The 57516-nt window shown below is 69.9% G+C and carries 48 protein-coding genes (1 of these 48 running past the window's edge); 21 read left to right on the top strand and 27 right to left on the bottom strand.

The features are described 5' to 3' along the window. The 3 genes from HNP73_RS16230 to HNP73_RS16220 form a co-directional block, all read right to left on the bottom strand. Positions 1-302 carry the 5' end (the start) of a biotin transporter BioY gene (locus HNP73_RS16230; protein WP_184151980.1) on the bottom strand. The gene continues 337 nt to the left of window position 1, outside the view, so only the first 302 of its 639 coding nucleotides appear in the window; the start codon lies at positions 300-302; its stop codon lies off the left edge, out of view. 113 nt (positions 303-415) lie between these two features. Further along, on the bottom strand, positions 416-2026 hold the full coding sequence (locus tag HNP73_RS16225; RefSeq protein WP_184151977.1) for a bifunctional metallophosphatase/5'-nucleotidase: 1611 nt from the start codon (positions 2024-2026) through the stop codon (positions 416-418). An 86-nt stretch (positions 2027-2112) separates the two neighbouring features. Continuing rightward, on the bottom strand, positions 2113-2739 hold the full coding sequence (locus tag HNP73_RS16220) for a TetR/AcrR family transcriptional regulator C-terminal domain-containing protein (protein WP_221288719.1): 627 nt from the start codon (positions 2737-2739) through the stop codon (positions 2113-2115). A 307-nt stretch (positions 2740-3046) separates the two neighbouring features. On the opposite strand from HNP73_RS16220, the gene HNP73_RS16215 reads away from it, so the two are divergent. Next, positions 3047-4237, top strand: a complete 1191-nt coding sequence (locus HNP73_RS16215; RefSeq protein ID WP_184151971.1) for an HlyD family secretion protein — start codon at positions 3047-3049, stop codon at positions 4235-4237. Between the two features lie 36 nt (positions 4238-4273). Then, complete coding sequence (locus HNP73_RS16210) at positions 4274-5821, top strand: DHA2 family efflux MFS transporter permease subunit (RefSeq protein ID WP_184151968.1); 1548 nt, start codon at positions 4274-4276, stop codon at positions 5819-5821. Between the two features lie 3 nt (positions 5822-5824). Here the strand turns inward: HNP73_RS16210 and HNP73_RS16205 are convergent, their stop codons facing one another. The 4 genes from HNP73_RS16205 to HNP73_RS16190 all read right to left on the bottom strand — a co-directional run bounded on the left by HNP73_RS16205 (position 5825) and on the right by HNP73_RS16190 (position 10278). Next, on the bottom strand, positions 5825-7267 hold the full coding sequence (locus HNP73_RS16205; RefSeq protein ID WP_184151965.1) for an amidase: 1443 nt from the start codon (positions 7265-7267) through the stop codon (positions 5825-5827). Positions 7268-7272: 5 nt separating this feature from the next. Next, positions 7273-8349 (bottom strand): ABC transporter ATP-binding protein, encoded by a 1077-nt coding sequence (locus HNP73_RS16200; protein ID WP_184151962.1) that lies wholly within the window; start codon positions 8347-8349, stop codon positions 7273-7275. A gap of 196 nt (positions 8350-8545) precedes the next feature. Then, on the bottom strand, positions 8546-9370 hold the full coding sequence (locus HNP73_RS16195; protein ID WP_221288717.1) for an ABC transporter permease subunit: 825 nt from the start codon (positions 9368-9370) through the stop codon (positions 8546-8548). 2 nt (positions 9371-9372) lie between these two features. Continuing rightward, positions 9373-10278: a carbohydrate ABC transporter permease gene (locus HNP73_RS16190; protein ID WP_184151959.1), complete on the bottom strand. Its 906-nt coding sequence runs from the start codon at positions 10276-10278 to the stop codon at positions 9373-9375. A gap of 104 nt (positions 10279-10382) precedes the next feature. Here HNP73_RS16190 and HNP73_RS16185 point away from each other — a divergent pair, with 104 nt between their 5' ends. Next, the gene (locus HNP73_RS16185; RefSeq protein WP_221288715.1) at positions 10383-11072 is read left to right on the top strand and encodes an FCD domain-containing protein; all 690 of its coding nucleotides are present in this window, start codon (positions 10383-10385) and stop codon (positions 11070-11072) included. A gap of 122 nt (positions 11073-11194) precedes the next feature. Here the strand turns inward: HNP73_RS16185 and scpB are convergent, their stop codons facing one another. From scpB to purD, 6 genes are all read right to left on the bottom strand, one after another. Then, complete coding sequence (gene scpB / locus HNP73_RS16180; protein WP_184151953.1) at positions 11195-11830, bottom strand: SMC-Scp complex subunit ScpB; 636 nt, start codon at positions 11828-11830, stop codon at positions 11195-11197. Next, positions 11827-12648 (bottom strand): segregation and condensation protein A, encoded by an 822-nt coding sequence (locus tag HNP73_RS16175; protein ID WP_184151950.1) that lies wholly within the window; start codon positions 12646-12648, stop codon positions 11827-11829. The genes scpB and HNP73_RS16175 overlap by 4 nt, the downstream gene beginning before the upstream one ends. A gap of 244 nt (positions 12649-12892) precedes the next feature. Next, the gene (nagZ, locus tag HNP73_RS16170; protein ID WP_184151947.1) at positions 12893-13897 is read right to left on the bottom strand and encodes a beta-N-acetylhexosaminidase; all 1005 of its coding nucleotides are present in this window, start codon (positions 13895-13897) and stop codon (positions 12893-12895) included. Position 13898: 1 nt separating this feature from the next. Further along, complete coding sequence (locus HNP73_RS23730; protein WP_184151944.1) at positions 13899-14909, bottom strand: SPOR domain-containing protein; 1011 nt, start codon at positions 14907-14909, stop codon at positions 13899-13901. A gap of 76 nt (positions 14910-14985) precedes the next feature. Next, a complete protein-coding gene (argS, locus tag HNP73_RS16160; RefSeq protein WP_184151942.1) occupies positions 14986-16731 on the bottom strand; it encodes an arginine--tRNA ligase in 1746 nt (581 codons plus the stop codon). 91 nt (positions 16732-16822) lie between these two features. Next, positions 16823-18079, bottom strand: a complete 1257-nt coding sequence (gene purD, locus HNP73_RS16155; protein ID WP_184151939.1) for a phosphoribosylamine--glycine ligase — start codon at positions 18077-18079, stop codon at positions 16823-16825. Between the two features lie 77 nt (positions 18080-18156). Here purD and xseA point away from each other — a divergent pair, with 77 nt between their 5' ends. Beyond that, entirely contained in the window at positions 18157-19782 is a 1626-nt protein-coding gene (xseA, locus tag HNP73_RS16150) for an exodeoxyribonuclease VII large subunit (RefSeq protein ID WP_184151936.1), read from the top strand. A 92-nt stretch (positions 19783-19874) separates the two neighbouring features. Here the strand turns inward: xseA and HNP73_RS16145 are convergent, their stop codons facing one another. The 3 genes from HNP73_RS16145 to HNP73_RS16135 form a co-directional block, all read right to left on the bottom strand. After that, positions 19875-21104 (bottom strand): MFS transporter, encoded by a 1230-nt coding sequence (locus tag HNP73_RS16145; protein ID WP_184151933.1) that lies wholly within the window; start codon positions 21102-21104, stop codon positions 19875-19877. An 82-nt stretch (positions 21105-21186) separates the two neighbouring features. Next, a complete protein-coding gene (locus tag HNP73_RS16140; protein ID WP_184151930.1) occupies positions 21187-21708 on the bottom strand; it encodes an SRPBCC family protein in 522 nt (173 codons plus the stop codon). 40 nt (positions 21709-21748) lie between these two features. After that, positions 21749-22540 carry a TonB family protein gene (locus HNP73_RS16135; RefSeq protein ID WP_184151928.1) on the bottom strand — a complete coding sequence of 264 codons (792 nt, stop codon included), beginning with the start codon at positions 22538-22540 and terminating at the stop codon, positions 21749-21751. A 353-nt stretch (positions 22541-22893) separates the two neighbouring features. Here HNP73_RS16135 and HNP73_RS16130 point away from each other — a divergent pair, with 353 nt between their 5' ends. Then, positions 22894-24114, top strand: coding sequence for an efflux RND transporter periplasmic adaptor subunit (locus tag HNP73_RS16130; protein WP_221288712.1), 1221 nt, complete (start codon positions 22894-22896; stop codon positions 24112-24114). 5 nt (positions 24115-24119) lie between these two features. Then, positions 24120-26060 (top strand): MacB family efflux pump subunit, encoded by a 1941-nt coding sequence (locus HNP73_RS16125; protein ID WP_184151922.1) that lies wholly within the window; start codon positions 24120-24122, stop codon positions 26058-26060. A gap of 247 nt (positions 26061-26307) precedes the next feature. On the opposite strand, the gene HNP73_RS16120 is transcribed toward HNP73_RS16125, so the two are convergent. The 6 genes from HNP73_RS16120 to HNP73_RS16095 all read right to left on the bottom strand — a co-directional run bounded on the left by HNP73_RS16120 (position 26308) and on the right by HNP73_RS16095 (position 33059). Next, positions 26308-27345 carry an L-idonate 5-dehydrogenase gene (locus tag HNP73_RS16120; protein WP_184151919.1) on the bottom strand — a complete coding sequence of 346 codons (1038 nt, stop codon included), beginning with the start codon at positions 27343-27345 and terminating at the stop codon, positions 26308-26310. A gap of 27 nt (positions 27346-27372) precedes the next feature. Beyond that, positions 27373-28140 (bottom strand): SDR family oxidoreductase, encoded by a 768-nt coding sequence (locus tag HNP73_RS16115; protein WP_184151916.1) that lies wholly within the window; start codon positions 28138-28140, stop codon positions 27373-27375. Further along, positions 28137-29363: an aspartate transaminase gene (locus tag HNP73_RS16110; protein ID WP_184151913.1), complete on the bottom strand. Its 1227-nt coding sequence runs from the start codon at positions 29361-29363 to the stop codon at positions 28137-28139. Before HNP73_RS16110 ends, HNP73_RS16115 begins: the two co-directional genes overlap by 4 nt. Beyond that, on the bottom strand, positions 29360-30439 hold the full coding sequence (gene pyrC, locus HNP73_RS16105) for a dihydroorotase (RefSeq protein ID WP_184151910.1): 1080 nt from the start codon (positions 30437-30439) through the stop codon (positions 29360-29362). Before pyrC ends, HNP73_RS16110 begins: the two co-directional genes overlap by 4 nt. Before the next feature lie 91 nt (positions 30440-30530). Continuing rightward, entirely contained in the window at positions 30531-31586 is a 1056-nt protein-coding gene (locus HNP73_RS16100; protein ID WP_184151906.1) for an NAD(P)H-dependent flavin oxidoreductase, read from the bottom strand. A 138-nt stretch (positions 31587-31724) separates the two neighbouring features. After that, positions 31725-33059: a dicarboxylate/amino acid:cation symporter gene (locus HNP73_RS16095; RefSeq protein ID WP_184151903.1), complete on the bottom strand. Its 1335-nt coding sequence runs from the start codon at positions 33057-33059 to the stop codon at positions 31725-31727. Positions 33060-33278: 219 nt separating this feature from the next. Here HNP73_RS16095 and HNP73_RS16090 point away from each other — a divergent pair, with 219 nt between their 5' ends. The 3 genes from HNP73_RS16090 to HNP73_RS16080 are packed head-to-tail and all read left to right on the top strand — an operon-like array spanning position 33279 to position 37151. Then, positions 33279-35036, top strand: a complete 1758-nt coding sequence (locus HNP73_RS16090) for a sensor histidine kinase (protein ID WP_184151900.1) — start codon at positions 33279-33281, stop codon at positions 35034-35036. Beyond that, entirely contained in the window at positions 35033-36439 is a 1407-nt protein-coding gene (locus HNP73_RS16085) for a sigma 54-interacting transcriptional regulator (protein ID WP_184151897.1), read from the top strand. The genes HNP73_RS16090 and HNP73_RS16085 overlap by 4 nt, the downstream gene beginning before the upstream one ends. 58 nt (positions 36440-36497) lie before the next feature. Beyond that, positions 36498-37151, top strand: a complete 654-nt coding sequence (locus HNP73_RS16080; protein ID WP_184151894.1) for a LolA family protein — start codon at positions 36498-36500, stop codon at positions 37149-37151. Positions 37152-37178: 27 nt separating this feature from the next. On the opposite strand, the gene HNP73_RS23965 is transcribed toward HNP73_RS16080, so the two are convergent. The 4 genes from HNP73_RS23965 to HNP73_RS16060 form a co-directional block, all read right to left on the bottom strand. Next, positions 37179-38798, bottom strand: a complete 1620-nt coding sequence (locus HNP73_RS23965; protein WP_184151891.1) for an NTP transferase domain-containing protein — start codon at positions 38796-38798, stop codon at positions 37179-37181. Between the two features lie 3 nt (positions 38799-38801). After that, a complete protein-coding gene (locus HNP73_RS16070; protein WP_184151888.1) occupies positions 38802-39806 on the bottom strand; it encodes an XdhC family protein in 1005 nt (334 codons plus the stop codon). Positions 39807-39878: 72 nt separating this feature from the next. Then, entirely contained in the window at positions 39879-40526 is a 648-nt protein-coding gene (locus HNP73_RS16065) for an outer membrane protein (protein ID WP_184151885.1), read from the bottom strand. Positions 40527-40692: 166 nt separating this feature from the next. Next, the gene (locus tag HNP73_RS16060; protein WP_184151882.1) at positions 40693-41328 is read right to left on the bottom strand and encodes an outer membrane protein; all 636 of its coding nucleotides are present in this window, start codon (positions 41326-41328) and stop codon (positions 40693-40695) included. Positions 41329-41621: 293 nt separating this feature from the next. Here HNP73_RS16060 and HNP73_RS16055 point away from each other — a divergent pair, with 293 nt between their 5' ends. The 9 genes from HNP73_RS16055 (at position 41622) to HNP73_RS16015 (ending at position 51275) form a co-directional block, all read left to right on the top strand. Continuing rightward, positions 41622-42011 (top strand): c-type cytochrome, encoded by a 390-nt coding sequence (locus HNP73_RS16055; RefSeq protein ID WP_184151880.1) that lies wholly within the window; start codon positions 41622-41624, stop codon positions 42009-42011. Between the two features lie 257 nt (positions 42012-42268). Beyond that, positions 42269-43654 (top strand): 30S ribosomal protein S12 methylthiotransferase RimO, encoded by a 1386-nt coding sequence (rimO, locus tag HNP73_RS16050; protein WP_184151876.1) that lies wholly within the window; start codon positions 42269-42271, stop codon positions 43652-43654. A gap of 132 nt (positions 43655-43786) precedes the next feature. After that, a complete protein-coding gene (locus HNP73_RS16045) occupies positions 43787-45460 on the top strand; it encodes a putative bifunctional diguanylate cyclase/phosphodiesterase (RefSeq protein WP_184151873.1) in 1674 nt (557 codons plus the stop codon). 101 nt (positions 45461-45561) lie between these two features. Further along, positions 45562-46125 (top strand): elongation factor P, encoded by a 564-nt coding sequence (gene efp, locus HNP73_RS16040; protein WP_184151871.1) that lies wholly within the window; start codon positions 45562-45564, stop codon positions 46123-46125. A gap of 64 nt (positions 46126-46189) precedes the next feature. Further along, positions 46190-46720: a hypothetical protein gene (locus HNP73_RS16035; RefSeq protein ID WP_184151868.1), complete on the top strand. Its 531-nt coding sequence runs from the start codon at positions 46190-46192 to the stop codon at positions 46718-46720. Positions 46721-46801: 81 nt separating this feature from the next. Beyond that, positions 46802-47590 carry a transporter substrate-binding domain-containing protein gene (locus HNP73_RS16030; protein WP_184151865.1) on the top strand — a complete coding sequence of 263 codons (789 nt, stop codon included), beginning with the start codon at positions 46802-46804 and terminating at the stop codon, positions 47588-47590. 148 nt (positions 47591-47738) lie between these two features. Beyond that, entirely contained in the window at positions 47739-48425 is a 687-nt protein-coding gene (locus tag HNP73_RS16025; protein WP_184151862.1) for a sugar transferase, read from the top strand. Between the two features lie 10 nt (positions 48426-48435). Then, the gene (locus HNP73_RS16020) at positions 48436-49536 is read left to right on the top strand and encodes a glycosyltransferase (RefSeq protein WP_184151859.1); all 1101 of its coding nucleotides are present in this window, start codon (positions 48436-48438) and stop codon (positions 49534-49536) included. A 260-nt stretch (positions 49537-49796) separates the two neighbouring features. Then, complete coding sequence (locus HNP73_RS16015; protein WP_184151856.1) at positions 49797-51275, top strand: inorganic phosphate transporter; 1479 nt, start codon at positions 49797-49799, stop codon at positions 51273-51275. A gap of 15 nt (positions 51276-51290) precedes the next feature. Here the strand turns inward: HNP73_RS16015 and HNP73_RS16010 are convergent, their stop codons facing one another. Next, positions 51291-51614, bottom strand: coding sequence for a hypothetical protein (locus tag HNP73_RS16010; protein WP_184151853.1), 324 nt, complete (start codon positions 51612-51614; stop codon positions 51291-51293). A 122-nt stretch (positions 51615-51736) separates the two neighbouring features. On the opposite strand from HNP73_RS16010, the gene HNP73_RS16005 reads away from it, so the two are divergent. The 3 genes from HNP73_RS16005 to HNP73_RS15995 all read left to right on the top strand — a co-directional run bounded on the left by HNP73_RS16005 (position 51737) and on the right by HNP73_RS15995 (position 57273). Beyond that, positions 51737-55189 carry a pyruvate carboxylase gene (locus HNP73_RS16005; RefSeq protein WP_184151850.1) on the top strand — a complete coding sequence of 1151 codons (3453 nt, stop codon included), beginning with the start codon at positions 51737-51739 and terminating at the stop codon, positions 55187-55189. A gap of 45 nt (positions 55190-55234) precedes the next feature. Then, entirely contained in the window at positions 55235-56467 is a 1233-nt protein-coding gene (locus HNP73_RS16000; RefSeq protein WP_221288710.1) for an NAD(P)/FAD-dependent oxidoreductase, read from the top strand. Positions 56468-56532: 65 nt separating this feature from the next. Further along, positions 56533-57273 carry a TerC family protein gene (locus tag HNP73_RS15995; protein ID WP_184151847.1) on the top strand — a complete coding sequence of 247 codons (741 nt, stop codon included), beginning with the start codon at positions 56533-56535 and terminating at the stop codon, positions 57271-57273. Positions 57274-57516: the final 243 nt, after the last annotated feature.

The following is a 57516-nucleotide window of genomic DNA, read 5'->3' as shown; positions in this document are numbered from 1 at the left end:
AGGCCCTGCGCATTCGCGGCCGAGTTCTGGAACACGTCGAAGCCGAGGGCGCCGATCACCATCCAGGTGAGCATGGTGACGAGCCCGAGCCGCGGCCCGTAGGCGGCGCCGATCGTCAGCACCGCGAAGGTGCCGAGGCTGATCGCGACCGGCGACGGCCAGACCGGCACCTTGATCTTGGCGCAGATCGCCAGCACCGCCACGCCAAGGACGACGAGCACGGCCCGGCGGATCCAGAGGCCAGCACCTTCGGCGGGCCAGAGGGCTTCGGTCAGGACGGGTCTCGATGCGGTGGCGGCCATTCCGTGCGTTCCTTCAAACCTCGGGAGACATCCGGGATTTCATGGCGCAAATCGTCAGGTCTGTCCAGAGATGCGGCTCCGGGGGCGAGAAGTCGCCCCCGGTCAGTCGCCGCTCAGTGCACCCGGGTGATGCGCCCGGTCTCGGGCTTGTAGTCGGGGTTCGCCGCGAGATAGTCCGCCAGCACATCCTCGAGCCCCGGCCCGTAGTCATAGGCGTTGGTCGCCGTATCACGCAGCGCCACATAACCGTCGCCGCCCGCCCGCATGAAGTTGTTCGAGGCGACGGTGTAGACCTTTTCCGGCTCGAGCGGCACCCACGCCCCGTTGGCCTGCACCTCGACGGACTTCACCCGGCCCTGCCCTGGCGCCGCGGTCGCGTCCCAGCTGAAGCGCAGGCCCGCGACCTGCGGGAAGCGGCCCGCCCCCTCCTCGACCTGACTGACACCGTTCTCCAGCGCGGCGACGATGTCGGCACCGCGGATGTTGAAGGTCGAGAGCGTGTTCTGGAACGGCAGCACGGCGATCACGTCGCCCATGGTGACAGTGCCACCCTCGATGGAGGCCCGGAGGCCACCGCCGTTGGTGAGCGCGATCGTCACGCCCTGTCCCGCGACCCGCGCGAGCATCGCGTCGGCCACGAGATCGCCCATCGGGCACTCGGCAGAGCGGCAGAGCTCCCGCGTCGCGTCGATGTTGCCGGCAATCTCGGCGACCTTCTGCTCCTTCAGCGCCTCGATCGGCCCGGCGAGTTCCCTGATCCGCGCGAGCGTCGGCTGGTCCGGCGTCACGCTCGCATCGAGCAGGATCGTATCGCCGGTGGCCGAGGTGAGGCTGCCCTCGTCGTCGAAGACCAGCGTCTCGTGCCCGAGATACTTCGAGTACGCCCCCGCCTGCACGATCGGCACCCCGACGCCATCCGGCCCCGTCACCATCAACGGATAGCGGAAGGGCGCCTTCGGGTCAGTGTTCGAGTAGAGATCGTGGGTGTGGCCACCAACGATCGCGTCGAGCCCCGGCACTTCGGCCGCGGCGCGCTCGTCAAGCGGCGTTCCGAGGTGGCTGAGCAGGATCACCTTGTTCGCCCCCCCGGCCGTCACCGCCGCGACCACCTCGGTCAGGTAGGGCACCGGGTCGCGGAAGCTGATCGTCGGCCCGGGCGAGGAAATCTCCGGCGTGTCGGGGGTGGTGGCGGCGAGGATCGCCACCTTCTGGCCGCCAACGTCGAGGATCAGATGATCGACCGCGAGCGGCGCGAGATCCTTATCCTTCGAGACCTCGACGTTGCCCGAGAGCACCGGAAACTCCGCCTCGCGGATGAAGGCGGCCAGCGGGGCCGGCCCGAGGTCGAACTCATGGTTGCCGTAGGCCATGGCATCGAGCCCGATGCGGTTCAGCATCTCCGCCTCGGCCTTGCCGGAGTAGGTGGTGAAGAAAAGCGATCCCTGAAAGGCGTCGCCCGCCATCAGCGTCACGACGTTGCCGCCCTTCGCCCGGATATCGTCGCGGAGCTTTGCCACCTCGGTCACCAGCCGAGCGGCGCCGCCGAAGCATTTGCCCGCGCTCTCGTCCTCGGCCGAACAGGTCGAATCGAAGGCGTTGATCGATTCCACCCGGCTGTGAAAGTCGTTGAAGTGCAGGATGTCGAGCGTCCACGCCCTGACGGGCGAGGCTATGGTGCAAACGGCAAGCGTCAGGGCGCCGGCCACGGCAAGGGGATGGTACAAGGGGGGCCTCCCGATCAGCGACGTGGATGCCCGAAGGATGGCAAGGCGGCCCGGTCTTGCCAAGGCCGCTCGAGGCTCAGGTCATCTCAGCGCGGACCGTAGGCCGCGAGGAAGGTCGAGACCGCGGCCTCGGCCGTCCTGCGGATCCGCTCGTCGTCGGGCGGCGGCAGGGTGCCGAGCGCGACCCGCGCGGAAACCGGGTGGCAGCACATGGAGATGAACTGCCAGGCGGCGATGTCGGCATCCTCGGCGACGAGCCGCCCGGCCGCCACCTGCTCGGTGATCCAGGCCGCCAGCCGTGCGTGTCCGTAGCCTGCGCCCGCGTCGTAGAACTGCCGCGCGAGACCGGGGAAACGGTCGGCCGCGCCCATGACCATGCGCACCATCGACACATGATTGGGCATCCGGAATTTCTCCATCAGGCCGGTTGCGAGCATCGTGAGAAACGGGGCGATATCGCTGTCGCGCGCCTCCCTGAGCTCCGTGTCGAGGCTGAGAAGCCGCTCGGAAGTCTCGCGCTTCGCCTCGACGATCAGCGCACCGAAGAGCGCTTCCTTGCTGTCGAAGTAGACGTAGAGGGTGCCCTTCGAGACCTTCGCCTCGCGGGCGATCTCGCCCATGCTCGCCGCAGCGAAGCCGGCGCTCAGGAACACGCGCCGGGCACCATCGAGGATCTGCTTGCGCTTGGCCGACTCCGGCCCCGATTCCGACACCGACTCCTGACCGGCTCCTGCCTCCAGGCTTCCCGCCGGGGCTGGCGCGGAGTCTGGCGCGGAGTCTGCCGCGGAGTCTGGCGCCAGTTCTGCCGCACGATCGGCCGCCGGATCTGCCGCCGGACCCGCTCCACCCTCGAACTGCGTATGCATCGCTTTCTCCGCCTCCTTCCGACCGACGGCCGGCCTCGTTCAAGAATAATGACCGAACCGTTCGGTCAGCCTTGATCTGGCAACTCGCCTGCGCTATGTCAACCGGATCGAACCGAACGGTTCAGTCAAAATCCGGCCAAGGGAGCCACAGTCGATGCCGAAGGATTTCGAGGCGAGCACCGCGCATGCCCGGCCCAAGGCGGAAGCGGAAACGTCCACCCCCGTCCAGAGCACCGCCGTGACCGTCAGCAATGATCCCGCCGCCCCCACGGGCGCCCGCAAGCGGGGCCGCAAGGGTATCGTGCTCGGCGGCGTCCTCGCGGCGCTGCTCGCGGCGGGTGCATGGTACGGCCACCACTACTGGACGGTCGGCCGGTTCATGGTCGCGACCGACGACGCCTACGTCCACGCGGACTTCGCGATCATCGCCCCCAAGATCACCGGCTACGTCGCCTCCGTCCCGGCGGTGGAGAATCAGGCCGTCAGGGCGGGCGACCCTCTCGTCGTGCTCGATGCCGGCGACTACCGCGACGCGCTCTCGCTCGCCCAGTCGCAGCTCGCGTCCGAAGAGGCCGCCATCACCCGGATCGGGAGCCAGGCGGCCGCCGCCGATGCCGCGACGACACAGGCGCGTGCCCGCGTCGATGCGGCGCAGGCGCAGGTGAACCAGGCCGAGGCCGACCTGCACCGCTACCAGAACCTCGCGAAGAACGACGTCGCCTCGGCCCAGCGGCTGGAGCAGGCGCAGGCGGCGAGCGCCTCGGCGGTCGCGGCACTCGCCGAAGCGCGGGCGGGCGTCACCTCGGCGGAAGCGAACCGCGAGGTCATCGTCGCGCAGAAGGCCGAGGCTCAGGCGACGCTCTCGGGTCTCTCCGCCTCGCGCGACAAGGCGCAGCGCGACCTCGACGCCACGGTGCTGCGCGCGCCCTTCGACGGCACGGTCGGCAACCTCTCGGTCGCGGTCGGCGATCTCGTCGCACCCGGCAAGCGCCTCCTCGCCGTGGTTCCGCTCTCGCAGGTCTACGTCGAGGCGAACTTCAAGGAGACCCAGATCGCCGAGCTGACGCCCGGCACGAGGGTGCATCTCGCGTTCGACGCCTTCCCGGACCGCGATGTGGAGGGAACCGTCTCCGGCGTCGCGCCAGCCTCCGGCGCCCAGTTCAGCCTGCTGCCGCCCGAGAACGCCACAGGCAACTTCACCAAGGTGGTGCAGCGCGTGCCGGTCAAGGTCGCCGTGCCCGCCCACGTCGCGGCGCAAGGCTGGCTCCGGCCGGGCCTCTCGGTCACGGCGTCGGCCGACATCCGCACGGCCGGTGGCGCCAATACGGAAGTCGCCGCGCGGTAGCGGCGCACATGACACGCAAGTGAGGACGGACGGGCGATGGAAGAGCCGAAAGTCACTCCGCGCCGGCTGATCGCGTTTTTCGCGCTGGTCTTCGGCATGTTCATGGCGATCCTCGACATTCAGATCGTGTCGTCGTCACTCTCGGAAATTCAGGCCGGGCTCTCGGCGAGCCCCGACGAAATCTCGTGGGTGCAGACCAGCTACCTGATCGCCGAGGTCATCATGATCCCGCTCTCGGGCTTTCTCGCCCGGGCGATGTCGACGCGCATTCTCTTCGTCATCTCGGCGGGCGGCTTCACACTGGCGAGCGCGCTCTGCGCGACGGCGACCTCGATCGACCAGATGATCGTCTACCGCGCGCTTCAGGGCTTCATCGGCGGCGGCATGATCCCGACCGCGTTCGCCGCCGCCTACACGGTCTTTCCGAAGCGCGCGCAGCCGGCGGTGATGGCGCTGGTCGGCCTCACGGTGACGCTCGCGCCCACGATCGGCCCGACCGTCGGCGGCTACCTGACCGAGCTTTTCTCGTGGCACTGGCTCTTTCTCGTCAACGTGGTGCCCGGCATCGCCGCGACGCTGATCGCGTGGTTCCTCGTCGACTTCGACGAACCGGACTGGGGCCTGCTGAAGCATTTCGACGTGGTCGGCCTCATCTCCATGGCGATCTTTCTCGGCAGCCTCGAGTTCGTGCTCGAAGAGGGCCAGAAGAACGACTGGTTCGACGACCGCGGCATCACCCTGCTGGCCCTCGCGGCAACCGTGGCGGCGGGGGTGTTCTTCTGGCGGGTGCTGACGGCCCGGGAGCCGATCGTCGACCTCCGGGCGTTCCTCGATCGCAACTTCGCCGTCGGCTCGCTCCTGACCTTCGTGCTCGGCATCGGGCTTTACGGCCTCACCTACCTCTATCCGCTCTACCTCGCCCGCGTCCGCGGCCTCTCGGCGCTTCAGATCGGCGAGACGGTGTTCGTGACCGGCGCCTTCATGTTCGTCGCCGCGCCCATCGTCGGAAGCCTCGCACGGAAGGTCGACCCGCGGATGCTCATCGGCTTCGGCTTCGCGCTCTTCGCCATCTCGACGTTCGACCTGACGCGCCTGACGGGCGACTGGGCTTTCGGCGAGCTCTTCCTGCCGCAGGCGATGCGGGGCGTCGCCCTCATGGCCTGCATGATCCCGATCAACGTCATCTCGCTCGGCACGCTGCCGCCCGAGCGGATCAAGAACGCCTCCGGCCTCTTCAACCTGACGCGCAACCTCGGCGGCGCCTTCGGGCTCGCGGTGATCAACACGCTGCTGCAAAGCCGCGCGACGCTGCATGGCGAGCGGCTGGCCGAGCATGTGGCGTGGGGCAACCCCATCGCCGAGGACCGGCTTGCCGACATGACCGCCGCGCTCACGCCGACGCTCGGCTCGGACGCGGGCGCGGGCGCGCTCGCGCGGCTCTCGGGGCTGGTGCAGAGCCAGTCGATGGTGATGACCTTCGCCGACGTCTTCTTCCTGATCGCCGTGCTCTTCGCCGCGATGCTGCTCCTCGTGCCGCTCGTCGCGAAACCGACCGCGCCCGCAGGCGCGGCGGGCGGGCACTGAGGCTCAGCCGAACGGCCCGCGCGCGGTCCAGGGCTGCGCCAGATCGTAGGCGTGGCCAAGGCGCAGCACCGCGAGATCCGCACGCGCCGGCCCGATGAGCTGCAGGCCCATCGGCGTGCCGCCCGCGCCGAAGCCCGCCGGCACCGCGAGCGTCGGCGCCCCCGCCATGCTCGCGGGCACCACCACCTCCATCCAGCGGTGATAGGTGTCCATCGCCCGGCCGCCCACCACCTGCGGCCAGCGCTCGTCCGCATCGAAGGCGAAGAGCTGGGCGGTCGGCAGCGCGAGGACATCCCACGTCCCGTGCGTCTTCAGGAGCGCGCGATGCCAGTCCGAGCGCACCGCCGAGGCGCGCAGCACCGCCCCCGCCGTCAGCGCCCGGCCACGCTCGATCTCCCACACCGCCTCGGGCTTCAGGCCCGCCCGCATCGCCGGCATGTCGTAGAAAAGCCCGAGGCTCCCCGCCACGAGAAAGCTCCTGAGCGTCGCCCAGGCATCCCAAAGCGCATCGAGATCGAAGTCGATGCGCACCGGCTCGACGACGCAACCCATGGCCTCGAAGAGCCCGAGCGCCGCCTCGCAGGTCTCGATGACGCCGGGCTCCATGGCGAGCCGCCCGCCGAGATCCCCGAGCCAGCCGATGCGCGTGCCCGCCGGATCATGATCCAGCGGCCCGGCAAAGACACTCCCGTCGCCGTCGAGCGACAGCGGCATCCGCGGATCGTGGCCCGCTTCCGTCGAAAGCAGCATCGCGAGATCGGCCACCGAGCGGCCCATCGGCCCCTCGGTCGAGAGCTGCTGCAGGTAGATCTCCGGCCCGGGCCCCGTCGGCACCCGGCCAACCGACGGCCGGAAACCGTAGACGTTGTTCCACCCGGCGGGGTTGCGCAGCGAGCCCATCATGTCGCTGCCATCCGCCACCGGCAGCATCCGCGTCGCGAGCGCCACCGCCGCCCCGCCGGAACTGCCCCCCGCCGACCGGCTGGGGTCGTAGGGATTGCGCGTGGTGCCAAACAGCGGATTGAAGGTGTGCGAGCCGAGGCCGAACTCCGGCGTGTTGGTCTTGCCGATCAGGATCGCCCCGGCCGCGGTGGTGCGCTCCACGAGGATCGAATTTGCCCCCGGCATGTTCCGCGCCAGCGCCGGCGCGCCCATCGTGGTCACGATCCCCGCCGTCGCCGTCAGGTCCTTCGGCGCCTGCGGGATGCCGTGCAGCCAGCCCCGGTCATGGCCCCGGCCCAGATCGGCGTCCGCGGCCGCAGCCTCGGCGAGCAGCGCCTCGCGCGGTCTGAGCGAGACGAGCGCCGTCACCTCGCGATTGATCGCCTCGATCCGGTCGAGATAGGCCGTCATCACCTCGACAGCGGAGACGTCCCGCCCGTGAATGGCGCGCGACAGCTCCCGCGCGCCGAGGGCCGTGATTGCATCGGGCGCGGGGAGCGCCATCGCCGTCATGCCCGCAGGACCAGCGCGCCCGTCTCCGGGTCGAAGACATGCAGGCATCCCGGCCGCACCGGCAGCGCGATTGCCTCGCCGATCGCGCCCGCGAAGGTGTTGTCGAGACGCGCCCGCACCGTGGCAGCCCCCGCCAGCTCGAAGGCGACGATGGTCTCGGCGCCAAGCTGCTCGACGCTCGTTATCCGCCCCTCGAGACGGCCGAGACCCACCTCGCCGGAGGGTTGCAGTGTCTCGGGCCGGACGCCCACCGTCACGCTTCCGGGCGGCAGCGGCTGCGGCAGGCGCAGGACCGCCTCGCCGACCCGAAGCTCCGTGCCACCGCCAATGGGCTCCGCCCGGCCGCTCAGCAGGTTCATCGGCGGCGCCCCGAGAAAGCCCGCGACGAAGGCGTTCGCGGGCTCGCGGTACACCTCCATCGGCGTGCCGACCTGCGCGACGCGGCCGTCCTGCATGATGCAGATGCGGCTCCCCATGGTCATCGCCTCCACCTGATCGTGCGTCACGTAGACCATCGTGGCCCCCAGCCGGCGGTGCAGCCCGGTGAGTTCAGCCCGCGTCGAGACCCGCAACGCCGCGTCGAGGTTCGAGAGCGGCTCGTCGAACAGGAACACCTTCGGATCGCGGACGATGGCACGGCCCACGGCGACCCGCTGGCGCTGGCCGCCCGAGAGCGCATGCGGACGGCGATCGAGATAGGGCTCGAGCCCGAGGCTCGCGGCAGCCTTCGCCACCCGCGCGGCGATCTCCTCGCGCGGGACGCTGCGCCGCCTGAGACCGAAACCGAGGTTCTCGCGCACGTTCATGTGCGGGTAGAGCGCGTAGGACTGGAACACCATGGCGATGTCGCGGGCCTTGGCCGGCACGCCATTCATCAGCCGATCGTCAATGCGGACCTCACCCTCGCTGATCGACTCGAGACCGGCGATCATCCGCAGCGTCGTCGACTTGCCGCAGCCCGACGGGCCGAGCAGCACCATGAATTCGCCATCCTCGACCCGGAGGCTGACGTCGTGGATCACGGGCACCTGGCCGTAACGCTTCCAGACCCGGCTGAGTTCGACGGTGGCCATTCAGTCTCCCTGGTTCGCCGCAGCGGGGCGAGAAACCAGCCCGGCGCTGATGACGACGCTGCCACAAGCCGGATTTGGCAAGCGACGAATCCGGCCGCGGCAGTGCCTCGGCTCGTCGGGCCGGGACTCGCGACAGCCGGCGGCTGCCGCTTCGGTCGTCCGGCGGGACAACCTGAACCTCGCGCTCATGCCCAACCTACTTCACCGCCCCCGCCGTCATGCCCTGTATCAGCCGCTCCGAGAAGAACGCATAGAACAGCACGACCGGGATGACGGCAATCATCATGCCCGTGGCGATCATGCCGATATCCTCCATCTGGTCTCCCATGAACTTCTGGATGCCGAGCGGCAACGTGCGCTTGTTGTCGTCGCTGATGATGACCACCGCATAGAGGAAGTCGTTCCAGAGGTGGATGAAGTTCAGGATGATCGTCGTCGCGATCGCCGGAAACCCGACCGGCAGCGTGATCTTCCAGAACACTTCGATGCCGCCGTAGCCATCGATCTTCGCCGCCTCGTAAAGCGCCTCCGGGATGCGGGCGAAGAATGCCTCCAGAAGGTAGACGGTCAGCGGCAACTGGATCGCCACGTAGACCAGCATCAGGCCGAGACGGGTGTCGTAGAGGTCGTACTCGACCATGATCTGGAAGAGCGCGATGATGGTGATCTGCGGCGGAAAGATGATCGTCGAAAAGATCGCCGCGCCGACGATGCGACGGCCGCGGAAGCGATAGCGCGCGAGGGCATGCGCCGCCATGGCACCGACCAGCGTCACGATGACGACCGACGCGACGCAGATCGCCACGCTGTTCCAGAGGTACGTGCCGTAGTTCGACGTGGTCCACGCCTCGACGAACTTCCACCAGTGCGGCGTCCAGGCCGGGGCATAGGGCGCGGCCATGATCTCGGGCGTGGTGCGCAGCGACATGTTCGCCACCCAGACGAACGGGCCGGCGGTGTAGACCGTGTAGAGCGCCAGCGCGCCCCAGAGCAGGCCGCGGGAAAGCCAGTCTCGACGCACTCTCAGAACTCCAGCCGGTCGCGCTGGCGAAACAGCAACGTCAGTACGACGACCGCGGCGATCACCACGAGAAACCAGATGACGGCGATCGCCGACGGATAGCCGAGATCGAAACTCCGCCACTCGAACGCGCGCTTGAAGGTGTAGGTCGACGCGGTCTCCGTCGCCCAGAGCGGCCCGCCCCGCGTCGTCACCCAGACGAGGTCGAAGACCTTCATGCGGCTGATGAACGCGAGAATGAGCAGGTTCAGGAGCGTGGCGCGCAGCATCGGCACGACCACGTGGCAGAGCTTCGCCCACCAGCCGCAGTTGTCGAGTTCCGCCGCCTCCATCACCTCTGATGGCAGCGAGTGCAGCGCGGCGAGGCAGACCACCATGTTGAAGCCCACCCACTTCCAGCTGTCGGCGAGAATGAGCGCGGGCAGCGCCGTCGCCGGGTCTCCCAACCAGGCGCGCGTCATCCCGTCGAGGCCAATGGCGCGCAGCATCAGGTTCAACGCACCCCAGTCGTAATTGTAGATCCACGACCAGATGATCGCGACCACCACGGTCGAGATCAGCACCGGAGTGAACCAGGCGATCCGGAAGAACCGGGCGAATGGGACCTTGGTATACAGCGCGAGCGCCAGAAGCAGTCCCAGACCAACGTCGATGAACGGCTCGACCGTCGACCAGACCAGCGTATTCAGCACGGCGCGGCGAAAGACCGGATCACCTGTCAAAATCTCGCGAAAATTATCGAATCCTACGAAAATCTCATTGCCGTTCGGGCGGATCTCGAAGAGGCTGTTCCAGAAGGTTCGCAAGACCGGATAGGCAGTGAAAGCCGCGAAGAGCAGGAGGGCAGGCAGCAGAAACGCTGCAACCTCGATCCGCCGCCCCCGCGCCTCTTCATCCCGATGGTCCATCACTGCTTGCCTCCCGGCGGATTCGCTGATCTATTTTAATGCATACATTGGTTTGCTATGCTAGGGATTGCCACATGCTCAGGGACCTTGGCCGAGAAACATCCGTGCAGCACGCAACGCCCGCCGGATCGCGCTCGAAGCGATCTTTCGCAGAAGACGCCTATCGGCGCCTGAAGGCGGAGATCCTCGACAACCAACTGCCGCCGGGTTTCCGCGCGCTGGAGGCGGAGCTTGCGGAAACCCTCGGCATGAGCCGGACACCGGTGCGCGAGGCGCTGCTCCGCCTCCAGTCCGAGGGGCTGGTCCGGGTGGAGCCCCGGCGCGGCATGGTGGTGCTCGCGATCTCGCCGGCCGAGATGGCCGAAATCTACGACGTCCTGACCGCGCTCGAAACCATGGCGGCCGAGACGCTCGCCCGCGTGCAGCCCGACGCGGAGCGGATGAAACCTCTGTGGCAGGCGGTCGATGACATGGACGACGCGCTGGCGGCCGATGATCTCGACCGCTGGGCCGATGCCGACGATCACTTCCACCGCAGCCTTGTCGAGGCTTGCGGCAACGCCCGCCTCGCCCAGACCGCCCTCACCTTCCGCGACCAGATCCGGCGCACCCGCCACCTGACGCTGCGGCTGCGCGCCCGCCCCATCCGGTCGAACGAATCCCACCGCAATCTCCTGCGCCTCATCGAGGCGGGCGACGCGGAAGCCGCCTTTGCGGCTCACCGTGCCCAGCGGCAGCGCGCCGGACAGGAACTCATCGATATCCTCCGCCGCTTCCGGCTGGAGAACATGTAAGTCCGGGAAACGGTCGCCAACGGTTCCCGTCGCGTCGTTCCCGTCTCCCCATTCCCGTCGCGGAGCGCGCGTGCGCCCCAGGCCGGAGGCCGCCGCCGCGTGATTTCCGCTCCGGCCTCCGCTCAGTCGAGCAACTCGCCCTGCCCTTCCGGCGCGTCCTCGGACGGTGGCGTCTCGGGGCTCGGCCGGTTGTCGAGAAGCCCCGCGGCGCGAAGCTCGGCAATCCCCGGCAAGTCGCGCTCGGAGCCGAGGCCGAAGTGGTCGAGAAACCCTTGCGTCACCACAAAGGTCATCGGCCGCCCCGGCGTCATCCGGCGACGACCGAGCTTCACCCAGCCCATTTCCATCAGCTGGTCGAGCGTCCCCGCCGACACCGAGACGCCGCGGATCTCCTCGATCTCGGCGCGCGTCACCGGCTGGTGATAGGCAACGATGGCGAGCGTCTCGATGGCGGCGCGCGACAGCTTGCGCGTCTCCTCGACCTCGCGGCTCATCAGAAAGCCGAGATCGGCCGCGGTGCGGAACGCCCAGGCGTCACCGACGCGGGCGAGTTGCACGCCGCGCCCCTCGTACTTGCGCCCGAGCCCGACCAGCGCCTCGCCCACGTCGCAGCCGCGCGGCAGGCGCTCTTCCAGCGCCCGCATCGAAAGCGGCTCACGGCTGGCGAAGAGCACAGCCTCAAGCATCCGTTCCTGCTCGCCGATCGGCGGCACGGCGAATGCGGCCTCGAAAAGCCCCTGTCCTGCCTCGTCGTTCATCCTGCCTCTCCGTCTTGTTGTCGTTGGTCTGCCAACCCGCCGTCTTGTCGCGGCTTCAGCCAGATCGGCGCGAACGCGCCTTCCTGGCGGATTTCGAGTGCGCCGTTCTTTGCAAGCTCCAGCGCCGCCGCAAAGCTCGCCGCCGTCGCCGACCGCCGCCGCTTGCCCTCGTGAAGCCAGTCCTCGGGCAGCCAGGCCGCAAGCTCCTGCCAGCCGAAGCAGGTGCCGAGGATGCCGCGCATCCGCTCCAGCGCCTGCTCCATGGCAAAGACCGGCCCGCGCCGGAAATGCAGCGGCGTGAAATCGTCCTTCGTCTTGATCCGGGCATAGGCGCGCATCAGGTCGACCAGCGACGCCTCGTAGGTGACCCGCACGTCGCGCCGCACCGTCTCGGTATCGCCGCGCGCAAAGACGTCGCGCCCGAGCTGATCACGCCCCATGAGCTGCGCCGCCGCCCCGCGCATCGCCTCGAGCCGCTCGAGCTGGAACGCCAGATGCGCCGCCAGATCATCGCCCGACGGCCCCTCGTCGGCCGGATCCGGCGGCAGCAGCAGCCGCGACTTCAGGAACGCGAGCCACGCCGCCATGACGAGATAGTCGGCCGCAAGCTCGATCCGGAGCCGCTTCGCCGCCTCGACGAAGCCAAGGTACTGCTCGGAAAGCTTCAGGATCGAGATGCGCCGCAGGTCGACCTTCTGACTCCGCGCCAGCGTCAGCAGCAGATCGAGCGGTCCCTCGAAACCCTCGACGTCGATGACAAGCGCCTCGGCGGCGAGCCGGGCAGCGGTCGAATCGGCGTCGAAGAAATCCTCGGGCATCAGCCGACCTTCATGTTGCGGGAAGCGTCCGGGCCGGGCGCGGTGCGACGCGCTGCGCCTGACGGAGTTGGCAAGCGACAAGTCCGTCGGCGCCCGCCGGGGCAACCACGGCCGGATGGCGCCCTTCCGCAGAAATCTGCGCCCCTGCTGGCCGCCGCGCGTCCCGCCGCCGATGCGGCGAAGGCAGTGCTTCGGCTTGTCGCGCCGGAACTCGCGCGCTGGCGCGCTTCGGTCGCTCGATGCATCATGCGACACCAACCGCTCCAGCGGTGAGCGCCGCGTATTCCGCCGCCGCCTCCGCCGCGTCATCGCCGGGCGCGCGCCGCAGCGCCAGCGCCGCCGCCGCCCGATCCGCCCGGCAGCCGGAAAGCTCCGGCACCGCCGCCGCCACCGCCGCCATCTCGGCCGCATCACCGTTGCAGTGCAGGACGATGTCGCAGCCGGCCGCCAGCGACGCCCGCGCCCGGTCGCCGAAATCCCCCGCCAGCGCCTTCATCGAAAGATCGTCGGTCAGGAGCAGCCCGTCGAAGCCGATGTCGTCGCGCACCAGCCCGATCACCGACGGCGACTGGGTGGCCGGCCGGGTGTCGAGGGCGCGATAGACCACATGCGCCGTCATGGCGATCGGCAGATCCACGAGCGCGCGGAACGGCGCGAAATCCGCTTCGAGCTGGCCGCGATCCGCCGTCACCTCCGGCAGCGCCAGATGGCTGTCGAGCGCCGCGCGCCCCTGGCCCGGCATGTGCTTGATGACCGGCAGCACGCCGCCGGCAAGGAAACCCTCCGCCACCACCCGCCCGAGCCGCGCCACCTCGGCGGGATCGCCACCAAGGCAACGGTTGCGAATGACCGCATGGGTCTCGTCGCAGGCGAGGTCGAGCACCGGAGCGCAGTTCACGTCGATCCCGACCGCGCGCAGCTCCGCCGCGATCAGCCGCGAGCGCAGCCAGAGACCGCGCGCCCGGGCCGCCGGCGCGAGCGCCGCCGCCTCGTCGAGCATGGGCAGCCAGTCGCGCCAGTGCGGCGCGCGCATCCGCTGCACCCGTCCGCCCTCCTGATCGACGAGCACCGGCGCGTCACGACCGACGCTCTCGCGCAGCTCGCCGGTCAGTCGGGCGAGTTGCTCCGGGCTCTCGACGTTGCGGGCAAAGAGGATGAAGCCCCACGGGTCCGCATCGGCGAAGAACGCCCGTTCGGCGGCCGAGACCGCCGTCCCGCCGCAGCCGAATATGACAGCGCGCGCTGCCATCCTACTGCAGGGTGACCGGAATGCAGGCGACCCCGCGTCCGCGCAGCGCCTCGCACATCCGCCGCGTGTCGTCAGCCGACTGGAAGCCAGCCACCCGCAGCCGGTAGAAGACCCGGGCGTTCGACGTGGTTCGCTCGACGTAGAGGCTCTTGGAGCTCAGCAGGTCCGGGTTCTTCGCCACCAGTGACGACCAGGCCTTGCGGGTGATCTCCTCGCTGTCGAAGGCGCCAAGCTGCACCAGCCGTGCGCCCGACTGCACCGAACCCACCTCATTCGTCGCGACCGACGCGGCCTTGGCGGGCGCCGGTCGTGCTGCCACCGGCTCCGGCGCAGCCTCTGCCACCGGCGGTGCGGCGGCAGAAGTCGCCCGTACGGGGGCTTCCGCCCGCGCGACCTGCAAGCCGGCCGGACGGTTCCGCGGGCGCACGGCGCTCGCCGCGGCATCGTCCGCGCCCGCCACCTCGGCATCCGGCACCTCGGCCGTCTCACCGGCACCGCCGAGGAGTCCTTCCTCGTCGGCCGTCACGTCGGATGGCAGGATCGGCTGCACCGCAGCGGCGGCGGCGGCACCTTCGTTCGGGGCCGCAAGCTCGGCCGCGACCTGACCCGCCACCTTCTCGGCCAGCGCCTGCGGCGCGGAGGCCACGAGTTCGCCCTGCGGCGCATCTTCCTTCGCGAGCGCGGGCGGCGTCGGGCGTGCTGGCGGGATCGCAGTCGCCCGCGACCGCTCCTCCGGCGCGCCGCCGAGCACGCCATTCACTTCGAGACCCTGATGGGCGGCCTGCAGGCCACCCGGATCCGCCGGCTGCATCCGCGACGGGCCTTCCATCGCCCGGATGACCGGCACCTCGGTGGCGTCGCGGGTGCCGAGCCGCCAGGCCCACACCCCCATCACCACGATGACGCCGACAAAGACGATCGCGCCGGTGACGCGTCGCATGCCGTCCGGGATCAGTCGGTCGGCACCATCAGCCGCAACCGACTCGAAGTCGTCGCTGTATAGATCGCGCATGGGGTACGTGCCTGTTTTGACAACACCATATCTCGTAGGTGCCTCTGCTCCAACCCCAAAGTGCTCGTCGGATGCGTCAGCGCATCTCTTTCATCGGGGTGACCCCGAGAATACCCAAGCCTGACGAAATGACAACCTGCGCCGCACGCACCAGCGCCAGCCGCGCGCGGGTCAGGTCCGGCGCGTCATCGCGGATGAAGCGCAGCGACGGGTCGAGCTTGCCCTGATGCTGCAAACTGTGAAAGTCCGCCGACAACTCATTGAGATAGAAGGCGATCCGGTGCGGCTCGTGGTGCGCGGCGGCAATCTCTACCTGCCGGGGCCACTCTGCGGCCTTGCGCGCCAGCTCCAGCTCCCCCGGCGCGCCGAGCAGCGCGAGGTCGGCCCCGGCCAGCGCCCCGTCGTCAACCGCGACCCCGCCATCGGCCGCGCGGTTCAGCACCGACTGAGCCCGCGCATGGGCATACTGCACGTAAAAGACCGGATTGTCCTTCGACTGCTCCAGCACCTTGTCGAAGTCGAAGTCGAGCGGCGCGTCGTTCTTGCGGGTCAGCATGACGAAGCGGGTGACGTCCGGTCCCACCTGCTCGACCACGTCGCGCAGCGTCACGAACGTGCCCGCGCGCTTCGACATCTTGAAGGGCTCGCCGCCCTTGAAGAGCTTCACCAGCTGGCAGAGCTTCACATCGAGCGGCACCCGGTTCTTCGAGAGCGCCGCCACCGCCGCCTTCATGCGCTTGACGTAGCCGCCGTGATCGGCGCCCAGCACGTCGATCAGCTCGTCGAACCCGCGCTCGATCTTGTCGAAGTGATAGGCGATGTCCGGCGCGAAGTATGTCCAGCTTCCGTCCGACTTCTTCACCGGCCGGTCGGTATCGTCACCATAGGCCGTGGAGCGGAACAGCGTCTGCTGCCGCGGCTCCCAGTCTTCCGGCAGCTTGCCCTTCGGCGGCTCGAGCGTGCCTTCGTAGATCAGTCCGTCGGCTTCGAGCGCCGCCAGTGCCGCCTCGATCCGGCCAGTTCCATAGAGCGACTTCTCGCTGAAGAAGACATCCATCGTCACGCCGAGAAGGGCCAGATCCTCGCGGATCATCGCCATCATCGCCTCGGTCGCGAACTCCCGCACCTCGGCGAGCCACTCCGCCTCGGGGCGCTCCAGCAGGCTCTCGCCATACCTCGCCTTCAGCGCCTCACCGACGGGGATCAGGTAGTCGCCGGGATAAAGCCCCTCGGCGATGGCGGGCTCCAGCCCGCACGCCTCGCGGTACCGCTCGTAGGCCGAGCGGGCGAGGACGTCGACCTGCGCGCCGCCGTCGTTGATGTAGTATTCCCGCGTCACCTCATGGCCCGCGAAGCCGAGCAGCCCCGAGAGCGCGTCACCGAAGACCGCGCCGCGCACATGGCCCACATGCATCGGCCCGGTCGGGTTGGCGGAGACGAACTCGACATTCACCTTCCGCCCCGCGCCCATCACCGAGCGGCCGAAGTCCGTGCCCGCGGCGAGTGCCGCCGGCACCACGTCGAACCACCGCCCCGGCGTCAGCCGGATGTTGAGAAAACCCGGCCCCGCCACCTCGGCCGAGGCGATCCCCGGCGCGCCCGAAAGCTCCGCCGCGAGCAGGCTCGCGATGTCACGCGGGCCCATCCGCGCCGGGCGTGCCAGCACCATCGCCGCGTTCGTCGCCATGTCGCCATGGGCGGCGTCGCGCGGCGGCTCTACCGTCACCGCGTCGTACGCGAGCCCCTGCGGCAGCGAGCCTGCGTCCACGAGACGGCCGAGCGCATCGAGCACACGAGCCTTGACGTCAGCGAAGATATCCATGGTTTCCTCCGGTCCGGCCGCGGCGGTACCACAGGATTCCGCCGCCCTCCACGGGCTTCTCGATTAATCGCCGGTCAGTAGCCGGCCAGCCTCAGTCGCGTGCCAGCGCGCGCCAGCCGATGTCACGCCGGAAGAACCCGCCGGGCCAGTCGACTGCCTGCGCCGCGCCATAGGCGAGCGCGCGCGCCTCGGCGAGGCTCGCGGCGCGCGCCGTCGCGTTCAGCACCCGGCCGCCGTTCGAGACAAGCTCTCCGTCCACCGTCTTCGTTCCCGCGTGGAACACCTTCACCCGGGGATCGGCCGCCTCGGCCAGCCCGATCGCCTCGCCGCGCTGCACCTCGCCCGGATAGCCGTTCGCCGCGATCACCACGGTCATCGCGTGGTCGTCGGCGAAGTTCGCCCGCGCCTCCCCGAGCGCGCCCGTCGCACAGGCGAGGCAGGCGTCGAGCAACTGCGCGCCGAGCCGCATCGCCAGCACCTGCGCCTCCGGGTCGCCGAAGCGGACGTTGTACTCCACCAGACGCGGCGCCCCCGCCTCGATCATCAGCCCGACGTAGAGCACCCCCTGATAGGGCGTGCCGCGCCGAACCATCTCGGCGAGCGTCGGGCGCACGATCTCGGCGATCGCCCGCTCCGTCACCTCCCGCGTCATCACCGGTGCGGGGGAATAGGCCCCCATCCCGCCGGTGTTCGGCCCCTTGTCCCCGTCGAAGGCGCGCTTGTGGTCCTGCGCGGTGCCGAGGATGAGCAACTCCTCGCCGTCCGCCAGCACGAAGAGGCTCGCCTCCTCGCCGGTCATGAATTCCTCGATGACGACCCGCGCGCCCGGCCCCTCGGCAAAGATCGCATCGAGCGCCGCCTCAGCCTCCGCCACGCTTTCAGCGACCGTCACACCCTTGCCGGCTGCGAGCCCGTCGGCCTTCACCACGATCGGCGCGCCCTTCGCCGCTACATAGGCATGCGCGGCGTCCGCGTCGGTGAAGGTCTCGCTCGCCGCCGTCGGCGCGCCGCTCGCCGCGCAGATTTCCTTGGTGAACGCCTTCGACGCCTCGAGCCGCGCGGCCTCGCGCCCCGGGCCGAACGTCGCGACCCCGCCCGCGCGCAGCGCGTCCGCGACGCCCTCCGCCAACGGCGCCTCGGGGCCGACCATGACGAACTCCACGTCGTTCTCGCGCACGAACTCGAGCAGCTTCCCGCCGTCGAGGATGTCGAGCGCGACGCAGGTCGCCTCCTCGCCGATCCCGGCATTGCCCGGCGCGCAGAACAGCCGGTCGCACTTCGGGTTCTGTGCGAAGGCCCAGGCGAGGGCGTGTTCGCGGCCACCGCCGCCCAGGATCAGGATGTTCATGTGGCGCGCGCTCGCTTGGCCTCGATGGGGCCGCGTTCTATGGTGCGCGCCCCGCCACCGCAAGCACGAGCACGCGCATGGACCTCTTCGAGGACGCCCGACCCGGCACCAACGCCCCGGAGTTCACCGTCTCCGAGATCTCGGGCGCGGTGAAGAAGACGATCGAGGGCCAGTTCGGCCGGGTGCGCGTGCGCGGCGAGGTCGGCCGCGTGTCACGCCCCGCCTCGGGCCACATCTACCTCGACCTGAAGGACGCGAATGCCAGCCTCGGCTCGGTGATCTGGAAGACCACCGCCCGCGGCCTCGCGATCCGCCCCGAGGAGGGCATGGAGGTGATCGCCACCGGCCGCCTCACCACCTTCCCCGGCGCCTCGAAGTACCAGATGATCATCGAGGAGATCGCCCCCGCCGGCGTCGGCGCGCTCATGGCGATGCTCGAGGCCCGCCGCAAGGCGCTCGCCGCCGAGGGCCTGTTTGACGCGGCGCGCAAACGCCCCCTGCCCTTCCTGCCGGAGGTGATCGGCGTCATCACCTCGCCGTCGGGCGCGGTGATCCGCGACATCCTGCACCGCCTGCGCGACCGCTTCCCCCGGCCCGTCCTGCTCTGGCCGGTGACGGTGCAGGGCGACCGCTGCGCCCCGGACGTCGCCGCCGCGATCCGGGGCTTCAACGCCATCGCGCCGGGCGGGCCGATCCCGCGCCCGGACGTGCTCATCGTCGCGCGCGGCGGCGGCTCGATCGAAGACCTCTGGGGCTTCAACGAGGAGATCGTCGTGCGCGCCGCCGCCGAGAGCGCCATCCCGCTCATCTCCGCCGTCGGGCACGAGACCGACACGACGCTGATCGACCTCGCCGCCGACCGCCGCGCGCCGACGCCGACCGCCGCGGCCGAGATGGCGGTGCCGGTGCGCCTCGATCTCGTCGCGGCCGTCGCCGCGCTCGACGCCCGGCGGGGCGCCGCCCTCGGACGCGGCCTCGACCAGCGCGGCCAGCGCCTGCGTGACCTCTCCCGCGGCCTGCCCCGGCCGGAGGCGCTGTTTGCCGAGCGCGCCCAGCGTATCGACGCGCTCAGCCAGCGCCTGCCCCGCGCCATCGAGGCGCTGAGCCGCAACCTTCACCTCGCGCTCAGCCGTGGTGCCGCCGGACGGTTCGGCCCCGGCCTTCTCGGGCTGCTCATCGAACGGCGACGGCGCCAGCTCGACCGCGCCGAGGCGGGCCTGCGCCCCGACGCCATGCTCGCCCACATCCGCGCGCGCGAGCGCACCATGGCGCGCGGGCCCGCCGGGCGTTTCGGCCCGGGGCTGCTCGCGCTCGAACTGGAGCGCGCCCGCGCGAGCCTCGCCCGCGCCAGCCTCGGCCTCCGGCCCGACGGTCTCACCCGCGCCATCGCCCAGCGCCGCGAGCGGCTGGACGCGCGTGGCGACCGCCTCGCCCGCGCCGGCGGCGCGCGGGTGCGCGATGCACGCCCGGCGCTCGAAGCCCTCCGCCGCACCCTGGAAAGCCTCAGCCCCGCCCGCGTGCTCGACCGCGGCTTTGCCATCGTGCGCGACCTCAGGGGCAACGTCGTCACCAGCGCGGCCGTCGCCCAGCGCGCGCCGGGTCTCGAGCTCGAATTCGCTGACGGCCGCCTCGCCGTCCGCCCTGCAACGCCTGCCCGGCGCCGCGCGCCGGCGCCCGAGGACGAAAGCGGCACGCTGCTCTGAGGTCGGGAAAGCCCCGGACCACCGCCGAATTCAGATGACAGGTCCGTCCGCGCACGCCCCTCCCCGGGGCCGGCTCGAACGGACCGGCGGCCTCAGGCGCGCCGGCGCGGGATCTCCCGCAGCACCAGCCAGATGAGCGCGCCGCCCGCCGCCGCGAGGAACGGCGCCATGGCGATGTTGACGGTGTTCCATCCCGTCACCGCGTCGCCGCCAATGCAGTTCATCAGCCCGCCCGAGGCGAGCGACGCGAGGCAGACGAGGCCGAAGACCGCGAAGTCGTTCATCCCCTGCACCCGGCCCCGTTCCTCCGGCGTGTGCGACGCGGCGAGCATCGCCGTCGCACCGATGAACCCGAAGTTCCAGCCGAGCCCGAGCAGGATCAGCGCCACCGAGAACTGCCAGAGCGCGACGCCGGAGAGCGCCACGACCCCCGCCGCCGCGAGCGCCACGAGGCCCGCCGCGATCACCCGCTCCGCCCCGAAGCGCGCGATGAGCGCCCCGGTGAAGAAGGACGGCGCGAACATGGCGAGCACGTGGCCCGAGACCACGTTCGCGGCATCGTTGGTGCCAAAGCCGCAGCCGACGATGGCGAGCGGCGTCGAGGTCATGACGAGGTTCATCAGCGCATAGGAGACCATGGCGCAGATCATCGCGACGGCGATGCGCGGCGTGCGCAAGAGCTCCATGCGGGTCCGGCCCTGCGAGCTGCCAGGCGCGGGCTGCGGCGGAGGCGGGCTGTCGAGGGCGAGGAAAAGCCAGACGCCCACGAGATTGAGCACCGCCGCGGCGACATAGGCGCCGGCGAAGGGCACCGGCGCCAGCGCATCGACGGTGTACTTGACGAGGATCGGCCCGGTGATCGCCGAGGCGAGGCCCGCGCCCATGACATAAGAGATCGCCTTCGGCCGGAACGCCTCGCTCGCCCCGTCGGTCGCGGCGAAGCGGTAGAATCCCTGCGCCGACATGTAGAGACCGGAGACCAGCGATCCGAACAGGAACATCCCGAACGACCCCTGCACCAGCGCGAAGGCCGAGAGCGCGGAGCCGACGCCGCCCCCCGCCGAGCCGATGATGAAGCCGAACCGCCGGCCGTGGCGCTGCATGATCCCGGCGAGCAGCGGTGCCGACAGCATCGAGCCGAGCACGATCATCGAGATCGGCAGCGTCGCGAGGCAGCGGTTCGGCGCCAGCGTCTGGCCGGCGAGACCGCCGAGGATGAACGTGACCGGAAGCTGCGAGCCGAGCACCACCTGCGCGGCAACGAGCACCCAGACATTGCGCCGGACATGCGATTCGGGAGGGGTGGACTGTGAGGCGATCATGCCTCGCTTCTAGGGCCGGCCACCCCCGCTGCCAAGTGGCGCGGCCCCCGTGACCAGCCCGCCCCGGACTCCGGCGAAGGGATCAGCCCTTTCGGCCGATCATCCGCCCGAACCAGCCGGGCTTTTTCCCCTCGGGCGCCGCCGTTTCGTCCGCGTCATCCGCCGGCGGCTCGATGGCCGCGCGGAAGTTGTCGAAGAACTTGTCCGCCATGTTCTTCGCCGCGCCGTCGATCAGCCGCGATCCGAGCTGCGCGATCTTGCCGCCGACCGCCGCCTTCACGTCATAGGTGAGCAGCGTGCCGTCGTCCTTGTCCTCGAGCCGGACCGCCGCCGAGCCCTTGGCGTGCCCGGCCGCGCCGCCCTTGCCCTCGCCGGAGATCGTGTAGCTCTCGAGCGGCACGATGTCCGCGAGCGACACCTTGCCCGCGAAGGTCGCGCTCACCGGCCCGACCTTCTGCTTTACCGTCGCCTCAAACCCGTCCTCGGGGCTGCCGGTCAGTTCCTGGCATCCCGGGATGGCAAGACGCAGCACCTCCGGGTCATTGAGCGCGGCCCAGACCACATCACGCGGTGCGGCAATCTGCCGCGATCCGGTCATCTCCATGTCGTTCCCGCCTCCCGAAATTGCTTTGCGTGACGATAACTCACTTGTCCCGCAGGGTGAAGCTGATCCCAAGGTCGTAGCCGAGCGGCACGCCCTCCGGCGGCACCGGCAACCGCGCGTCGCGCACCGCCGCCAGCGCGGCGTCGTCAAGCGCCTTCGCCCCGGACGAGCGCACGAGGCGCAGCGCCATCACCTCGCCCGCCGGGCCAACGAGAAACGTCACCCCCGCCGTGCCGAAGAGCCCGCGCTCTCGCGCCGCGCGCGGATAGACCTTCGCCCGCTCGACCGCCGCCCGCACCCCGGCGCCATACGCCTCGGCGCTGACGGGCGAGGCTTCCACCGCCTCCCCGGCCGCGTCCGGCGGCCGCCCCGACGCCCCCGGGACGAGCCGCGAGCCCGCCCCAAGCCCCGAGCCGAACTCCGTCCCCGAGCCGAACCCCGTCCCGAACTGCTCGTCCGGCACGACCGCCCCCGCCTCCGGCGCGAGGCTCCCCGGCTCCGGCGCAACCGCCTCCGGCGCCGCCCCGATCCCGAGCGGCGCGACCGGATCGAACCGCTCTCCCAGCCCCTCCACCGGTGGCGCCTCGGGCGGCATCTCGGGATGCGGCACCGTCGCCTCGGGCCGCGCCACCACCTCGGGCACCGGCTCCGGCGTCACGGCGGGTGCAGGGGCCGGCGGCGGAGCCAGCAACTCTGACGGTTCGACCAGCCGGACAGCCAGCACCGGCACACCCGGGTCCGGCCCGGCGCGGAGCCACGGCAATGCCCAGACCGCCAGCGCAAGCACCGCCGCATGTCCCGTCCCGGAAATCGTCGCGCCCCAGCCACCCAAGGCAACGCCCCTTCCACTGGTCCACCTCCCTGCCTAGCAGACCCGCGCCCGATGAAAAAGCCGGCGGGCTCCCGGGACGTGGAAGCCTCTGACGCGCCAACGTGAAAAACCGCGCCACCCGCGACGGAATCCCCGGCCCGCCACGTTCCAGTCCGGGAAACCCGCACCCGATCGCGGAGAAGCATCCCCGACGGGGGACCGAACGAGGCCGCCCGAGCAGAATGAACCGCCCCCTCCCGAACCCGACGTTCGAGCCCGCCCCGGCGCCCGTGCCTCCCGCGCCCGTGCCTCCCGCGCCCGTGCCTCCCGAGCCCGTGCCCCCTGCGCCCGTGCCCCCTGCGCCAGAGCACCCCATGCGGCGCCGCCCGACCCGACGCTGGCGCCCGGGCCTCGCGCTCGTGCTCGCCCTCGTGCTCGCCCTCGCCGGCTGGCTCTGGTGGCGGACCGACACCGCCCCGCCGGTGGCACTCGTCACCGCGCCGGTCACGATCGGCGACGTCGAGACCTCGGTCCTCGCCACCGGGCTCCTGAAGCCCACGAGCCTCGTCGCCATCGGCGCCCAGGTCTCGGGCCGCGTCGAGACCCTCGCCGTCGCCATGGGCGACCGGGTCAAGGCGGGCGATCTCATCGCCGAAATCGACCCGGTGCCGCGCCAGAACGCGCTCCGCATCGCGCGGGCGAACCTCGCCGAAGTCGAGGCCGAGCGCGACGAGGCGAACGCCACCCTCGGCCAGCAGCAGCGCCTGCTCGAACGGCGCCGCGGCATGGCCGGCGCTGGCGTCACCCAGTCCGACGTCGACGCGGCCGAGGCTGACGTGGCGATCACCGAGGCCCGGATCGCCGCCCTCGGCGCCCGGATCGAGTCCGCGAAGGTCGCGGTCGAGGACGCGGAGGTCGATCTCGGCTACACCCGCATCACCGCGCCGCAGGACGGCACCATCCTCGCCGTCGTCACCCAGCAGGGCCAGACGGTGAACGCCACCCAGACGACGCCGACCATCGTCGTCATGGGCGAGCTTGCCACCATGTCGATCGAGGCCGGCATCTCCGAGGCCGACGTCGTCCACGTCCACCCCGGACAGGAGGTCTGGTTCACCATCCTCGGCGAGCCCGACGTCCGCCACGCCGCGAGCCTGACGGCGATCGCGCCGGCACCCACCTCGATCACCTCCGACACGCTCTTGACCGGCTCGTCGAGCGCCGCGGTCTCCACCACCTCCAGCGAGGCGATCTACTACAACGGCGTCTTCTCGGTGCCGAACCCGGACGGGCGGCTCCGCACCTACATGACCGCCGAGGTCCACGTGGTCCTCGACCGCGCCACCGCCGTGCCGACGATCCCCTCGGCCGCGCTCGCAGCCCGGACCCCGGACGGACGGGCCAGCGTCAGCGTGGCGCGGGCCGACGGCACCACCGAAAGCCGTGACGTCGAGGTCGGTCTCGACGACCGCACCACCGCGGAAATCCGCTCCGGCCTCACCGAGGGCGAGCGCGTCGTCCTCGGCAGCGGCAGCGACGGGACGGGCGGCGCGCCCGGCATGTCCCGGCGGATGCGCCCGCCCATGGGCTTCTGATCCCCATGCCAACCCCCCTCCTCGCCCTTCACGGCGTCTGGAAGTCCTTCCCCTCCGGCGAAGACCGCGTCGCGGTGCTCCGCGACGTCAGCCTCGAGATCAACGCCGGCGAGATGGTGGCGATCGTCGGCGCCTCGGGCTCGGGCAAGTCGACGCTGATGAACATCCTCGGCTGCCTCGACGTGGCGAGTGCGGGCACCTACCGCGTGCGCGGCCGCGACGTGGCGAGCCTCGACAACGACGAGCGCGCGGCCCTCAGGCGCGAGACCTTCGGCTTCATCTTCCAGCGCTACCACCTGCTCGCGGAACTCACCGCCGAGGCCAACGTGGCGATCCCGGGCGTCTACGCCGGCCTTGCCCCCGAGCCCCGCCGCAGCCGGGCGCAGGCGCTCCTCACCCGCCTCGGCCTCGGCGATCGCACCGGCTACCGCCCCGGCCAGCTGTCCGGCGGCCAGCAGCAGCGGGTGTCGATCGCCCGCGCGCTGATGAACGGCGGCGAGGTGATCCTCGCCGACGAGCCGACCGGCGCCCTCGACAGCCACTCGGGCGAGGAAGTCCTGACGATCCTCGACGAGCTCAACGCCGCCGGCCGCACGGTGATCATCGTCACCCACGACATGGACGTCGCCCGCCGCGCCGGGCGCATCATCGAGATCCGCGACGGCGTCATTGTCGCCGATCACCGCGTCCCGCGGCCGGTGACCCCGGGCCTGCCCCCGACGCATCCCCCCGAGAAGGCCAGCGCCGCCCTCTGGACCGGTCTGGTCGAGAGCTTCCGCATGGCCGTCGTCGCCATGGCGGCGCATCGGCTTCGGACGTTTCTCACCATGCTCGGCATCATCATCGGCATCGCCGCGGTGGTGAACGTCGTGGCGCTTGGCACCGGCGCGCAGCAGCAGGTGCTGGCCTCGATCTCCGGCCTCGGCACCAGCACGCTCGAAATCTTCCCCGGCGAGGACATGGGCGACGTGCGCTCGGGCCGCATCCGCACCCTCGTCGTCGCCGACGCCGACGCGCTGGCGCTGCAACCCTACGCCGCTGCCGTCACGCCGACGGTGCAGACCTCGGCGACCCTGCGCCACGCGGCGAACGCCTCGTCCGCCACCGTCACCGGCTCGGCGGCAAGCCTCTTCGACGCCCGCGGCATCACCCTGGCCGCCGGCCGGCTCTTCACGCCCGAGGAGGTCGCCGGGCGGGCGCAGGTGGCGGTGATCGACACCCGGACGCGCGACACGCTCTTCGGAGAGGGCAGCGCGCCCATCGGCGACGTGCTCCTCGTCGGGCGCGTTCCGGTGCGGGTCGTCGGCATCGTCAATCCCCGGCAGGGCTTCGGCGGCAACGACAACCTCAACGTCTACCTGCCGTTCACCACGGTGCAGACGCGCTTTCTCGGCTCTAGGGTGCTGCGCAGCATCACGCTCCGCGTCGCCGACGACGTGGAGCCCGCCGCCGCCGAGGCCGCCACCACGGCGCTTCTCGCCGAGCGCCACGGGCGGCAGGACTTCTTCATCGTCAACACCGACGAAATCCGCGAGACGATCACCGCCACCACCCAGACCATGGCGCTGCTCATCGGCTCGATCGCGGTCATCAGCCTGATGGTCGGCGGCATCGGCGTCATGAACATCATGCTGGTCTCCGTCAGCGAGCGGATCGGCGAGATCGGCGTGCGGATGGCCGTGGGCGCGCGGCGGAGCGACATCCAGCGGCAGTTCCTGATCGAGGCAGTGCTCGTCTCCGCCCTCGGCGGCGCCCTCGGGGTCGGCGCGGCCTTCGGCACCGGCGGGCTCTTCACCGCCTTCGGCGAGAACTTCCGGCTGATCTACTCGGCGCAGTCCATCGTCCTTGCGGTCACCGCCTCCATGGCGATCGGCGTCGTCTTCGGCTACCTCCCCGCCCGCCGCGCCTCCCGCCTCGACCCGGTGCGCGCACTCTCCCCGGCTTGACGGAGCGGCGCGGAAGCGCTCCTCCTCCCACCCCTCGAAACGACGAAACCGGATCGATTTGTCCCGCGACAAATCCGTCCGCGACTGCCCCTGCGGGGGGCAGGCGCGATTCCGCGCCCGCCGGGGCAGCCACGGCCGGATGGCATCCTCCCGCAGAAATCTGCGCGCTTGTCGGGCCGGAACTCGCGGGCTCGCGCCCGCTTCGGTCGCCCCACGGCTTGTCCGATCAACGCAACTCTGCGCAGCGTCACCCGAATGCCAGATGCACCTTCATCGACCGGCTGCGATCGGTCGCCGCCTCGAAGGCCGCAACCGCCTCTTCGACAGGATAGCCCCCGGTGATGAGCGGCGCGAGATCGACCCGGCCCCGGTTGATGAGATCGACAGCGAGCCCGAACTCGTCGTGGAACCGGAACGAGCCCCGGACCTCGATCTCCTTCGCGGTCACCACGTTCATCGGCACCGCCATGGCCCCGGACCCGAGGCCGAGCTGCACCAGCGTCCCGCGCGGCCGCAGCACCTCCAGACCGCTCGCCACGGCCCGGTCGTTGCCGGAGCACTCGAACTGCACGTCGAAGCTGCCCTTGTCCGCTCCGTACCCCCCGAGCGCCTCCGGCTCCGCCGCGACATTGATCGTCCGGTCCGCCCCCACCGCCCGGGCGACGGCCAGGACCGGCTCGGCCACGTCGGTCGCCACGATCTCCCGCGCGCCAAAGACCCGCGCCGCGACGATGACCAGCGCCCCGATCGGCCCGCAGCCGGTGACGAGCACCCGGGCCCCGAGAAGCGAGCCCGCCCGCGCCACCGCGTGCAGCGTCACTGCCAGCGGCTCCGCCATCGCCGCCTCCGCCGCCGACACACCGTCGGCAACCCGGTGGCACTGGCTGGCCACCGCCACCAGCCGCTCGCGGAACGCCCCCTGAATGTGCGGGAACGGCATGGCGCTGCCATAGAAGCGCATGTTGAGACAGTGGTTCGGCAAGCCTTCGAGGCAGTAGCGGCAGGCCCCGCACGGCCGGCTCGGCGAGACCGCCACCCGGTCGCCGGGCGCCAGCCCCTCGACGCCGTCCCCGAGTGCGACCACCCGGCCCGCCACCTCATGCCCGAGGATCATCGGCTCGCGGACCCGCACCGCGCCAAACCCGCCGTGGTGATAGTAGTGCAGGTCCGAGCCGCAGATGCCGCCTGCCTCGATCGCCACCTCGACCTCGCCGGGGCCGGGGGCCTCGGGCGCGCGCTCCTCCACGCGCAGGTCTCGGGGGCCGTGAATGACTACGGCACGCATGGCAGTCCTCCCCGGCGGCAGGCGTTCTCAGAGGCTCGCCGTGATGCCGCCATCCACGAAGAGCGTGTGACCGTTCACGAACGACGAGGCATCCCCCGCGAGAAACACCGCCGCCCCCACGAGCTCGGCCACCTCGCCCCAGCGCGCGGCGGGCGTGCGCTTCTCGAGCCAGGCGGAGAACTCCGGGTTCTCCACCAGCGCCTGATTGAGCGGCGTGCGGAAATAGCCCGGCGCGATCGCGTTCACCTGCAGCCCGTGCTTTGCCCAGTCGGTCGCCATGCCGCGCGTGAGGTTCCTGACCGCCCCCTTGGTCGCGGTGTAGGGCGCGATCCCCGGCCGCGCGAGTTCGCTCTGCACCGAGGCGATGTTGATGATCTTGCCGCGTCCCCGCGCGATCATCCCCCGCGCCACCGCCTGCGCCACGTAGAAGACGCTCGAGACGTTGGTCCGCAGCAGCTCGTCCCACCTGTCGTGGGGGAAGTCCTCGAGCGGCGCGCGGAACTGCATCCCGGCGTTGTTGATCAGGATGTCGATCGCGCCCGCCGCCTCGACCTCCGCCACACCGCGCGCCACGGCTTCGGGGTCGGTCACGTCGAAGGCCGCGACCTCCGCCCGGTGGCCGGTCTCGCAGAGCGACGCGGCCACCGCCTCGAGCCGCGCGGCCGTGCGGCCGTTCAGGATCACCTCGGCGCCGTGCGCCGCGAGGCCCTCGGCGAGTGCCAGTCCGATCCCCTGGCTCGACCCGGTGACGAGCGCCCGGCGGCCAGTGAGATCGAAGAGCCGCGAGGAGGTCATGCCAGCGCCTTCATCGCCGCCTCGATGCGGTCGCAACCCGCCTCGATCGTCGCGAGCGAGGTGGCGATCGACAGGCGGAAATACGGCGAAAGCCCGTAGGCCGCGCCGTGGACCGCCGCGACGCCGACACTGTCGAGGAGGTAGCGGACGAAATCCTCGTCACTCTCGATCAGCTTGCCCTCCGGCGTGCGCTTGCCGATGGCGCCGGGGCAGCCGGGATAGAGATAGAACGCCCCGTCCGGCATCCGGCAGGTGAGCCCCGGCACCGCCGCAAGCCGTGCAACCGCATAGTCGCGGCGCTCGCGATAAGCGGCGCACGCCTCCTCGACGAAGCCTTGGTTGCCGGAAAGCGCCGCGGTCGCCGCAGCCTGGCTGACCGAGGACGGGCAGGACGAGATCTGCGACTGGAGCTTGTTGATCGCCGCGACCAGCGGCGCGGGTCCCGCGCCGTAGCCGAGGCGCCAGCCGGTCATGGCGTAGGCCTTGGAGACGCCGTTGACGAGCAGCGTGCGCCCCTTGAGCGCCGGCACGGCGGCGGCGATCGTGGTCATCGGCTCGGGGCTGAACCAGACCTGATCGTAGATGTCGTCCGAGAGCACCCAGACCTGGGGATGCCGCAAGAGCACCGCGCCGAGCGCCTCGAGTTCGGCACGCGAATAGGCCGCCCCCGTCGGGTTCGACGGCGAGTTCAGGATGAGCCAGCGGGTCTTCGGCGTGATCGCCGCCTCGAGCGCCTCGGGCGTCAGCTTGAAGCCGTCGCTCTCCGGGCACTCGACGATGACGGGCGTGCCGTCGTTCGCCAGCACCATGTCGGGATAGCTCACCCAGTAGGGCGCGGGGACGATGACCTCGCTGCCCTCGTCGAGGCTCGCCATCAGCGCGACGAAGAGCACCGGCTTGCCGCCGCCACCGACAGTGATCTCGCCATCGGCATAGTCGAGACCGAGCCGCCGCTTGAAGTCGGCACGGATCGCGGCGCGCAACTCCGGCGTGCCGTTCGTCGAGGTATAGCGGGTCTGCCCCGCCTCGATCGCCGCCACCGCGGCGGCGCGCACCGGCTCGGGCGTGTCGAAATCGGGCTCGCCGGCGGTCATGTCGACGATGTCGCGCCCCTCGGCCTTGAGTTCGCGCGCTCGCGCAGCGGCCGCAACGGTGGGCGACACGCGGATGCGGGTGACCCGGGCGGCAGGGACGAAGACCGGGGCTTCAGGGATATCGTTCATCGCGTGACTTCTCCGAGCGACCAGGGCAGCGCCTCGCCGCCGCGGAAGACGACCACCTCATCCTCGCCTGCCCGGATGGTCTCGGGCGCGGTCTCTGCGCGGCGGTTGAGGGTGACGGTGCCGGTGTTCGGCTCGAGCCCGTGGAAGCGCGCGCCGTTCAGCGAGGCGAAGGCCTCGAAGCGATCGAGCGCGCCCTCCTCGTCGAAGACCTGGGCGTAGCACTGCAAGGCGACCGGACCGAGGAAGACGCCCGCACAGCCGCAGGCGCTCTCCTTCGCGCCCTTCGGATGCGGCGCGGTGTCCGTCCCGAGGAAGAAGCAGGCCTCGCCCCCGGTCGCGGCCTTGCGCAGCGCGAGGCGGTGGCGCTCGCGCTTCGCGACCGGCAGGCAGTAGAGATGCGGGCGCAGACCGCCCTGAAAGATCGAGGTGCGGTTGATCATCAGGTGGTGCGGCGTGATCGTCGCGGCGACCCGGCCGGCGTGGGCGCGCACGATGTCGGCGGTCTCGGCGGTGGTGACGTGCTCGACGCAGACCTTCAGCCCCTGATGCCGGGCGAGGAGCGGCAGGAGCGAGGCCTCCATGAACGCGGCCTCCCGGTCGAAGATGTCGATCGCGGGGTCGGTCGCCTCGCCGTGGATCAGGAGCGGCATCCCGATCTTCTCCATGCGCTCCAGCACCGGGGCGAGTGCCGGGATGTCGGTGACGCCGTGATGGGCATTGGTGGTGGCACCGGCCGGGTAGAGCTTGGCGGCGATCCAGATGCCTTGCGTGAACCCCGCCTCGATCTCGTCGGGCGAGGTCGCGTCGGTGAGATAGCAGGTCATCATCGGCTGGAAATCCGAGCCCTCGGGCAGCGCCGCGCGGATGCGCTCGCGATAGGCGCTCGCGGCCGCCGGCGTCGTCACCGGGGGCACGAGGTTCGGCATGATGATGCCGCGGGCGAACTGCGCCGCGGTGTAGGGAACGACGGCGGCGAGCATCGGCCCGTCGCGCAGGTGGATGTGCCAGTCGTCCGGGCGGCGGAGGGTGATCGTATCGACCCCTGCCGGGGCTGGCGCCGTGAGAGTGGTCATCATGGGGTCCCTCTTGCCTCGCGCGATCGCGTCTAGCACCGGCGGACGGGGGAAGGCAAAGGCTCGCTGGCGTCCGTGTCGCGCTCTTCCGGTTTCAGCCGGCCTGACCGAGTTCGCTGGCCAGCGCGGCGACGATCTCGCCGGCGGGCAGCACCCGGGCCCGGGCGGCGCCGACGCCGGACCATTGCGCGCCAAAGCCGGTCTCTCCCGCGCGGACCGCGGCCGCGTTCAGGGCCTTGCCGAGGTCGTAGGCGCAGGGATAGGGCGCGACCGTGTCGTCCGGCGCGTCCCTGCCCCAGTCGGTGAAGCGGTTCGCGAGGCAGCGTGCCGGCCGGCCGGAGATGACGCGGGTCATCACCGTCTCGCCGCCGGCGAGCAGGCGCGCGCGATAGGCCGCGTCGGCGAGGCTCTCGGAGCAGGCGACGAAGATCGTGCCGAGCTGCGCCGCGACCGCACCCCAGCCGAGCGCCCGGGCAATGTCCCGGCCATCCATCAGGCCGCCGGCGGCGATGACCGGCAGGCGGCACTCGCGCGCGAGGCGCACGACGAGCGCCTCGGTCTCGAGCCGCTCGTCCGGGCCGTCGGGATCGAAGATGCCGCGATGACCACCCGCACCCCACCCTTGCGCCACGATCGCGTCGAGGCCCGCCGCCTCGATCGCGCGGGCCTCGTCAAGCGAGGTCGCGCTCGCCAGCAGCATGATGCCCGCGTCGCGCAGGGCGGCAAGCTGGTCCGGGCGCGGCAGGCCGAAATGGAAGCTCGCAACCGCGGGCCGGGTCTCGAGGAGGAGCGCGAGCATCGCATCGTCGTCGTGGCGGAAACTCCGGTAGATCTCGCGAAGCTCCTCCGGCGGTGCGGCACCGAAGCCGGCGAAAAGCGGCTCGGCGCGGGCGATCCACGCGCGCTCCACCGCCGCGTCGCGACGGGCGGGAACGTGGCAGAAGAAGTTGACGTTGAACGGGCGGTCGGTTCGTGCCCGGGTCTCGGCGATCGCCATGCGCGCGGCATCGGCCGTGGACGACGCGAGCCCGAGCCCGCCGAGCCCACCCGCCTCGGAGACCGCGGCCGCCATCGCAGGTGTCGTGACCCCGGCCATGGGCGCCTGCAGGAGCGGCACCGTGAGACCGAGTCGATCGAGAATGTCTGTCATGCCGACGACCAGAGCATGGGCGAGCGGGCCGGATCAAGCCGCATCGGGAACCCCGCATGGAAGAAGGGGCCCGGCGCGATGCCGGACCCCTTCCGATGTCGGGAGCGTCAGCTCCGGCAGTGATCAGCCGTGCGGTGATCAGGCCGTGATCGGCTCGTGGGCGGGCATGCCCTCATCGTCGAGCGGGACCTTGCCGCCGAGGACGGCGTTGAGGCGGGTCTGGTCGAGCTCGCCCTCCCAGCGGGCGACGACGAGGGTCGCGACCGCGTTGCCGACGAAGTTGGTGAGCGCGCGGACCTCGGACATGAAGCGGTCGACGCCGAGGATGAGCGCCATGCCGGCGACGGGCACGGAGGGAACCACCGAGAGCGTCGCCGCGAGGGTGATGAAGCCCGCACCGGTGATGCCCGCGGCACCCTTGGAGGAGAGCATGGCGACGAGGAGCAGCAGGATCTGGTCGCCGAGCGAGAGGTCGATGTTGCAGGCCTGGGCGATGAAGAGCGCCGCCAGCGTCATGTAGATGTTGGTGCCGTCGAGGTTGAACGAGTAGCCGGTCGGAACCACGAGACCGACGACCGAACGCTTGGCACCGGCGAGTTCGAGCTTCTCCATGAGGGAGGGCAGCGCCGCCTCGGACGACGAGGTGCCGAGGACGAGGAGCAGCTCTTCCTTCAGGTAGCGGATGAGCTTCAGGATCGAGAAGCCGTTGAGCCGGGCGACCGCGCCGAGGACCACGAGCACGAAGATGAGCGCGGTCAGGTAGAAGGTGCCGACGAGCATGGCGAGGTTCACGACCGAGCCGATGCCATACTTGCCGATGGTGAAGGCCATCGCACCGAACGCACCGACCGGAGCCGCACGCATCAGGATCTCGACGAGCTTGAACATCGGCGCGGTGACGGCCTGGAGGAAGTTCAGGACCGGGGCGCCGCGCTCGCCGACCGCCGCGAGAGCGATACCGAAGAGCACCGAGAAGAACAGCACCTGCAGGATGTCGCCGCTCGAGAAGGCTCCGACCACCGTCGACGGGATGATGCCGGTCAGAAAGCCGACGATCGAGGTGTCATGCGCCTTCGCGGCATAGTCGGCGACCGCCGCACCGTCGAGGGTCGCGGGATCGATGTTGAGGCCGTGACCCGGCGCGACGACGTTGCCGACGATCAGGCCGACGATGAGCGCGAGGGTCGAAAAAGTCAGGAAGTAGGCGAATGCCTTGCCGGCAACCCGGCCGACCTTCTTCAGGTCCGACATGCCGGCAATGCCGGTGGTGACGGTCAGGAAGATGACCGGGGCGATGATCATCTTCACGAGCTTCACGAAGGCGTCGCCGAGCGGCTTCAGGCTGGCACCGATCTCGGGCCAGAAGTGGCCGACGGTGATGCCGAGCACGATCGCCGTCAGTACCTGGACGTAGAGTTGCCGGTAGAACGGCTTTGGCGCCATCGTCGCGCCGGCGTGGTGGGGAATCTGCATCTCGCTCCTCCGCGTGGACCGTTTCTGGGGACCCGCCGCCAAGGCCGGCCCTTCCCCACCAAAAGCACACTTCGTGCCAACTTTGGCACAACCGCATTGTTGCGTATTCACAGTTACTTGCCCGATGGACCGCCGGATGGCGGCGTGCGGAAATCCGCACATGTTGGGCTGGTGCCGACCCGATTCCCGCACTACCCTCCCCCCGGGGGGAAACCTTTGATGGCGAGTGAGGCGGCAACGAAACGGGCCTGGTCGCGGCGGCCGGTCATCCTGACGCTCGGCCTCACCGTGCTGATCGGGCTCTCTCTCCTCGCCGCGCAGGTGGCGCGCTCGCGGGCCGCGGCCGATTTCGTGCAGCGTGCCGAAGCGGCGCTGCCGCTGGCGGATGCGGCGTTGTCAGCGGTGATCGAGAAGCAGCGGCTGATCCCGCTGGTCCTCGCGCGCGACCCGGAGGTGACAGCGCTGCTTCTGGCCCCGTCGCTCGCCGCCGAGGAGCGGCTCGACGCCAAGCTCGCGGACATCGCCGCCGACGCGGGCTCGGCCGTGCTCTACGTGGTCAACAAGGACGGCATGGCGATCGCCGCATCGAATGCCGACCGTCCCGAGAGCTTCGTCGGTTCGTCCTATGGCTTCCGCGAGTACTTCATCGGGGCGATGGAGAGAGGGACGGCGATGCAGTATGCCCTCGGCACCGTCAGCCGCCGGCCCGGGCTCTACCTCACGCGCCGCGTCGATGGCCCGGACGGTCCCCTCGGCGTGGTGGTTGTGAAGGTCGAGTTCGACGAACTCGAAGCGCGGTGGCGTTCCGGCGGCTTCGTCGTCGTCACGAGCGATGCAGCCGGGACGGTGATCGCAACCACCGAGCCGGAGTGGCGCTTCGGCAAGGTGCCGGGCGCGGACGACACGGCGCAGCCTGCGATCCCGGTGGTGGTCGAAGCGGACGGGCTCTATCTCCTGAGCCGGACCGCCACGGACGGGCGCGCCGCGCGCTATGCCGGCGCCGGCTCGCCGGTGGGATCGGCGGCGCCGGACTGGCATCTCTCGATCTACGTCCCGGTCGACACGGCGCTCGGCCGGGCGGCGCGGAATGCCGCGCTCATGACGTTGCTCGCCGGCCTTCTCGCCTGCGCCGGCCTCGTCTGGCTCCAGCGCCGCCGGCGCTTCGCCCGGGCCTTGGCGGTAATGAACCTCGAACTGGAGCGCCGTGTCGCCGAGGAGGTGGCCGAGCGCGAGGCGGCCGAAACGAGGGTCCGCCGGGTCCGCGAGGAACTCGCCCAGGCCAACCGCCTGTCGATCCTCGGACAGATCACTGCCGGCGTCGCCCATGAAATCAACCAGCCGGTCGCGGCGATCCGCACCTACGCCGAGAACGGCCAGCAGTTGCTCGACGCCGGCGACGCGGGCGAGGCGCGCGACAATCTCGGCGCCATCGTGCGGGTGACCGAGCGGATCGGCGGGATCACCCGGATGCTGCGCGGCTTCGCACGCCGCGGCACCGCACCGATCGGGGCGGTGGCGGTCGACGAGGCGATCGACGGGGCGCTGGCGCTGCTTGCCGGGCGGATCCGCGACGCGGGCGTGCGCATCGACCGCCCCCCGCCGCGACCGGGGCTCACGGTCCTCGCCGGACAAATCCGGCTGGAGCAGATCCTCGTCAACCTCCTGTCCAATGCACTGGACGCGCTGCGGGGCCGACCGGACCCGGGCATCGTCCTCTCGATCGACGCGACGCCCGAGCGGGTGACGATCCGGGTCGCGGACAACGGCCCCGGGCTCGACCCGCGGATGAGGGAGAGCCTCTTCATGCCATTCAGCACCACGAAGGAGACCGGGCTCGGCCTCGGCCTCGTGATCTCCGGCGATCTCGCACGCGAGTTCGGCGGCAGTCTCGCGCTCGAGCCCGGCGACGGGCCGGGCGCGACCTTCGTGCTCGAGTTGCAACGCGCCTCGGCGGATGCACGCGGGGCGGCGGCGTGAGCGGGAGCGCCGGCGCTGCGGCTGGTGGCGGTGCCGGCGGCGTCAGTGTTGGTGGCAGGGGACCGGTCGTCTTTGTCGATGACGATCCTGATCTGCGCCGGGCGACGGCACAGACACTGAAGCTCGCGGGCTTCGCCGTACAGGTCTTCGACAGCGGCGCGGCGGCTCTCGCGACGCTCGGGCCGGACTTCGCCGGCCCGGTCGTCTCGGACATCAGGATGCCGCGCATGAGCGGGCTCGATCTCTTCGAGCGGCTGCGGGCCATCGATCCCGAGATCCCGGTGATCCTCGTCACCGGCCATGCGGATGTCGATCTCGCGGTGCAGGCCGTCCGCGACGGGGTCTACGACTTCATCGCGAAACCCTTCGACGCGGCGCGCCTCGCGGGCGCCGTCGCGCGGGCTGCCGAGAAGCGGCAGCTGGTGCTCGAGAACCGCAGGTTGCGCAAGGCCGCGGCAGAGATCGGCGAGGACGCCCCGCTCGTCGGCGAGACACCCGCGATCAAGCGCCTGCGCGACACGATCCGTCAGGTGGCCGACGCGGCGGTCGATGTGCTGGTCCTCGGCGAGACCGGCTCCGGCAAGGAGGTGGTCGCGGCACTCCTGCACCGCTGGAGCGGGCGCAGCGGCAACTTCGTGGCACTGAACTGTGGCGCCCTGCCCGAGACGGTGCTCGAGAGCGAGCTTTTCGGCCACGAGGCCGGCGCCTTCACCGGGGCGGCCAAGCGGCGGATCGGCCGGATCGAGCACGCGAGCGGCGGGACGCTCTTCCTCGACGAGATCGAATCCTGCCCTCCGGCGATTCAGGTGAAGCTCTTGCGGGTACTTGAGACCCGCGAGGTCGAGCCTCTCGGCACCAACGAGAAGCGGCGGCTCGACCTGCGCATCGTCGCGGCGACCAAGGTCGACCTCGGCAGCCCGGCGGCGCGCGCCGACTTCCGCGCCGATCTCTACTACCGGCTGAACGTGGTGACGCTGCCGATCCCGCCGCTTCGCGAGCGCAAGGCCGACGCGCCGCTGCTCTTCGCGCTGTTCGCCCGACGCGCGGCCGAGCGGTTCGGCCGCCCGGTTCCGGTCATCACCGCGGCGATCCGCCAGCATCTCGAACGCCACGACTGGCCGGGCAACGTGCGCGAGCTCATGCACTACGCCGATCGCGTGACACTCGGCCTCGAGCCCGCGGCCACCGAACCGGAGGCCGCCAGCCCCGCTGAAGCGCCGGACGGGACGCTGCACGAGCTCGTCGACCGCTATGAGGCGAGGCTGATCCGCGATGCGCTCGCGCGGCATCAGGGCGATGTGCGCGCCACGGTCGAGGCGCTCGGGGTGCCGCGCAAGACCTTCTACGACAAGCTGAAGCGCCACGGGATCGTGCGCTCCGACTTTGGCGGGACGGATGGCTAGCACCGGTACCGGCGATGTGAGCGAGGCGGGACGTGCAACGCCGGAGAGGCCGGGCTATATGGCGGGCATGATCACCCGCCGCAGCCTCCTCGCCGTCGCCCTGCCCTCCCTCGCGCTCGCACTGCCCCCCGTGGCGCGTGCGCAGCAGGCGGCCCCCAAGCAAGTGGCCCCGAAGCAAGTGGACGCGACCGCAATCAACACCTACCTGACCGGGCTTCGCTCGGCGCAGGGTGGCTTTCGCCAGACGAACCCGAACGGCTCGGTCCAGACGGGCACATTCTATCTCGCGAAGCCCGGCCGCATCCGCTTCGAGTACGACACGCCCAAGGGTGCCATGGTGATCGCCGACGGCTCCTGGGTCGGGGTCTTCGATCCGAAGTCGAACCGCAATCCGACGCGCTATCCGCTGAACTCCACGCCGCTCGGCCTGCTGCTGCGTGACCGGATCAGCCTGACCGAGCCCGGTCTGGTGCAGGGCGCGACCCGCGACGACACGGCCACCCACATCACCGTCGTCGACCCGGAGAACCCCAAGGCCGGCAGCATGGTGATGAGCTTCTCGAACGAGCCGATCGCGCTCACGAGCTGGGAGATCACCACCCAGACCGGCGCCCGCACCCGGGTGGACATCACGAGCCTCACGCCCGGCGTGGTGCCGGACCGGAGCCTCTTCAACATCGAGCTCGCGGCCACGGCCTACCGGAAGCGCTGAACGTCCGGCGTGGCGGGCGGCGTGGCATCAGGCCCGCGCCGCCCGCCACGCCGCCCAGTCCTCGGGTGTGTCCAGATCGACGATCGCCCCCCGACCTTCGGTCGCGACTTCCGTGACGAACTCGCCCGCATCGCGGATCACCTCGCGCGCGCCCCGGTCGCCGGTCAGCCCGGCAAGGGTCTCGAAGAAGCGCCTTCCGAAGAGCACCGGGTGGCCCGGGGTCCCGTCGGCGCTCACCGCGCGGCAGATCTCGCGCCCCTCCTCCGGGTCGAACGCCGCGATCAGGCGATCGATGGCGCGCGCGTCCACTTCCGGCATGTCCGCGAGCAGCACGACGACGGCGTCGGCGCGCGCCTGCACCGCAGCGAGCCCGGCCCGGAGCGAGGCGGCCATCCCCTCGGCCCAGTCCGGCGCCTCGACGATCGTCGCCCCGAGCCCCGCGAGGGTCGCACGACGCGCGTCGGCGCCGGGTTGCAACACCACGACCGTCTCGTCCGCCTGGCTTGCGTTGGCGGCGCGCGCGACCCGCGCCAGCACCGGCTCGCCCGCCACGCCCTCCAGCAGCTTGTCGGCGCCGCGCATCCGCCGGGACGCCCCGGCTGCGAGCACCAGCGCCGCGACGCGCGCCCGCCCCACAGGCGCCGCGCGACCGGCACGCGGCTGCGGCCGGGCCGGGATTTCCTTCAGGAGCCCGCCCACGCCCATCCCGGAGAGACCCGCCGCCGTCATCTCGATCCCGGCCGCCAGACGCTCGAGCACCCAGTCCGCGCCGTTCAGGGCCGGCGACCGGGCGCAGCCCGGCATGCCGACCACCGGCCGCCCGCGATGGCGCGCGAGAAAGAGCAGGTTTCCCGGATCGACCGGCAACCCGAACCGCAGGAGTTCACCGCCCGCTGCCACCACCCCGGCCGGGCAGACGTCCGCAGCGTCCGACGTCGCCGAGGCGCCGAGGACGAGCACGAGATCGCCCGTCGCCGCAGCCACGGCTTCAGCGACCGCGCCAGTCTCGTGCGCCACGATGACCGGAGGCTCGGATGCCTGCCCGAGCGCCGCGAGACGGGCGCCGACCGTTTCGGCACCCTTGGTGAGCAGGCTCGCCTTCATGCCCGGCGTCCGGGTCAGGATGAGCGAGACCCGCTGCTCCCGGAACGGATGCAGCCGCAGGACGCCCGCGGACTGGACCAGCCGGCGCACCGCCAGCCGCACCGACTCGCCCGCGACGGCATAGGGGATGATCTTCACCGTCGCGACCATCTGCCGCGCCGCAACGCGCGCGAAGGCCGGCAGGGTTGCGAGGGTGATCGCCGGATCGAGGCTGTTCAGCCCGTTGACGGCCGTATCATCGACCCGCAGCACGCCCGGCACGGTGGCAAAGAGATTGACCCGCCCGGTGTAGGGCGCCGAGACCGAGAGGCCGCCCCGCTCGGGCACCAGCGCCGTGGCGATCGCCTCCGCGGCGGCGTCCTCGCCTACGTCACCCGGATCGAGGCGCGCGACCGTCACCGCATCGACCCCGGCTGCCGTCAGCGCCGCGAGATCCGCCGGGCCGAGCGTGCGGCCCTTCTTCAGCCGCAGCCCACCGGCGGCGATCGAATGCGCCAGCACGGCGCCCTCGGCCTCGGCGACGGGAACCGACCCGAACCACATGGCTCAGCGCCGCCGCGTCTCGGGGCGCCGCAATCGCTCGGTCACCTGGGCGAGGATCGAGATGGCGATTTCCGCCGGAGACTTCGCCCCGATGTCGGCGCCGATCGGCGCGTGGATTCGGGCGATCTGAGCGTCGGCGAATCCCTTCGCCCGCAGCCGCTCCACCCGCTTCGCATGGGTGCGCGAGGAGCCGAGGCACCCGAGGTAGAAGACCGGCGCGGCAAGCGCGGCCTCGATCGCCGGATCGTCGAGCTTCGGATCATGGGTGAGCGTCACGACGGCCACGCGCGAGTCGAGGCCGACCTCCGCGAGGGCCTCGTCCGGCCACTCGTGGCTCAGCGGCGTCCCGGGAAAGCGCGCCTCGCTGGCGAAGGCGTCGCGCGGATCGATCACCGTCACGTCGTAGCCGGCGACCTCGGCCATGGGCACCAGCGCCTGCGCGATGTGGACCGCGCCGACGACCGCCATCCTTAGCGGCGGGTTGTGGGTGCCGAGGAACCAGTCGCCGGCGAAATCCGCGCGATCGGCAAAGAGCGCCGCCTCGGCCTCAGGCCAGAGCGGATCATCGGGGCCGGACACGAGCCGCCGCGCCCAATCGCCCGGACGCACCGCATAGACCACCGGCTGCCGTGCGGCGCGGGTGGCGACGAGCTCGGAGAGAAGCGCGCGGTCTGGTCCCTGCCCGACACCGACCGGCTCCACCATCACCCGGATCCGCCCGCCACAGGCGAGCCCCACGGCGAAAGCCGCGTCATCGCTCACCCCGTAGTCGAGCATCCTCGGCTTGCCGTCGGCGAGCGCGTCGAGCGCCTCGGCGACCACTGCCCCCTCGACGCAGCCGCCCGAAACCGAGCCCGCCATCTCCGCCTCGCTCGAGATCGCGAGCTGCGAGCCGCGCGGGCGCGGCGCGGAGCCCCAGGTCTCGACAACCGTGGCAAGGGCCACGCCCTTGCCCGCCTCGGCCCAGGCGAGCGCGGCCTCGGGGATCTGATCGTGTTCGGCTGTCATGGGGCGCGCCTCCTCTTCGGCGGCCCCGATCATTAGCGATGCCTGCGCCGCCCTCAAGAGCCGGCGGCGGGCTCAGAAGCGATAGGTGGCGCCGACCAACGCGTCGAAGCTCTGGTAGGTGGTGTCGAAGTTCGCCAATGAGTTCGATACCTCGTTCTCGCTCACGCCGAGGTAACGGACCTCGCCCGAGATCGTCCAGCTCTCGTTCATCTGGTAGCCGATGCCGGCGATCGCCTGGTAGGCGAACCTGTAATCACCGCCGAGCCGGGGAATCCCGTCGGGCTCGTAGGTGAGATCGGCGGCGCCGAGCCCGATTCCGAGGAAGGGCCTCACCGCTCCGGCCTGATCGACAGCATCGAAGCTGTAGATCGCGTTGGCCATATAGGCGTTCGACTTCATCTGACCGGAAAGGCCCCCGTCGCTGTCGAGCTCGACGTCGCTGGCACGGTAACTGTACTCGAGTTCCAACGCCACGTTCGGAGTGATGCTGTAGCCGCCCGCGATGCCCATGACGTAGCCAGCATCGTAGTCGAGCCCGCTCGCGGCCGGATCCTCGTCCTCGATCGCGAGGGTGAAATTGTCATCCTTCGGGAGGGTGACGCCGCCGAATACCTTGACGTAGGCGCGGCTCGTTCCGAGCCCCTGAGCCGCGGCCCAGCCGGTCCCGGCGAGGAGAATGGCGACGGCGAGGCCGGCGGTTGTGCGGATCGTGGACGACATGACGGACCTCCCGGGTGTCATTGACCCGGCCATCCTACGTCCGTCCGGTCGCATGCCGATGCGACACGCGCGCCCAGCGGGGAAGTTTGCGGCGACCTGCGTCCTTCGCGCCACGCAGGCGAGGTGCCGGCGACACCGGAGTGCGGCGCCGGCACCCGTTCCCGGCTCAGAAGTGGTAGGTCGCGCCAACGATGGCGTCGAAGGTACCATAGGAGTTCTTGACGCCGTAGTCGCTGTTTTCCAGCGTCTGGTCGGTGACGCCGAAATACCGGACCTCGCCGTTCAACGTCCAGTTCGGAGCCACGTCGTAGGCCACGCCAGTGATGACCTGATAGGCGAAGTTGTAGTCGCCATCGAGGCTGCCGAAATCTCCGGGATTGTACTTCTGGTCAGCCGCACCGAGGCCCGCGCCGACGTAGGGCCGGAACGCCCCGTTCGGTCCGATGCCGTTGAAAGTGTAGATGGCGTTGGCCATGAACGCGTTCGATTTCAGCGTGCCGTCCGCCCCACCCGTGCCCTTCAGCGTCGCGTCCGAGTTCCGATAAGCATACTCGAGCTCCAGCGCGACATGCGGGTTGACCTCGTACCCGGCGGCCGCGCCGAGGATGTAGCCGCTGTCGTAGTCGAGGCCACTGCTGCTTCCCGTTCCAAGGTTGCGGTCATCCAGCGTGAAATCGTTGTTCTGCGGGATGGTCCAGCCGCCGAAGCCCTTCAGATAGTACCCTTGGGCGCTCGCCGCGCCCGCCCCCGCAAGCATTGCCGCGGTGGCGGCTGCGCCGATGATGATTGTTGCTCGTGACATCACGATACCCCCTCAATCAGTGACTGGTGGCCACCTAGGGTGATCCTCGACGGACGAAAGGCATCGCCACCCTGGATCGACGGTTTGTGATCCGCCGGCGAGCTCCAGGACCTGTTTCCAACCTCCACGACACTAAGTGCGGTACTTCACACTTAAAGGGCGCGCGGGGGCTGGACATGCGACCAAATGCCCATCATGACGCGGTTGTGGTGAACCAACCAGAAACACTATGGTTCGCCGATAAGTCCGGCACCCGCCGGACGGAGGGAACGCCAGCCAAGGAAGGCCCGAAAATGCTAAACCGGACCCTGCTCGCCATCGCCTTCGCCGGCCTTAGCACCATGCCGGCAATGGCTCAGGATGATCTCGTCGCCGCCGGCGAGAAAGTCTTCAAGAAGTGCGCCGCCTGCCATGCCGTCGGCGAAGGTGCCAAGGATCGCGTCGGCCCGTCGCTGAACGAAATCTTCGGCCGGACCGCCGGCGGCGAAGAGGGCTTCAAGTATTCGCCCGCCATGACCAAGGCTGGTGAAGGTGGCCTCGTGTGGAACGCCGAGACGCTCGACGCCTACCTCGCCGATCCGAAGTCCGACATCCCGGGGAACAAGATGGCGTTCCCGGGCCTGAAGAAAGAGGACGATCGCAAGGCGGTCATCGCCTACATCGAGTCGAAGTGCTGCTCGTAACGCTTCCGCACTGAGGTCCGTCCCCCCGACGGGCCTCCAGCCACGGGCTCCGTCGCCGGACCTGCTGCTGGCGGCGAAGAGAGCCGGAGATCGAGCGCTCTCGGGAGTCACGGGATCTCGCTCGTCGAGGGCAGCGGTTCCGGCGCTGCCGTCCCTCACGTCCCGCACGATGGGCGCCCGATCGCGAGGCGGATTGCACTCGCCGGGGCAACGCTGCCGCTTGCCCGAAACGGCCGCCGCGTGTAGGACGGCCCGCCATGAGCCTCAACCCGCCAGACCTGCGCCCCGACCGCGCTCCAGCACCCCGGATCGACGCGACCGCCCGCCCCGGCCAGCCGCGCGTTGGCATGGTGAGCCTCGGCTGCCCCAAGGCACTGGTGGACAGCGAGCGCATCCTCACGCGCCTGCGCGCCGAGGGCTACGCGATCTCGCCCGACTACGCCGGCGCAGACGCGGTCATCGTCAACACCTGCGGCTTTCTCGACTCGGCGCGCGTCGAAAGCCTCGAGGCGATCGGCGAGGCGCTTGCCGGCAACGGGCGCGTCATCGTCACCGGCTGCCTCGGCGCGGAGGAAGCACTGATCCGCGGCGCACACCCGACCGTCCTCGCCGTCACCGGCCCGCACCAGTACGAGGCGGTACTCGACGCGGTCCACGCAGCCGTCCCGCCTTCGCCGGATCCGTTCGTCGATCTGCTGCCGGCGGGCGCTGTCCACCTCACGCCCCGCCACTACAGCTACCTCAAGATCTCCGAGGGCTGTAACCACAAGTGCAAGTTCTGCATCATCCCCGACATGCGCGGCCGGCTCGTCTCGCGCCCGGTCCATGCGGTGCTGCGCGAGGCGGAGAAGCTCGTCGCCGCCGGTGTGCGTGAGCTTCTCGTCATCAGTCAGGACACCTCGGCCTACGGCGTCGACCGGCGCCACGACAGCCATCCGTGGCAAGACCGCGAGGTTCGGACGCACCTGACCGATCTCTCCCGCGAGCTCGGCCAGTTCGGGGCCTGGGTGCGGCTGCACTATGTCTACCCGTATCCGCACGTCCGCGATCTCATCCCGCTGATGGTCGAAGGGCTGGTGCTCCCGTACCTCGACATCCCGTTCCAGCACTCGCACCCGGACGTCCTGCGCCGCATGGCCCGCCCGGCGGCAAGCGCGAAGACCCTCGACGAGATCGCCCGCTGGCGCGCCGACTGTCCTGATCTCACCCTGCGCTCGACCTTCATCGTCGGCTATCCCGGCGAGACCGATGCCGAGTTTGAGCACCTGCTCGACTGGCTCGGCGAGGCACGACTCGACCGGGTCGGCTGCTTCCGTTTCGAGAATGTCCCCGGCGCCCGGGCGAACGACCTGCCCGATCAGGTTCCCGAGGCGGTGAAGGAAGAGCGCTGGCAGCGCTTCATGGAAACCGCCGCGGCGATCAGCGAGGAGAAGCTCGCCGCGCGCGTCGGTTCCCGCATCGACGTCATCGTCGACGAGGTCGACAGCGAGGCCGCGACCTGCCGGACGAAGGGCGACGCGCCGGAAATCGACGGCCATCTCTACATTGACGAGGGATTCGAGCGCCTCCGTCCCGGCGACATCGTTTCGGTCACCGTCGAGGAGAGTGACGCCTACGATCTCTGGGGCAGCCTCGCCACCTGAGACGGCCTGCGGCTGAAGGCCCGCCAACAACCTTCAACTTGGCGTTGACGGCACTGCAAGTTGCGCTTGTCCGCTGCTCCCATAGGTTGTAGTCGGATAGCAAGCACAGCCATCCGGAAGCCCCAGGCCGCGATGACAATTCACGATCCTATTCCGTTTGCGGATGCGCCTTTCCGCTTTCTTTCGCATGCGGGCCTCGGCGCGGCCGGCATATACCTCACGGGGTGCACCGGGACGGATCTTCTCGCCACGACTCCCGCCCTGCGGGCGCTCTTCGTCACCGATCCGCCCAACGCCCCGCCAATGCCGTCGCCGTCGTCATCTCCGGCCCAGGTCGACCCGTCGGCCTTCGGCCTCTCCTGTGGATTCGCCGCGGTCACGCCGATACTGCGCTCGCCGAGGGAGACGGCGGGTTTCCTGCTGGTCGCCGACGTTCGCCGCCGCCGCCTCGGGCCGCAGCTCGGCCGCCGCCTCATGGACGCGGCCACTCTCGCCGGCGCCCTGGTGCCCGAATCCGAGCCCGAGCCCGAACCCTGGCACCCAGACGAGACCCGCGGTCCGGTGCGCTCCCGCGTCCAGACGCATCGGCTGGTCGATGCCGCGCTTCGCGCGTCGGCCACCGGCCCCGCCCCCACGGTGATGATCCTCGACATCGACCGCTTCCGGTCGGTCAACAACGCGCTCGGCTCCACCGCTGGCGACGCTGTCCTCGCCGTCACCGGCGCCCGGCTCCAGCGGGTGATCGGCCCGGCGGACAAACTCGTTCGCCTGGAGGGCGATCGCTTCGCAGTCATCGCCCGGCGTGTTGCGGCCGAACTCGAACCGCTCGCGAATTCCCTCCTCGCGGCCGTTTCCGAACCACTGGTGCTGCGGGGACGCACGCTCGCGATTCAGGCCTGCATCGGCATGGTCACCAGCACGAACGGCCCCCGCGGTGCCGCGGCCCTGCTCGGCCAGGCCGAGAGCGCGCTGCGCCGCGCCAAGGCCGGCGGCCTCGACCGCTGCGCCGTGCACGAACCCACCGAAGCCGCCCTGTCACTCGACAAGAGCCGGCTCGAACTTGATCTCGCTCACGCCGCGCAACGGGGCGAACTCTACCTGGTCTACCAGCCCTACGTCGACCTCGCCGAGGGTGTCGTCAGTGGCGCCGAGGCGCTGATCCGCTGGCGCCACCCCACCCGGGGCGAACTGCAGCCCCTGTCATTCATCCCCATGGCGGAGGCGACCGGCCTCATCCTGCCGCTCGGTCGCTGGGCGCTGCGGACCGCGCTGCGCCGCGCGTCCGAGTGGCCCGCCTCAACCACGCTCTCGGTCAACATCTCGCCACTCCAGTTTCAGCAGAGCGGTTTTCTCGCCGAGGTGGACAGCGCCCTCGCCGACACCGGCTTCCCGGCCGAGCGGCTCGAGCTCGAGATCACCGAGACCGTGCTCATGCGCGACAACCCCGAAACCACGGCGCAGCTTCACGCGCTCATCACCCGCGGCATCCGCATCGCGCTTGACGATTTTGGCACGGGCTACAGCGCACTCGCCTACCTCGCGCGCCTGCCGCACCACCGGATCAAGCTCGACAAGACGTTCGTGCAGGATCTGGCGAACCCCGCGACTGCCGAGCTTATCCGCGCGATCATCTCGCTTGCCCGCGCCCAGGGCATCGCGGTCACGGCCGAAGGCGTCGAGCGCGACGAGCACCTGGCTCTCGTGCGCCGCGCCGGCTTCACCCACGCCCAGGGCTACGCCATGGGCGCTCCGGCCGCCGATCCGCCGGAACTCTCGACGCCCGCGCCGCGCGCCTCCGCTTCCTGACTTCCGATCCGGTTACCGGAGGCCGCGCGGCGCCACGCTTGCCAGCGTCGCTTCGCACCCCTATAGCACCGGCAATCCTGCACACACGGAAACCCCTCCCGATGGCCAAGATCAACGGCAACGAAATCCGTCCCGGCAACATCCTCGAGCACGACGGTGGCCTCTGGGTCGCGGTCAAGGTCGCCCACGTGAAGCCCGGCAAGGGCGGCGCCTTCGCCCAGGTCGAGCTCAAGAACATCCGGGACAACCGCAAGCTCAACGAGCGCTTCCGGTCGGCGGACAAGGTCGAGCGCGTGCGGCTGGACCAGAAGGACCAGCAGTTCCTCTACGAGTCCGACGGTCTCCTGCACTTCATGGACGCCGAGACGTTCGAGCAGGTGACGATCGCCGCCGACATCTTCGGCGACCGCCGCGCGTTCCTGCAGGACGGCATGACGATCGTCGTCGAGTACTACGAGGACGAGGCGCTGAACGCGCAGCTTCCCGACAAGGTGACCTGCACCATCGTCGAGACCGAGCCGGCGGTGAAGGGTCAGACGGCGGCGAACAGCTTCAAGCCGGCGATCCTCGACAATGGCGTGCGCATCATGATCCCGCCGTTCGTGGGCGAGGGCGAAGCCGTCGTGGTCTCGACCGAGACCATGGAATACGTCGAGCGCGCCTGAGCCGGCCCGCGCGGCCTTCGGGCCGCCGTGCGCTCTCTCGCGCCGACAGGGGAAGGGTGTAGCGGTGCCAGGCCGCGATCGACCCGGCTGGAGGTTCGTCGGCGAGGTGCTTCGCATCTGGCTGCCGATTCTCGTGTCGCTCTGCGCGATCTCCGTCGCCGCCTATCAGTCGAGCGTCACCCGGCGCCACGCCCGGCTGAGCGTCCAGCCGCGGCTCGAATGGACGGTCATCGCGGACTCCCGCCTCGGGACCGTCGAGGTGGCGCTCGCCAACGTCGGGCTTGGTCCGGCGATCATCCGATCGCTCGCCTTCACGATCGACGGCACACCGATGCCGCTCTCCGGCATGGAGACTTGCGACGCGATCAACGCCACCCTTGGCCGATCGCCCGACGCATTCGATACCCATTGCCATATGCAAACGGGCGAATGGGTGATCCGCGCGGGGGACCAGCTTGTTCTTTACCGAAGCGAGCCTGCGCCAGGCCAGCCGGCGGAATTGTCCGAAAAGGAACTCTCCCAGTACCGCCGCTTCGGTGCAACAGGCACCTATTGCTCATTCTACGATGAGTGTTGGGAGATCGAGACACCCTGACCTTGCCGCCCCTCCGCCGTTGAACCATGGTGGCGCTGGCACTCAGCCGCCAGTTGAAAACCCGACGTCGAGGCCCATTGCATGCGTACATTTCTCGCCGCCCTTCTCCTGACGCTTTCCGCCGGCTCGATCCCCGCCAGCGCCGCGGATCTGCCCGATCTCGGCGGCCGGGAGGTCGTGGTGGCAAGCGAGAACGCCTACCCTCCACTCCAGTTCATCGACAAGTCCGGCAACGCGGTCGGCTGGGAGTACGACGCAGTCGCGGCCATCGCGAAGCGTCTCAACATCAAGGTGAGCTACCGGACGGCGAACTGGGAAACCATGATCCCCGCCGTCTCCGCCGGCCGGTTCGACATGGGCATGGACGGCATCACCATTCGTGACGACCGGCGCGACAAGGTGGACTTCTCCGACCCCTACATGCGGTCCGAGATGGTGATGCTGGTCCGCGCCGACGAGACCCGCTTCACCGACGCCATGAGCTTCGTCCGCACCCGCACGGCCCTCATCGGCAGCCAGCCCGGCACGACGCCGTTCTATGTGGCCGTCTACGACATGCTCGACGGGGACGAAACGAACCCGCGGATCAAGCTCTATGAAACCTTCGCCGACAGCCTGACCTCGCTCGAGTCCGGCGCGGTCGACATGGTGCTGACCGATTCCACGGCCGGCCACGGCTACGTTCGGGCCCGTCCGGACCGACTGAAGATCATCGGGACACCCCTCGGCACCGAGGACTTCGGCTTCATCTTCCCCAAGGGCTCCGAGCTGGTCGCGCCGGTCAACGCCGCGATCGCCGCGCTGAAGGCCGATGGCACGTTTGACGCGCTGAACGAGACCTGGTTCGTGAAGCATGAAATCTCGCGGTGACCCGGGAGGTATCCGCCTGTTAACCTATTAATAATATTAACCTTTAGAGGACATTCATCAAGATTTAACCTCCTCGTTGCTTCAAATAGCGCAGACTATCCGGGCAGAAGATTGCCGCGCTGTTTCGTCAGTTTCGAGGAGAGTTGACATGTTTGCGCTTACTGACGACGCGGAGCCGGCGGGCGGCCTTCAACCTGCCGGCGGCCAGCTGATCCGCAAGGTCCGACAGCCGCTCAAGCGTGTGATCGACGTGACGGTCAGCATCGGTGCCCTCGTCGTGCTTTTCCCCCTCGTTCCGGTTCTCGTGGCAGCGATCTGGCTCCGGTACCGGGTAAGCCCGTTCTACGGCCATGAGCGCGTCGGCCGCGACGGACGCCGCTTCCGCTGCTGGAAGCTGCGGACCATGGCCCCCGACGCCGATGCCCGTCTCGCGGTCCTGCTCGCAAGCTCGCCCGCCGCGGCGCGGGAATGGGCCGAGGTCCGCAAGCTTCGCAACGACCCGCGGATCCTCGGGCGGATCGGCCGGTTCCTGCGGCGGACGAGCCTCGACGAACTGCCGCAGCTCTGGAACGTGGTCGCGGGCGACATGAGCCTCGTGGGCCCGCGGCCGGTGGTGGGCGAGGAGCTCGACCACTATGGCGCGCAGGTCAACTGGTACCTCGCGGTACGACCGGGCCTGACCGGCCCGTGGCAGGTGGGGGGGCGCAGCGACACGAGCTATGCACGCCGGGTGCAGCTCGATGTGGGCTATGCGCGCATGCCGAGCCTGCGGCGTGATCTCGCGATCCTCGTGCGGACCCTCGCGGTGCCGTTCGAGCGGCGCGGCGCCTTCTGAGGTGGGTGCGATGCGGGTTGCGCTGGTCCACTACTGGCTCGTCGGGATGCGGGGTGGCGAGAAGGTGCTCGAGGCCCTCTGCGAGCTCTTCCCCGACGCGGACATCTTCACCCTCGTCGTCGACCGTGACGCGATCTCGGAGACGATCTCCCGGCACCGGATCGAGACGTCGTTCCTGCAGAAGATCGGCGGGCGCCGGCACTACAAGAAGCTCCTGCCGCTGATGCCGCTGGCGCTCGAAATGTTCGATCTCTCGGCCTACGACCTCGTGGTGTCGAGCGAGGCCGGGCCCGCGAAGGGGATCATCCCGCGGCCGGACGCCTTGCACGTCTGCTACTGCCATTCGCCGATGCGCTACATCTGGGATCTGGCACCGGAGTATCAACGCGAGGCGGGCCGGCTCGCCGGTGCCGCCCTCCGCCTCGCCGGGCCGCGGCTCCGGCAGTGGGACGTGACGACGGCGGCACGCGTGGACCGCTTCATCGCCAACTCGGCCTTCGTCGCCCGGCGGATCGAGAAGTATTACCGGCGCGAGTCGACGGTGATCCATCCGCCGGTCGATCTCTCGCGCTTCGCGATCCGCAGCCCGGGCGATGCCTATCTCTGCGCCGGTCAGATCACCCCCTACAAGAAGATCGAACTGGCGGTCGAAGCCTTCACCCGCATGGAACGGCCGCTGGTGGTGGTCGGTGACGGGGTGAGCAACCGGCTGCGCGCGCTCGCGGGGCCTGGCATCCGGTTCACCGGGCCGGTCGACGACGCCGAGATGGCGGGCTGGCTCGCACGCTGCCGCGCCCTCGTCTTCCCCGGGGTCGAGGATTTCGGCATCGTGCCACTCGAAGCCATGGCGTCGGGGCGCCCGGTCATCGCCTGCGGCCGGGGCGGGGCGCTGGAAACCGTGGTTCCCGGGGTGACCGGCGTTCACTTTGTGGAGCAGACGGTCGCGTCACTCGCGGACGCGGTGCAGCGCTTCGAACTCATCGAGCCGCGCCTTGATCCGCGGCGCATCCGCGCGCACGCAGAACGCTTCAGCCGGCAGAGATTTCTGAACGAACTCCGTGATTTCTTCGACAGGGAGCTTGGTCGGACCGGCGTTCGGGCAGTCGCCTGAAGCGGACCCCCGCGGTGTCGGCCCGAAGACGGTCCGGCATCGCGCATTGGTCGACTGAGCGGACAGCCCCGACGAGACCCCAGTGGTCACGACCGCCGCCGCATGACCCGGTCAGGCGGCGGAGCGGGCTTTGAGGTCGATCGACCCGGAGCGGGCAGTGTGTCCCGAACTACGCAAAAGTGTCACAAACGTCGGGTTGGGGCTTGCCGAACGTCAGCCGTTGGGTAAGCCCGGGCCGACAATGGGGGACACGGGTCTTCATGGACGAGCTCTCGCCAACGAAAATCAACCGGTGGAAGACCCTCGACAAGGATCTCGGGCGCATTGCCCTCCTCGAGGACGCCAGCGCGATGATCGCAAGGCCAACCGTGGCGGTTGGCCTTGCCGTGATCTTCATTCTGGTCTGCGGTCTCGCCGCGGCCGGCGTCGTCGGGGCCGGTCCCGGGACGATCACCATCGTCATCGCCGCCGCCTTCGGCGCGTATATGGCGCTCAACATCGGCGCGAACGATGTGGCGAACAACATGGGCCCGGCGGTCGGTGCGAACGCGCTCACCATGTCGGGCGCGCTGGTCATCGCCGCGATCTTCGAGACCGCAGGCTCGATGATTGCCGGCGGCGACGTGGTCTCGACGATTTCCAGCGGGATCGTCGCGCCCTCCGCGGTCGCCGATCCCACGATCTTCATCCGCGCCATGATGGCGGCGCTGATCGCCTCGTCGGTCTGGCTCAATCTTGCGACCTGGCTCGGGGCGCCGGTCTCGACCACCCATGCCATCGTCGGAGGCGTGATGGGCGCGGGCGTCGCCGCGGCGGGGTTTGCCGCCGTCCAGTGGGGCACGCTCGGCCAGATCGCCGCCTCGTGGGTCATCTCGCCGGTAATGGGCGGCCTGATCGCCGCCATCCTGCTCGCATTCATCAACCGCTACATCAAGGACGCCTCCGACCGGCTCGACGCGGCCCGCCGCTGGGTGCCCGCGCTCATCGGCCTCATGGCAGGCACCTTTGCCGCCTACCTCGCCCTGAAGGGCCTGAGGCAGGTGGCCGATATCTCCATGACGCAATCGCTGCTGCTCGGTCTCGCTGTCGGCCTGATCGCATGGGCCATCTTCCGGCCGATCATTCGCCGGCAATCCGAGGCGATGGCAAACCGCAAACGCGACCTGAAGAAGCTCTTCAGCCTGCCGCTCATCGCCTCGGCCGCGCTCCTGTCCTTCGCGCACGGGGCGAACGACGTGGCGAACGCCGTCGGGCCGCTCGCCGCGATCGTTCATGCGGTGCACTCCGCCGATGCGAGCGAAGCGGTCGCGATCCCGACCTGGGTCATGGCCATCGGCGCGCTCGGCATCTCCTTCGGGTTGCTGCTCTTCGGGCCGCGGCTGATCCGTCTGGTCGGGCAGGAAATCACCAAGCTGAACCAGATGCGCGCCTATTGCGTGGCGCTGTCGGCAGCCGTGACGGTCATCGCGGCCTCCGCCCTCGGGCTGCCGGTCTCCTCGACCCACATCGCGCTCGGGGGCGTCTTCGGGGTCGGCTTCTTCCGGGAGTGGGAGGAGGAGCGCCGCGCGCGCGTCCTGAACCTGAAGAAGGGCAAGCCGGTGGCGCCCGAGGAGCGCAAGCGGCGCAAGCTCGTCCGCCGGGTGCACGTGCTCGGGATCGGTGCAGCGTGGGTGGTGACGGTACCGCTGACCGCGCTGCTCTCGGCCCTCATCTTCTGGTCGATCGGCCTCGTCTCCTGAGGACGGCGCGCGCCGCTACCGGCAGTTCAGGTTACCGAGCGTGTCCTTGCGGCAGGGGCCGGACAGCCCCCGTTCGAGCATGAGCGTGCCGCCGAGCCGGCGGGTCTCGCGGGACGGGACGAAGGTGTCGGGCCGGTTCTTCGTCGCTGCCTTCTGCTCCACGCGGTCGAGGGCCTGCACCGGAGCGCGGTAGATCGGCCGTGGCTTCGGCCGCGCGCCATTGTCCGGGCAACTGATGGTGCCAAGCGCGTTCGGCCGGCAGGTCATCGTGTCCGCCGCCTGCGACGGCAACGCCATCGCCATGAAGAGCAGGATCGCAAGGGGGAGAGAGCGATGCATAGCCTTCATGTGCGATCGAGCCCGCCTTTCGTCGAGTCTCCGGCACCGGCGACAGCGTTGCGTTGCAGCAAGGTCCGTCCTAACACTTTGCGGTCCTTCTTTTCGAGCGAGCGACTGGCCACATGACAAGCTTCAACAAGATCCTGGTCGCCAACCGCGGCGAGATCGCCATCCGGGTGATGCGCGCGGCAAACGAGATGGGCAAGCGGACCGTCGCGGTTTTCGCCGAAGAGGATAAGCTCAGCCTGCACCGCTTCAAGGCGGACGAGGCCTATCGCATCGGCGAGGGACTCGGGCCGGTGGCGGCGTATCTCTCGATCCCGGAGATCATCCGCGTTGCGAAGATGTGTGGCGCCGACGCCATTCATCCGGGCTACGGGCTGCTTTCGGAGAACCCGGACTTCGTCGATGCCTGCGTGGAGGCCGGCATCACCTTCATCGGCCCGAAGGCTCAGTCCATGCGGATGCTCGGCGACAAGGCGAGCGCGCGCAAGGTGGCGATCGCGGCCGGCGTCCCGGTGATCCCGGCGACCGAAGTGCTGCCCGACGACATGGACGAGGTACGCCGGATGGCCGACGAAGTCGGCTATCCCTTCATGCTGAAGGCGAGCTGGGGCGGCGGTGGCCGCGGCATGCGCCCGGTCATGCAGCCGGAGGAGCTCGTGGAGAAGGTGCAGGAGGGCCGTCGCGAGGCCGAGTCCGCCTTCGGAAACGGCGAGGGCTACCTCGAGAAGATGATCCTCAACGCCCGGCACGTCGAGGTGCAGATCCTCGGCGACAAGTACGGACATCTCTATCACCTCTGGGAGCGCGACTGCTCGGTGCAGCGGCGAAACCAGAAGGTGGTGGAGCGCGCCCCTGCCCCGTACCTGACGCAGGAACAGCGGGACTACGTCTGCGCGCTCGGCCTGAAGATCGCCGAGGCCGCGAACTACGAGTGCGCGGGCACCGTCGAGTTCCTGATGGATCGCGACTCGGGCGAGTTCTACTTCATCGAGGTGAACCCCCGGGTGCAGGTGGAGCACACCGTCACCGAGGAAGTGACCGGCATCGACATCGTGCGGGCACAGATCCTCGTCGCCGAGGGCGCGACGCTGGCCGAGGCGACCGGCAAGGCCAAGCAGTCCGACATCACCCTCAACGGCCACGCCATCCAGTGCCGGATCACCACGGAGGATCCGCAGAACAACTTCATCCCCGATTACGGACGGATCACCGCCTATCGCGGCGCGACCGGCATGGGGATCCGGCTGGACGGGGGCACGGCCTATTCCGGCGCGGTCATCACGCGGTACTACGACTCGCTGCTGGAAAAGGTGACGGCCTGGGCGCCGACGCCGGAGATGGCGATCGCCCGCCTCGACCGGGCGCTGCGCGAGTTCCGCATCCGGGGCGTCTCCACCAACATCGCCTTCGTCGAGAACCTTCTGAAGCACCCGACGTTCCTGAACTACTCGTACACCACGAAGTTCATCGACACGACGCCCGAGCTCTTCCACTTCAGCCAGCGGCGGGACCGGGCGACGAAGATCCTGACCTACATCGCCGACATCACGGTGAACGGCCACCCCGAGACCGCCGGCCGCCCGAAGCCGCCGGCCGAGGCGCGCGCGCCGAAACCGCCGGTCGTCAGCCACGGCGAGCCCGCGCCCGGCACCCGGCAGCTCCTCGAGGAAAAGGGCGCGCAGGCGGTTGCGGACTGGATGCTGGCGCAGAAGCAGCTCCTCATCACCGACACGACCATGCGCGACGGGCACCAGAGCCTGCTCGCGACGCGGATGCGCTCCCACGACATGATCCGCGTGGCACCAGCCTACGCGCAGATGCTGCCGCAGCTCTTCAGCGTCGAATGCTGGGGCGGCGCGACCTTCGATGTGGCCTACCGCTTCCTGCAGGAGTGCCCGTGGCAGCGGCTGCGCGACCTGCGCGCGGCGATGCCGAATCTCATGACCCAGATGCTGCTGCGCGCCTCGAACGGCGTCGGCTACACCAACTATCCCGACAACGTGGTGCAGACCTTCGTGGCGCAGGCGGCGAAGTCGGGCGTCGACGTGTTCCGGGTCTTCGACTCGCTGAACTGGGTCGAGAACATGCGCGTCGCCATGGACGCGGTGATCGAGTCCGGCAAGGTCTGCGAGGCGGCGATCTGCTATACCGGCGATCTGAACGACCCCGATCGCTCGAAGTACGATCTGAAGTACTACGTCGCCATGGCGCAGGAGCTGAAAGCCGCGGGCGCGCATATTCTGGGCGTGAAGGACATGGCGGGCCTTCTGAAGGCCCCCGCCGCCTACACGCTCATCAGGACCCTGAAGGAGGAGGTGGGCCTGCCCGTCCACTTCCACACCCATGACACCAGCGGCGTGGCGGCGGCGAGCATTCTCGCGGCGAGCGCGGCGGGCGTCGATGCGGTCGATGCGGCGATGGACAGCTTCTCGGGCAACACCTCGCAGCCCTGCCTCGGCTCGATCGTCGAGGCGGTGGCTCGCACCGAGCGCGACACCGGGCTCGACATCGAGGCGATCCGCCAGCTCTCGGACTACTGGGAGGCGGTCCGGACGCAGTACACGGCCTTCGAGGCCGGACTGAAGGCACCGGCGTCGGAGGTCTACCTCCACGAGATGCCGGGCGGGCAGTTCACCAACCTCAAGGCACAGGCCCGTTCCATGGGGCTCGAAGAGCGCTGGCACGAGGTGGCGCACATGTACGCCGAGGTGAACCGCATGTTCGGTGACATCGTGAAGGTGACGCCGAGCTCGAAGGTCGTGGGCGACATGGCGCTGATGATGGTGGCGCAGAATCTCACCCGCGAGCAGGTCGAGGATCCGGCGATCGACGTGGCCTTCCCCGAGAGCGTCGTCGATATGATGCGGGGCAACCTCGGGCAGCCGCCGGGTGGCTGGCCGAAGGCGCTGCAGGCGAAGATCCTGAAGGGCGAACCGGCGACGACCGAGCGGCCGGGCGCGGTCATGCCGCCGGCCGATCTCGACAAGCTTCGCGCCGACGCCCAGAAGCTCGCGCGCGAGGGCGAGACGATCGACGACGAGGACTTCAACGGATATCTCATGTATCCCAAGGTGTTCTCGGACTACTTTAACCGGCATCGTGAATACGGGCCGGTGCGCACTCTGCCGACGCCGGTCTATTTCTACGGGATGGAGCCCGGTCAGGAGTCCTCCGTCGAGATCGACCCCGGCAAGACCATCGAGGTGCGGCTGCAGGCCGTGGGCGAGACCAACGATCAGGGCGACGTGCGGGTTTTCTTCGAGCTGAACGGCCAGCCGCGCACCGTGCGCGTGCCGAACCGCAAGGCGCAGGCCTCCGCGCCCAAGCGCCCGAAAGCCGAGGCCGGCAACCCCGGCCACGTGGCGGCGCCAATGCCGGGCGTCATCGCGTCGGTCGCGGTCAAGGACGGGCAGAAGGTGAAACCGGGCGACCTGATGCTGACGATCGAGGCGATGAAGATGGAGACCGGGCTCTACGCCGACAAGGCGGGCACGGTGACCGCCCTCCATGTCGCGCCGGGGTCGCAGGTCGACGCGAAGGATCTGCTGGTGGAGATCGGCGCCGACTGATGGAACCCGCCCCCGCTCCCCGGCGTAGGGTAGCGGGACGAGTTCATGACTGGCTGGCAGCGAATGGGCAGACAGCTCGATCTGCGGACCGGGCGGCCGGTCTGGAGTGCGTACCGTGCGCCGCGGGTGCCCACCGCGGCGCTCACCCGCGACGTCCGGACCGACGTGCTGGTTGTCGGCATGGGCATCTCCGGCGCGATGATCGCCGACGCCCTGACCGAGGCGGGGCACGCGGTGATGGCGATCGACCGGCGTGGCCCGATGCTCGGCTCCACTGCCGCGACCACGGCGCTGGTGCAGTTCGAGCTCGACACGCCGCTGGTGAAGCTCGCCGCGATGATCGGCAAGGACGCGGCAGAGCGGGCCTGGCGCCGGTCACGGCTCGCGGTCGCGAACCTGATGGCGCGCATCGAGGTCGTCGGCATAGACTGCCGCCTCGCTCCGCGCCGCTCGCTCTATCTCGCGGGCGACGTGCTCGACGCCGATGGTCTCGCCGAGGAAGGCGCGGCGCGGCGGGCGGCCGGGCTGAGCGCGCGGCTTCTCGATGGATCGGACCTCCGGGAGACCTACGGCCTGCGTCGCGACGCAGCCCTCGAGAGCGCCGGCAATCTCTCGCTCGACCCGCGCAAGCTGACCGCAGGCCTGCTCCTCGCCGCTCGAGCGCGCGGCGCGCGGCTTTATGCACCGGTCAAGGCCACGGACTTCAGCCACTCGGCCGATGGTGTCGAGGTGGTGACCGCCGGTGGGCCGGTGATCCGGGCGGCACACGTGGTGCTGGCCACGGGCTACGAACTCACTGACCCGGTTCCGGCAAAGCGGCACCGGATCATCTCCACCTGGGCAATCGCCACCCGGCCGCAACCACGGGCGATCTGGCCGCACGCCGCCTTCATGTGGGAGGCCTCCGACCCGTATCTCTATCTCCGTGCCACGCACGACGGACGGGTGATCTGCGGCGGGGAGGACGAGGAATTCACCGACGAGGACGCCCGGGACGCGCTGATCCCCGAGAAGACCGCCCGCGTCGCGGCAAAGCTTGCGAAGCTTCTGCCCGGCATCGACGCCACACCTGAATTCGCCTGGGCCGGCGCGTTTGGCTCGACGACGACGGGAATGCCGATTATCCGGCGCCTGCCCCGCAAGCCGCGGATGCACGCGGTCATGGGCTATGGGGGCAACGGCATCACGTTCTCACGGCTGGCGGCCGAGATCGTGGAAACCGACCTCGCCGGCGGCACCGACCGGGATGCCCGGCTTTTCGCAGATGCCACAAACTGACCCTGCGGTGGTTGCGCGACAAACTGTCGCATCCCATGTGCCCCTGAACACAACGAGGGACCCCGATGCTCGAACTTCTGTCTGATCCGGCCGTCTGGATTAGCTTCGCCACCCTGACGGTCCTCGAGATCGTTCTCGGTGTCGACAACATCATCTTCATCTCGATCGCCGCATCGAAGCTGCCACCCGAGCAACGGCGCCAGGCGCGCATCATCGGCCTCTCGGGCGCGCTCATCCTGCGAATCCTGCTCCTCATGTCGATTGGCTGGATCGTCGGGCTCACCGAGCCGTTCATGACGATCTCCGGCTTCGAACTCAGCTGGCGTGACGTGATCCTGTTCGGCGGCGGCCTGTTCCTGCTCTGGAAGGCGACGACGGAAATCTTCCACGAAGTCGAGGGGCACGAGGCGGCGGAGCACTCGATCCGCAACGTCACCTTCCGCGCCATCATCATTCAGATCATGATGCTCGACGTGATCTTCTCGCTCGACAGCGTCATCACCGCCGTGGGCATCGCCGACCACGTGCCCGTCATGGTCGCCGCCGTCATGGTCGCCATCGTCGTGATGATGCTGGCCGCCGGCCCGATCGCCGAGTTCGTGCATCAGCACCCGTCGACCAAGATGCTTGCCCTCGCCTTCCTGGTGATGGTCGGCATGGCGCTGGTCGCGGATGGCCTGCACTTCCACATCGAGCGGGCGTTCATCTACACCGCGATGCTCTTCTCCGGCATCGTCGAGTTCCTGAACCTCTGGCGCGCCAAGAAGCTCGGCAAGACCCGGCCGGCGGACCAGGACGCGCACTGAGCCGAACCGGCGTCCGAAACCGGCACACCCGGTCGGACCACACCCGCGAGGGCGATGCGGACGGGCGTAGCAAACGTCCGTCCGCAGTCTTGTCCGGCACCCGCTGCCGGGACGCGGGTCCGCCGGACGCCTCCCATCGGCGGTTGGCAGCCACGTTGCACATTCCGCAGGCAGCCCATGGAACGCCCGGTGAAGGCGCTGCATTTCTCTCGGCGGACCCCAGGATGGAGAGATGCGATGTCG

It is taken from the genome of Amaricoccus macauensis (genome assembly GCF_014201905.1).
GTDB lineage: Bacteria > Pseudomonadota > Alphaproteobacteria > Rhodobacterales > Rhodobacteraceae > Amaricoccus > Amaricoccus macauensis.
This window is presented reverse-complemented; position numbering and strand designations above follow the sequence as displayed.

What these genes read in the sequence shown, in the direction of transcription:
- HNP73_RS16215 (WP_184151971.1), top strand. Translation starts at nt 3,047, where the DNA reads ATGCCGAAGGATTTCGAGGCGAGCACCGCGCATGCCCGGCCCAAGGCG.
- HNP73_RS16210 (WP_184151968.1), top strand. Translation starts at nt 4,274, where the DNA reads ATGGAAGAGCCGAAAGTCACTCCGCGCCGGCTGATCGCGTTTTTCGCG.
- HNP73_RS16205 (WP_184151965.1), bottom strand. Translation starts at nt 7,267, where the DNA reads ATGGCGCTCCCCGCGCCCGATGCAATCACGGCCCTCGGCGCGCGGGAG.
- HNP73_RS16200 (WP_184151962.1), bottom strand. Translation starts at nt 8,349, where the DNA reads ATGGCCACCGTCGAACTCAGCCGGGTCTGGAAGCGTTACGGCCAGGTG.
- HNP73_RS16190 (WP_184151959.1), bottom strand. Translation starts at nt 10,278, where the DNA reads ATGGACCATCGGGATGAAGAGGCGCGGGGGCGGCGGATCGAGGTTGCA.
- scpB (WP_184151953.1), bottom strand. Translation starts at nt 11,830, where the DNA reads ATGAACGACGAGGCAGGACAGGGGCTTTTCGAGGCCGCATTCGCCGTG.
- HNP73_RS16175 (WP_184151950.1), bottom strand. Translation starts at nt 12,648, where the DNA reads ATGCCCGAGGATTTCTTCGACGCCGATTCGACCGCTGCCCGGCTCGCC.
- nagZ (WP_184151947.1), bottom strand. Translation starts at nt 13,897, where the DNA reads ATGGCAGCGCGCGCTGTCATATTCGGCTGCGGCGGGACGGCGGTCTCG.
- HNP73_RS23730 (WP_184151944.1), bottom strand. Translation starts at nt 14,909, where the DNA reads ATGCGCGATCTATACAGCGACGACTTCGAGTCGGTTGCGGCTGATGGT.
- argS (WP_184151942.1), bottom strand. Translation starts at nt 16,731, where the DNA reads ATGGATATCTTCGCTGACGTCAAGGCTCGTGTGCTCGATGCGCTCGGC.
- purD (WP_184151939.1), bottom strand. Translation starts at nt 18,079, where the DNA reads ATGAACATCCTGATCCTGGGCGGCGGTGGCCGCGAACACGCCCTCGCC.
- xseA (WP_184151936.1), top strand. Translation starts at nt 18,157, where the DNA reads ATGGACCTCTTCGAGGACGCCCGACCCGGCACCAACGCCCCGGAGTTC.
- HNP73_RS16145 (WP_184151933.1), bottom strand. Translation starts at nt 21,104, where the DNA reads ATGATCGCCTCACAGTCCACCCCTCCCGAATCGCATGTCCGGCGCAAT.
- HNP73_RS16140 (WP_184151930.1), bottom strand. Translation starts at nt 21,708, where the DNA reads ATGGAGATGACCGGATCGCGGCAGATTGCCGCACCGCGTGATGTGGTC.
- HNP73_RS16130 (WP_221288712.1), top strand. Translation starts at nt 22,894, where the DNA reads ATGCGGCGCCGCCCGACCCGACGCTGGCGCCCGGGCCTCGCGCTCGTG.
- HNP73_RS16125 (WP_184151922.1), top strand. Translation starts at nt 24,120, where the DNA reads ATGCCAACCCCCCTCCTCGCCCTTCACGGCGTCTGGAAGTCCTTCCCC.
- HNP73_RS16120 (WP_184151919.1), bottom strand. Translation starts at nt 27,345, where the DNA reads ATGCGTGCCGTAGTCATTCACGGCCCCCGAGACCTGCGCGTGGAGGAG.
- HNP73_RS16115 (WP_184151916.1), bottom strand. Translation starts at nt 28,140, where the DNA reads ATGACCTCCTCGCGGCTCTTCGATCTCACTGGCCGCCGGGCGCTCGTC.
- HNP73_RS16110 (WP_184151913.1), bottom strand. Translation starts at nt 29,363, where the DNA reads ATGAACGATATCCCTGAAGCCCCGGTCTTCGTCCCTGCCGCCCGGGTC.
- pyrC (WP_184151910.1), bottom strand. Translation starts at nt 30,439, where the DNA reads ATGATGACCACTCTCACGGCGCCAGCCCCGGCAGGGGTCGATACGATC.
- HNP73_RS16100 (WP_184151906.1), bottom strand. Translation starts at nt 31,586, where the DNA reads ATGACAGACATTCTCGATCGACTCGGTCTCACGGTGCCGCTCCTGCAG.
- HNP73_RS16095 (WP_184151903.1), bottom strand. Translation starts at nt 33,059, where the DNA reads ATGCAGATTCCCCACCACGCCGGCGCGACGATGGCGCCAAAGCCGTTC.
- HNP73_RS16090 (WP_184151900.1), top strand. Translation starts at nt 33,279, where the DNA reads ATGGCGAGTGAGGCGGCAACGAAACGGGCCTGGTCGCGGCGGCCGGTC.
- HNP73_RS16080 (WP_184151894.1), top strand. Translation starts at nt 36,498, where the DNA reads ATGGCGGGCATGATCACCCGCCGCAGCCTCCTCGCCGTCGCCCTGCCC.
- HNP73_RS23965 (WP_184151891.1), bottom strand. Translation starts at nt 38,798, where the DNA reads ATGTGGTTCGGGTCGGTTCCCGTCGCCGAGGCCGAGGGCGCCGTGCTG.
- HNP73_RS16070 (WP_184151888.1), bottom strand. Translation starts at nt 39,806, where the DNA reads ATGACAGCCGAACACGATCAGATCCCCGAGGCCGCGCTCGCCTGGGCC.
- HNP73_RS16065 (WP_184151885.1), bottom strand. Translation starts at nt 40,526, where the DNA reads ATGTCGTCCACGATCCGCACAACCGCCGGCCTCGCCGTCGCCATTCTC.
- HNP73_RS16060 (WP_184151882.1), bottom strand. Translation starts at nt 41,328, where the DNA reads ATGTCACGAGCAACAATCATCATCGGCGCAGCCGCCACCGCGGCAATG.
- HNP73_RS16055 (WP_184151880.1), top strand. Translation starts at nt 41,622, where the DNA reads ATGCTAAACCGGACCCTGCTCGCCATCGCCTTCGCCGGCCTTAGCACC.
- rimO (WP_184151876.1), top strand. Translation starts at nt 42,269, where the DNA reads ATGAGCCTCAACCCGCCAGACCTGCGCCCCGACCGCGCTCCAGCACCC.
- HNP73_RS16045 (WP_184151873.1), top strand. Translation starts at nt 43,787, where the DNA reads ATGACAATTCACGATCCTATTCCGTTTGCGGATGCGCCTTTCCGCTTT.
- efp (WP_184151871.1), top strand. Translation starts at nt 45,562, where the DNA reads ATGGCCAAGATCAACGGCAACGAAATCCGTCCCGGCAACATCCTCGAG.
- HNP73_RS16030 (WP_184151865.1), top strand. Translation starts at nt 46,802, where the DNA reads ATGCGTACATTTCTCGCCGCCCTTCTCCTGACGCTTTCCGCCGGCTCG.
- HNP73_RS16025 (WP_184151862.1), top strand. Translation starts at nt 47,739, where the DNA reads ATGTTTGCGCTTACTGACGACGCGGAGCCGGCGGGCGGCCTTCAACCT.
- HNP73_RS16020 (WP_184151859.1), top strand. Translation starts at nt 48,436, where the DNA reads ATGCGGGTTGCGCTGGTCCACTACTGGCTCGTCGGGATGCGGGGTGGC.
- HNP73_RS16015 (WP_184151856.1), top strand. Translation starts at nt 49,797, where the DNA reads ATGGACGAGCTCTCGCCAACGAAAATCAACCGGTGGAAGACCCTCGAC.
- HNP73_RS16010 (WP_184151853.1), bottom strand. Translation starts at nt 51,614, where the DNA reads ATGCATCGCTCTCTCCCCCTTGCGATCCTGCTCTTCATGGCGATGGCG.
- HNP73_RS16005 (WP_184151850.1), top strand. Translation starts at nt 51,737, where the DNA reads ATGACAAGCTTCAACAAGATCCTGGTCGCCAACCGCGGCGAGATCGCC.
- HNP73_RS16000 (WP_221288710.1), top strand. Translation starts at nt 55,235, where the DNA reads ATGACTGGCTGGCAGCGAATGGGCAGACAGCTCGATCTGCGGACCGGG.
- HNP73_RS15995 (WP_184151847.1), top strand. Translation starts at nt 56,533, where the DNA reads ATGCTCGAACTTCTGTCTGATCCGGCCGTCTGGATTAGCTTCGCCACC.